Annotated in this window: 58 protein-coding genes and 2 pseudogenes (1 of these 60 cut by a window edge); 22 read left to right on the top strand and 38 right to left on the bottom strand. The window is 44.7% G+C overall.

What is annotated here, in order from left to right:
- Positions 1-614: the 3' portion of a helix-turn-helix transcriptional regulator gene (locus H735_RS07225; RefSeq protein WP_005451367.1), read on the top strand. The gene continues 229 nt to the left of window position 1, outside the view; the window shows 614 of its 843 coding nt (coding positions 230-843); the start codon falls outside the window, past its left edge; it ends in the stop codon at positions 612-614.
- Positions 615-626: 12 nt separating this feature from the next.
- Here H735_RS07225 and H735_RS07220 read toward each other — a convergent pair whose 3' ends face one another.
- Together H735_RS07220 and H735_RS07215 are read right to left on the bottom strand one after the other, a co-directional pair.
- Positions 627-1,403 carry a PTS sugar transporter subunit IIA gene (locus tag H735_RS07220; RefSeq protein ID WP_017819357.1) on the bottom strand — a complete coding sequence of 259 codons (777 nt, stop codon included), beginning with the start codon at positions 1,401-1,403 and terminating at the stop codon, positions 627-629.
- Positions 1,404-1,415: 12 nt separating this feature from the next.
- Positions 1,416-1,715 carry a PTS fructose transporter subunit IIB gene (locus tag H735_RS07215; RefSeq protein WP_005441202.1) on the bottom strand — a complete coding sequence of 100 codons (300 nt, stop codon included), beginning with the start codon at positions 1,713-1,715 and terminating at the stop codon, positions 1,416-1,418.
- A gap of 233 nt (positions 1,716-1,948) precedes the next feature.
- Between H735_RS07215 and H735_RS07210 the strand changes: the two genes are divergently transcribed.
- Positions 1,949-3,820: a fructose-specific PTS transporter subunit EIIC gene (locus H735_RS07210; protein WP_020194036.1), complete on the top strand. Its 1,872-nt coding sequence runs from the start codon at positions 1,949-1,951 to the stop codon at positions 3,818-3,820.
- Positions 3,821-3,882: 62 nt separating this feature from the next.
- On the opposite strand, the pseudogene H735_RS07205 reads toward H735_RS07210, so the two are convergent.
- Positions 3,883-4,770 (bottom strand): annotated as a pseudogene (locus tag H735_RS07205) (LysR family transcriptional regulator).
- A 101-nt stretch (positions 4,771-4,871) separates the two neighbouring features.
- Here H735_RS07205 and H735_RS07200 point away from each other — a divergent pair.
- Both H735_RS07200 and H735_RS07195 read left to right on the top strand, forming a co-directional pair.
- Positions 4,872-5,240, top strand: a complete 369-nt coding sequence (locus H735_RS07200) for a DoxX family protein (RefSeq protein WP_020194039.1) — start codon at positions 4,872-4,874, stop codon at positions 5,238-5,240.
- A 116-nt stretch (positions 5,241-5,356) separates the two neighbouring features.
- Positions 5,357-6,235 carry an NAD(P)-dependent oxidoreductase gene (locus H735_RS07195; RefSeq protein ID WP_010452745.1) on the top strand — a complete coding sequence of 293 codons (879 nt, stop codon included), beginning with the start codon at positions 5,357-5,359 and terminating at the stop codon, positions 6,233-6,235.
- Positions 6,236-6,430: 195 nt separating this feature from the next.
- Here the strand turns inward: H735_RS07195 and katE2 are convergent, their stop codons facing one another.
- The 18 genes from katE2 to malK form a co-directional block, all read right to left on the bottom strand.
- Positions 6,431-7,867: a catalase KatE2 gene (katE2, locus tag H735_RS07190; protein ID WP_009704876.1), complete on the bottom strand. Its 1,437-nt coding sequence runs from the start codon at positions 7,865-7,867 to the stop codon at positions 6,431-6,433.
- A gap of 293 nt (positions 7,868-8,160) precedes the next feature.
- Entirely contained in the window at positions 8,161-8,778 is a 618-nt protein-coding gene (locus tag H735_RS07185) for a glutathione S-transferase family protein (protein ID WP_020194040.1), read from the bottom strand.
- A gap of 14 nt (positions 8,779-8,792) precedes the next feature.
- Positions 8,793-9,824, bottom strand: a complete 1,032-nt coding sequence (locus tag H735_RS07180) for an NADP-dependent oxidoreductase (RefSeq protein ID WP_020194041.1) — start codon at positions 9,822-9,824, stop codon at positions 8,793-8,795.
- A 102-nt stretch (positions 9,825-9,926) separates the two neighbouring features.
- Positions 9,927-10,514 carry a TetR/AcrR family transcriptional regulator gene (locus tag H735_RS07175; protein ID WP_020194042.1) on the bottom strand — a complete coding sequence of 196 codons (588 nt, stop codon included), beginning with the start codon at positions 10,512-10,514 and terminating at the stop codon, positions 9,927-9,929.
- A 50-nt stretch (positions 10,515-10,564) separates the two neighbouring features.
- The gene (yqfB, locus tag H735_RS07170) at positions 10,565-10,885 is read right to left on the bottom strand and encodes a N(4)-acetylcytidine aminohydrolase (protein ID WP_005432046.1); all 321 of its coding nucleotides are present in this window, start codon (positions 10,883-10,885) and stop codon (positions 10,565-10,567) included.
- Positions 10,886-10,983: 98 nt separating this feature from the next.
- The gene (locus tag H735_RS07165) at positions 10,984-12,384 is read right to left on the bottom strand and encodes a serine hydrolase domain-containing protein (RefSeq protein WP_020194043.1); all 1,401 of its coding nucleotides are present in this window, start codon (positions 12,382-12,384) and stop codon (positions 10,984-10,986) included.
- 99 nt (positions 12,385-12,483) lie between these two features.
- Complete coding sequence (locus H735_RS07160; RefSeq protein WP_020194044.1) at positions 12,484-12,873, bottom strand: VanZ family protein; 390 nt, start codon at positions 12,871-12,873, stop codon at positions 12,484-12,486.
- A 2-nt stretch (positions 12,874-12,875) separates the two neighbouring features.
- Positions 12,876-14,183, bottom strand: a complete 1,308-nt coding sequence (locus H735_RS07155; RefSeq protein WP_020194045.1) for an MATE family efflux transporter — start codon at positions 14,181-14,183, stop codon at positions 12,876-12,878.
- An 8-nt stretch (positions 14,184-14,191) separates the two neighbouring features.
- On the bottom strand, positions 14,192-15,223 hold the full coding sequence (locus tag H735_RS07150; RefSeq protein ID WP_020194046.1) for a glycosyltransferase: 1,032 nt from the start codon (positions 15,221-15,223) through the stop codon (positions 14,192-14,194).
- Positions 15,220-16,053, bottom strand: coding sequence for a putative capsular polysaccharide synthesis family protein (locus tag H735_RS07145; protein WP_005441181.1), 834 nt, complete (start codon positions 16,051-16,053; stop codon positions 15,220-15,222). The genes H735_RS07150 and H735_RS07145 overlap by 4 nt, the downstream gene beginning before the upstream one ends.
- A 43-nt stretch (positions 16,054-16,096) precedes the next feature.
- Positions 16,097-17,359 (bottom strand): O-antigen ligase family protein, encoded by a 1,263-nt coding sequence (locus H735_RS07140; protein WP_020194047.1) that lies wholly within the window; start codon positions 17,357-17,359, stop codon positions 16,097-16,099.
- Entirely contained in the window at positions 17,325-18,377 is a 1,053-nt protein-coding gene (locus H735_RS07135) for a glycosyltransferase (RefSeq protein WP_020194048.1), read from the bottom strand. Before H735_RS07135 ends, H735_RS07140 begins: the two co-directional genes overlap by 35 nt.
- Positions 18,374-19,189 (bottom strand): putative capsular polysaccharide synthesis family protein, encoded by an 816-nt coding sequence (locus tag H735_RS07130; RefSeq protein ID WP_020194049.1) that lies wholly within the window; start codon positions 19,187-19,189, stop codon positions 18,374-18,376. The genes H735_RS07135 and H735_RS07130 overlap by 4 nt, the downstream gene beginning before the upstream one ends.
- A complete protein-coding gene (locus H735_RS07125; protein WP_020194050.1) occupies positions 19,167-21,362 on the bottom strand; it encodes a GumC family protein in 2,196 nt (731 codons plus the stop codon). The genes H735_RS07130 and H735_RS07125 overlap by 23 nt, the downstream gene beginning before the upstream one ends.
- The gene (locus tag H735_RS07120) at positions 21,362-21,895 is read right to left on the bottom strand and encodes a polysaccharide biosynthesis/export family protein (protein WP_005441171.1); all 534 of its coding nucleotides are present in this window, start codon (positions 21,893-21,895) and stop codon (positions 21,362-21,364) included. Before H735_RS07120 ends, H735_RS07125 begins: the two co-directional genes overlap by 1 nt.
- Before the next feature lie 12 nt (positions 21,896-21,907).
- The gene (locus H735_RS07115) at positions 21,908-23,134 is read right to left on the bottom strand and encodes an outer membrane beta-barrel protein (RefSeq protein ID WP_020194051.1); all 1,227 of its coding nucleotides are present in this window, start codon (positions 23,132-23,134) and stop codon (positions 21,908-21,910) included.
- Complete coding sequence (locus H735_RS07110; RefSeq protein ID WP_020194052.1) at positions 23,124-24,524, bottom strand: undecaprenyl-phosphate glucose phosphotransferase; 1,401 nt, start codon at positions 24,522-24,524, stop codon at positions 23,124-23,126. Before H735_RS07110 ends, H735_RS07115 begins: the two co-directional genes overlap by 11 nt.
- Positions 24,525-24,933: 409 nt before the next feature.
- Positions 24,934-26,052, bottom strand: a complete 1,119-nt coding sequence (gene malK, locus H735_RS07105) for a maltose/maltodextrin ABC transporter ATP-binding protein MalK (RefSeq protein ID WP_005441167.1) — start codon at positions 26,050-26,052, stop codon at positions 24,934-24,936.
- 669 nt (positions 26,053-26,721) lie between these two features.
- Here malK and malE point away from each other — a divergent pair.
- The 3 genes from malE to malG all read left to right on the top strand — a co-directional run bounded on the left by malE (position 26,722) and on the right by malG (position 30,457).
- Entirely contained in the window at positions 26,722-27,900 is a 1,179-nt protein-coding gene (malE, locus tag H735_RS07100) for a maltose/maltodextrin ABC transporter substrate-binding protein MalE (protein WP_020194053.1), read from the top strand.
- 79 nt (positions 27,901-27,979) lie between these two features.
- On the top strand, positions 27,980-29,554 hold the full coding sequence (gene malF, locus H735_RS07095) for a maltose ABC transporter permease MalF (protein WP_009704860.1): 1,575 nt from the start codon (positions 27,980-27,982) through the stop codon (positions 29,552-29,554).
- 12 nt (positions 29,555-29,566) lie between these two features.
- The gene (malG, locus tag H735_RS07090) at positions 29,567-30,457 is read left to right on the top strand and encodes a maltose ABC transporter permease MalG (protein ID WP_020194055.1); all 891 of its coding nucleotides are present in this window, start codon (positions 29,567-29,569) and stop codon (positions 30,455-30,457) included.
- A gap of 372 nt (positions 30,458-30,829) precedes the next feature.
- On the opposite strand, the gene H735_RS07085 is transcribed toward malG, so the two are convergent.
- The 3 genes from H735_RS07085 to H735_RS07075 all read right to left on the bottom strand — a co-directional run bounded on the left by H735_RS07085 (position 30,830) and on the right by H735_RS07075 (position 32,798).
- A complete protein-coding gene (locus tag H735_RS07085; protein WP_027726536.1) occupies positions 30,830-31,075 on the bottom strand; it encodes a hypothetical protein in 246 nt (81 codons plus the stop codon).
- 171 nt (positions 31,076-31,246) lie between these two features.
- Entirely contained in the window at positions 31,247-31,732 is a 486-nt protein-coding gene (locus H735_RS07080; RefSeq protein ID WP_005441158.1) for an acyl-CoA thioesterase, read from the bottom strand.
- A gap of 160 nt (positions 31,733-31,892) precedes the next feature.
- Positions 31,893-32,798 (bottom strand): DMT family transporter, encoded by a 906-nt coding sequence (locus tag H735_RS07075; RefSeq protein WP_020194056.1) that lies wholly within the window; start codon positions 32,796-32,798, stop codon positions 31,893-31,895.
- A 98-nt stretch (positions 32,799-32,896) separates the two neighbouring features.
- On the opposite strand from H735_RS07075, the gene H735_RS07070 reads away from it, so the two are divergent.
- Positions 32,897-33,685 (top strand): AraC family transcriptional regulator, encoded by a 789-nt coding sequence (locus H735_RS07070; protein ID WP_005441149.1) that lies wholly within the window; start codon positions 32,897-32,899, stop codon positions 33,683-33,685.
- Here H735_RS07070 and H735_RS07065 read toward each other — a convergent pair.
- Positions 33,680-34,597: a M14 family metallopeptidase gene (locus tag H735_RS07065; protein WP_020194058.1), complete on the bottom strand. Its 918-nt coding sequence runs from the start codon at positions 34,595-34,597 to the stop codon at positions 33,680-33,682. The genes H735_RS07070 and H735_RS07065 overlap by 6 nt on opposite strands.
- A gap of 173 nt (positions 34,598-34,770) precedes the next feature.
- Between H735_RS07065 and H735_RS07060 the strand changes: the two genes are divergently transcribed.
- On the top strand, positions 34,771-35,679 hold the full coding sequence (locus H735_RS07060) for a DUF808 domain-containing protein (RefSeq protein ID WP_020194059.1): 909 nt from the start codon (positions 34,771-34,773) through the stop codon (positions 35,677-35,679).
- Between the two features lie 105 nt (positions 35,680-35,784).
- Here the strand turns inward: H735_RS07060 and pyrC are convergent, their stop codons facing one another.
- Positions 35,785-36,813: a dihydroorotase gene (gene pyrC / locus H735_RS07055; RefSeq protein ID WP_020194060.1), complete on the bottom strand. Its 1,029-nt coding sequence runs from the start codon at positions 36,811-36,813 to the stop codon at positions 35,785-35,787.
- A 154-nt stretch (positions 36,814-36,967) separates the two neighbouring features.
- Positions 36,968-37,132, bottom strand: coding sequence for a YqaE/Pmp3 family membrane protein (locus H735_RS29940; protein WP_005453437.1), 165 nt, complete (start codon positions 37,130-37,132; stop codon positions 36,968-36,970).
- Positions 37,133-37,404: 272 nt separating this feature from the next.
- Between H735_RS29940 and H735_RS07045 the strand changes: the two genes are divergently transcribed.
- Positions 37,405-39,222: a hybrid-cluster NAD(P)-dependent oxidoreductase gene (locus H735_RS07045; RefSeq protein ID WP_020194061.1), complete on the top strand. Its 1,818-nt coding sequence runs from the start codon at positions 37,405-37,407 to the stop codon at positions 39,220-39,222.
- 110 nt (positions 39,223-39,332) lie between these two features.
- Here the strand turns inward: H735_RS07045 and nadE are convergent, their stop codons facing one another.
- The gene (gene nadE / locus H735_RS07040) at positions 39,333-40,163 is read right to left on the bottom strand and encodes an ammonia-dependent NAD(+) synthetase (RefSeq protein WP_020194062.1); all 831 of its coding nucleotides are present in this window, start codon (positions 40,161-40,163) and stop codon (positions 39,333-39,335) included.
- A 210-nt stretch (positions 40,164-40,373) separates the two neighbouring features.
- Here nadE and H735_RS07035 point away from each other — a divergent pair, with 210 nt between their 5' ends.
- Together H735_RS07035 and H735_RS07030 are read left to right on the top strand one after the other, a co-directional pair.
- Positions 40,374-40,895, top strand: a complete 522-nt coding sequence (locus H735_RS07035) for a nicotinate-nicotinamide nucleotide adenylyltransferase (protein WP_020194063.1) — start codon at positions 40,374-40,376, stop codon at positions 40,893-40,895.
- Between the two features lie 26 nt (positions 40,896-40,921).
- Complete coding sequence (locus H735_RS07030) at positions 40,922-41,404, top strand: hypothetical protein (RefSeq protein WP_020194064.1); 483 nt, start codon at positions 40,922-40,924, stop codon at positions 41,402-41,404.
- Between the two features lie 63 nt (positions 41,405-41,467).
- Here H735_RS07030 and H735_RS07025 read toward each other — a convergent pair whose 3' ends face one another.
- Positions 41,468-42,076: a cupin domain-containing protein gene (locus H735_RS07025; RefSeq protein WP_020194065.1), complete on the bottom strand. Its 609-nt coding sequence runs from the start codon at positions 42,074-42,076 to the stop codon at positions 41,468-41,470.
- A 192-nt stretch (positions 42,077-42,268) separates the two neighbouring features.
- On the opposite strand from H735_RS07025, the gene H735_RS07020 reads away from it, so the two are divergent.
- Positions 42,269-43,375 (top strand): 1-acyl-sn-glycerol-3-phosphate acyltransferase, encoded by a 1,107-nt coding sequence (locus tag H735_RS07020; protein ID WP_005441135.1) that lies wholly within the window; start codon positions 42,269-42,271, stop codon positions 43,373-43,375.
- A 72-nt stretch (positions 43,376-43,447) separates the two neighbouring features.
- Here the strand turns inward: H735_RS07020 and H735_RS07015 are convergent, their stop codons facing one another.
- Positions 43,448-44,047, bottom strand: a complete 600-nt coding sequence (locus H735_RS07015) for a hypothetical protein (RefSeq protein ID WP_020194066.1) — start codon at positions 44,045-44,047, stop codon at positions 43,448-43,450.
- Between the two features lie 147 nt (positions 44,048-44,194).
- Here H735_RS07015 and H735_RS07010 point away from each other — a divergent pair, with 147 nt between their 5' ends.
- Positions 44,195-44,467: a YnjH family protein gene (locus tag H735_RS07010; protein ID WP_027726537.1), complete on the top strand. Its 273-nt coding sequence runs from the start codon at positions 44,195-44,197 to the stop codon at positions 44,465-44,467.
- A 71-nt stretch (positions 44,468-44,538) separates the two neighbouring features.
- Here H735_RS07010 and H735_RS07005 read toward each other — a convergent pair whose 3' ends face one another.
- A complete protein-coding gene (locus tag H735_RS07005) occupies positions 44,539-44,838 on the bottom strand; it encodes a YfcZ/YiiS family protein (protein ID WP_005441132.1) in 300 nt (99 codons plus the stop codon).
- A gap of 527 nt (positions 44,839-45,365) precedes the next feature.
- On the opposite strand from H735_RS07005, the gene H735_RS07000 reads away from it, so the two are divergent.
- On the top strand, positions 45,366-45,827 hold the full coding sequence (locus H735_RS07000; RefSeq protein WP_005441131.1) for a TetR/AcrR family transcriptional regulator: 462 nt from the start codon (positions 45,366-45,368) through the stop codon (positions 45,825-45,827).
- 87 nt (positions 45,828-45,914) lie between these two features.
- Here H735_RS07000 and H735_RS06995 read toward each other — a convergent pair whose 3' ends face one another.
- The 6 genes from H735_RS06995 to H735_RS06970 are packed head-to-tail and all read right to left on the bottom strand — an operon-like array spanning position 45,915 to position 50,494.
- The gene (locus H735_RS06995; RefSeq protein WP_020194068.1) at positions 45,915-46,697 is read right to left on the bottom strand and encodes a heme ABC transporter ATP-binding protein; all 783 of its coding nucleotides are present in this window, start codon (positions 46,695-46,697) and stop codon (positions 45,915-45,917) included.
- Positions 46,697-47,734, bottom strand: a complete 1,038-nt coding sequence (locus H735_RS06990; RefSeq protein WP_020194069.1) for a FecCD family ABC transporter permease — start codon at positions 47,732-47,734, stop codon at positions 46,697-46,699. Before H735_RS06990 ends, H735_RS06995 begins: the two co-directional genes overlap by 1 nt.
- A gap of 9 nt (positions 47,735-47,743) precedes the next feature.
- Positions 47,744-48,613 carry a heme/hemin ABC transporter substrate-binding protein gene (locus H735_RS06985; RefSeq protein ID WP_020194070.1) on the bottom strand — a complete coding sequence of 290 codons (870 nt, stop codon included), beginning with the start codon at positions 48,611-48,613 and terminating at the stop codon, positions 47,744-47,746.
- A gap of 26 nt (positions 48,614-48,639) precedes the next feature.
- Positions 48,640-49,053: an ExbD/TolR family protein gene (locus H735_RS06980; protein WP_005441127.1), complete on the bottom strand. Its 414-nt coding sequence runs from the start codon at positions 49,051-49,053 to the stop codon at positions 48,640-48,642.
- Entirely contained in the window at positions 49,050-49,748 is a 699-nt protein-coding gene (locus tag H735_RS06975; protein ID WP_005441125.1) for a MotA/TolQ/ExbB proton channel family protein, read from the bottom strand. The genes H735_RS06980 and H735_RS06975 overlap by 4 nt, the downstream gene beginning before the upstream one ends.
- Positions 49,748-50,494 (bottom strand): energy transducer TonB, encoded by a 747-nt coding sequence (locus tag H735_RS06970; protein ID WP_027726538.1) that lies wholly within the window; start codon positions 50,492-50,494, stop codon positions 49,748-49,750. Before H735_RS06970 ends, H735_RS06975 begins: the two co-directional genes overlap by 1 nt.
- A gap of 167 nt (positions 50,495-50,661) precedes the next feature.
- Between H735_RS06970 and hutW the strand changes: the two genes are divergently transcribed.
- From hutW to H735_RS06945, 5 genes are all read left to right on the top strand, one after another.
- The gene (gene hutW / locus H735_RS06965) at positions 50,662-52,032 is read left to right on the top strand and encodes a heme anaerobic degradation radical SAM methyltransferase ChuW/HutW (protein ID WP_020194072.1); all 1,371 of its coding nucleotides are present in this window, start codon (positions 50,662-50,664) and stop codon (positions 52,030-52,032) included.
- A gap of 22 nt (positions 52,033-52,054) precedes the next feature.
- Complete coding sequence (gene hutX / locus H735_RS06960; RefSeq protein WP_020194073.1) at positions 52,055-52,558, top strand: heme utilization cystosolic carrier protein HutX; 504 nt, start codon at positions 52,055-52,057, stop codon at positions 52,556-52,558.
- Between the two features lie 107 nt (positions 52,559-52,665).
- Positions 52,666-53,196 carry a heme utilization protein HutZ gene (gene hutZ / locus H735_RS06955; protein ID WP_005441121.1) on the top strand — a complete coding sequence of 177 codons (531 nt, stop codon included), beginning with the start codon at positions 52,666-52,668 and terminating at the stop codon, positions 53,194-53,196.
- Positions 53,197-53,300: 104 nt separating this feature from the next.
- Positions 53,301-53,837 carry an ATP:cob(I)alamin adenosyltransferase gene (locus H735_RS06950; protein ID WP_005441120.1) on the top strand — a complete coding sequence of 179 codons (537 nt, stop codon included), beginning with the start codon at positions 53,301-53,303 and terminating at the stop codon, positions 53,835-53,837.
- Between the two features lie 141 nt (positions 53,838-53,978).
- Complete coding sequence (locus tag H735_RS06945) at positions 53,979-54,389, top strand: hypothetical protein (RefSeq protein ID WP_020194074.1); 411 nt, start codon at positions 53,979-53,981, stop codon at positions 54,387-54,389.
- Between the two features lie 6 nt (positions 54,390-54,395).
- On the opposite strand, the gene H735_RS06940 is transcribed toward H735_RS06945, so the two are convergent.
- The gene (locus tag H735_RS06940; RefSeq protein WP_005441118.1) at positions 54,396-55,310 is read right to left on the bottom strand and encodes a chemotaxis protein; all 915 of its coding nucleotides are present in this window, start codon (positions 55,308-55,310) and stop codon (positions 54,396-54,398) included.
- Positions 55,311-55,563: 253 nt separating this feature from the next.
- Between H735_RS06940 and ppiC the strand changes: the two genes are divergently transcribed.
- Together ppiC and H735_RS31610 are read left to right on the top strand one after the other, a co-directional pair.
- A complete protein-coding gene (gene ppiC, locus H735_RS06935) occupies positions 55,564-55,857 on the top strand; it encodes a peptidylprolyl isomerase PpiC (RefSeq protein ID WP_223976268.1) in 294 nt (97 codons plus the stop codon).
- A gap of 487 nt (positions 55,858-56,344) precedes the next feature.
- A pseudogene (locus H735_RS31610) lies at positions 56,345-56,831 on the top strand (alpha-amylase family glycosyl hydrolase); the annotation flags it as partial.

Raw genomic sequence — 56,831 nt, 5'->3', positions numbered from 1 at the left:
GTTGGAATAAACCTGACTGGGATACAGACTGCTCGGTATTAAGTATTCTCTTTGGTCGCCGTCAATTGGGTTTGAGTCTCGTGTCCAAACGTAAAGGGGAAGCGAGCTTTTACGATATTCAAAAACACAGTATTCAAACTCGTTCTGGATTTGCCATTGATAATATCTTGGAAGCGCTGAGTTCATTGGCTCGTGAGTGTAATAAGAAGCCAATGGATGAGTTGTTGCTGCAAGCCTTGTTGCAATACGCTAAGTCGATGTTAGATGCACCTATAGAGACGCAGGCGCACAGCCGAGTGCAAGACCTGTATCAGGGCATTTGTATCTACATCCAAGAGAACTTCCATCGCCCAATTACGCGTGACAGCATTGCGTCGAGGTTCAGCATTTCTTCTAACCATTTGTCGCGTTTGTTCCGTCAGCAAGGTCACATGACGTTAGCCGATTACATTACGTGGGTTCGAGTAGATCGCGCAAAGTTTATGCTCAAGAAATACAACTTTAAGTTGAATGAGGTATCGGTGCGCTGTGGATTCAAAGATGTGAACTACTTCTGCCGAGTCTTTAAGAACCGAACGGGCAGAACGCCGACGGAGTATCGCGGTTCAATTTAAAGCAAGTAAAGATTAAGCAAGCAGCCTCGACATGGCGTACATCAGAAGCGCCTGCAAGTCGACGCTGCTTTTTGTTAGCAGTAAACGTTCAGCCATTTGGTCGGTCAGTAGATTACGAGTTAAGTTGGTTGCTGCAATGATGTGCTCGCGTGTGGGTTTCGCTGGCATTACTAATGCTATAGCAAGATGCACCTCACCCATTTTGGATGCCCAATCCATCGGAATCTCGTTAGCGATAACTGCGACAGAAATGTGGTCCACACCTTCGAACATGACATGGGGTAGAGCAATGCCTGGTGTTACTGCGGTTGAGGACCGCTCTTCACGTTTGATAAAGGCGAGAATGAGTTCGTCTGGGTGAATAGGATGAATAAGCTGAGCTAGCCCTTTCAAGCACTCAAACTTGGTGAGCTCAGTGTGCGCTTTGGCGTAATGCCATTTAATTTCACAAGGCGGGCAGATTTGCGGAAGACGCTCAGCAAGTTGGCTTGAGAACTCGTAGTTGATGTGAGAACCCACAACGGTGAAGTTCTCAGCAATCATATCTTTGATAACGAAACAGGCAAGCTCGGCGTCAATACCAATAGCCGTGATTTGACACAAGTCGCCTTGCTGCAAGCCAACTTGTAAAACCGCGATTGACTTAGTGAGTTCAGCGACGCGATTTTGGGTTATGTTGATGATGTGTAACGTGCTTTTGAACTTTTTGGCGACGCGATTGAGGGGCTGTGCGACATGAGCACTGGCATTAATATCGTCGACAAAAAAGGTGATTTGGTATTCGTTCATCAGCACAGCGTATCATCGACAGTGTACAAGAAATACTTTATCGACATTGAGTAACACGTCTTCAATCGGGATTTGGACTTTGTTGGTGCCTTCAAAGCGAGCTGGTTGTTCAATCTCAATATCGGACACAATTAAGACACGATCCGCTTGTGCAATATCGTGGGGAGTGAGCTGATTCTCAATACCCATCGCGCCTTGCGTCTCAACCTTAATTTGTACGTTATGCTTAGGCGCAGCTTTCATTAGTGCATCTGCCGCCATATAAGTATGAGCGATGCCTGTAGGGCACGCTGTCACCGCTACGATCTTCATGTTCTATCCACTTTATTTTTTTGTGGATTTTAGCATAGTGACCGTCGGAAGGATGGATTTAAAGCAGATAATCGCAAGAGCTCTATCACAGTTTAAATCTCATGTTACATTAATCCAGTTAATGCACTTTTTGTCCTGTATTGGAAAGGACGAGTGTTGGTTACTCTGTACACAGTCATAGATGGAACAAATAACTCATGACTCACGAGCGTGAACATTGCAAGGTACAAACAATGGACATATTAAACCTTATTGAACCGGAAACCATTTGCTTGGATTTGCAGGCTCAAACCAAAGATGAAGCGCTCAAAGAGCTCGTCGAATTGTTGGACGCGGCGGGCAAGCTCACTAGCAAAAGTCAGTTCTTGGCGGACATTTGGAAACGAGAAGAGATTGGCAATACCGGCTTTGACGAGGGTATTGCCATTCCTCACGCCAAAAGCAATGCGGTCGCAAAACCCGCAGTTGCAGTGGGCATCAGCCGCAAAGGGATTGATTACGGTGCTGATGACGGCGAACTGTCTGACGTATTTTTCATGCTGGCTTCTCCGGATGGGGATGATCATCACCACATCGAAGTCTTGGCACAAATCTCCACCAAAATCATTGAAGATGGTTTCGTCAATAAGTTAAAAGCGGCGAAATCAGTGGATGAAGCGCACGAACTACTCACTGACATTCAGTCGAACGCAAACGACTCAGGTTTAGATCCTCTGGAATTCGCATCTGAACCCCTTAGCCCTTGGGCACAAAAGCTGAGCAGAATGAAAGAGCACTTGCTGTTCGGCACTTCACATATGATCCCGTTTATTGTCGCGGGCGGTGTATTGCTATCTCTCTCTGTGATGATCTCAGGTCATGGTGGGGTTCCGAAAGAAGGCATTCTGGCTGATATCGCCAAAATGGGTATTGCTGGTCTGACACTATTTACCGCGGTATTAGGTGGTTACATTGCCTATTCGATCGCTGATAAGCCTGGTCTTGCTCCGGGAATGATTGGATCTTGGATTGCGGTTAGTCATTACAACACTGGCTTCTTGGGCGCGATTGTCGTCGGATTTTTCGCCGGCTTTGTGGTTTGGCTACTGAAGAAGATTCAATTGCCGGACAGCATGAGTTCGCTCGGCTCCATCTTTATCTACCCACTGGTTGGTACGTTTGTCACCTGTGGCGCTGTGATGTGGGTGATCGGCTCACCGATCGCCAGCGCAATGACAACCATGAACGATGTGCTCACGGGTATGGCGGGCTCAGGCAAAGTGATGTTGGGCACCGTGCTGGGTGCAATGACCGCGTTTGATATGGGCGGTCCTATCAACAAAGTGGCGACTTTGTTTGCTCAGACTCAAGTGAATACTCAGCCGTGGTTAATGGGTGGCGTCGGTATCGCGATTTGTACCCCGCCTCTGGGCATGGCGTTAGCGACCTTCTTGTCGCCAAGTAAGTTTAAACGTGATGAGCGTGAGGCCGGTAAAGCCGCGGGCATCATGGGCATGATTGGCATCAGTGAAGGGGCGATTCCGTTTGCTGCCGGTGACCCAGCTCGCGTACTGCCTGCGATTGTTGCTGGTGGTATTGTCGGTAACGTGATTGGTTTTATGTTCCATGTCATTAACCACGCTCCGTGGGGCGGCTGGATTGTACTGCCTGTTGTGGATGGCAAGATTGGCTACATAGTTGGCACAATCGCAGGCTCGTTTACCACAGCACTGATTGTTATTGCGCTTAAGAAGACGGTCACAGAAGACGACAGTCCGGTTGGTCAATCTCAAGCTTATACGTCTGTGCAAGGTGAGGGTGAGGCAGATATTCTTGCCGTGACATCTTGTCCATCAGGTGTGGCACATACCTTCTTAGCAGCGAAGTCATTAGAGAAAGCCGCCTGTGCGTTAGGCATTAAGATCAAGGTCGAAACGCAAGGTGCGAACGGCATCATTAACCGAATCACTGACAAAGATATCGCCAAGGCGAGGTTTGTTATCTTCGCTCACGATGTCGCCATCAAAGAGCCGGAGCGATTCAGAAAAATGAAGGTGCTGGATGTCAGCACTAAAGACGCGATGCTCAATGCGGCAGCACTGTTGCAGGCGAAAAGAATCCCTTAAGTATGTAGCCCCTAACTAAGGCTATCTGCTAGTTAGCTCCATCATTTTTGATGGAGCTTTTTTTATCCCTGAGAAAAGTGTTTAACCAAGAAATCAATGAAAGTGCGAATGCGCTGGGGTTGGTACTCACTATCTTTGTAAACCAAGTACATTGGTAGCTTAACTGATTGATATTGTGTTAGTACTTGAATCAGTTCACCGTTGTTAAGCTCTTGTTCTACCATCCATTTTGGCATTGCAGCGATGCCTTGCCCAAGCTTTGCCATTTGCACCAACATCTCAGGACTATCACTTCGAACCTGCTCTTTCACTTTGACTTTAATGGTTTCATTTCCATCGCTGAAACGCCACAAGTTAGACGGATTGGAGAGTGAGTAGGTTAAGCAAAGATGTTTGCTCAAATCGTTAGCGGTATGAATAGGTTTGTGCTTGTCGAGGTAACTGGGAGACGCGAAGTAAACCAATTCGTTATCCATCAACCAACGCGCTTTTAAACCCGAGTCTTTTAGGTAGGCGGCACGAATCGCGATATCAACATTGCCTTCAACTAAATCGACAAACTTGTCCGAAACCGACACATCAACGCTAAGCTCTGGATGTTGGTTGAGAAATTCATTCAGTGGCGAAGACAACAAGCGAACGCTAAATGCACTCGGCACTGAAAGCTTGAGCTCGCCAGAGACCGACGCTTGCTATTGTCTAAGCTGCGACTCGAAGGAATCCATTTGTTCTGTGAGTGTCTGCGCCAGCTCGAGATATTGCTTTCCACCAGAAGTTAAGCTGATAGCGCGAGCATGACGATGAAACAAGGTGATGCCGACTTCACTCTCAAGCCAAGCGATCTTTTTGCTCACCGCACTCTGAGTGGTATTGAGTTCGTTAGCCGCGACAGTAAATGAACCTAACTGAGCGACACGAGAAAAGACTTTCAAACAATCAAATTTATCCATGACGCATTCCTGTTTGGAATGATAAGTAGCTAAATACTACTCTCCTTAAGTTTTAAGTGGAATGCTTTAATACTTCCATCATCTGTTCGGGAGTTAAAATTATGGTGTTTATTCAAGGGTTGTTAATCGCGTTTTTCTTGTTTGCCAGTTCGATCAAAATCATCGGTTGGGTGAAGCCGATTTTTGAGCCACAGCTCGCTTTCTTTCATAAATATGGACTGAACCGTGCCGCTATGTTTCTGGTTGGACTGGTCGAGGTAACGGGTGCAATTTTGATGTTAATTGGCTTGTTATCGACGAACAACTTGTTAAGTGCGATAGGTGCAAGTTTTATTGTTTTCACCTCAGTTGGTGCGATGTTTTTCCATTTTCGTTTTGATACTTGGAAAGATGCGATTCCGTCTATTGTGACGCTTTTATTATCACTTTTGGTGGCTTCACCTTTGATTGAGTTTGTTGCGCTTATTTAAGACGAAAGTATTGCAAGTAATGTTCTGAAATCTTTAGTAACATGTTTCAAATATTAACTGTTTCAAATAGTAATAGTTTCAAAACGTCACTTATTTCGAATTCAAGGAGGCTTGCAATGGAAAAACTAAGAGTAGCATTTATTGGTCTGGGTGTGATGGGATACCCAATGGCTGGTTACCTAAGCAAAGCGGGCTTTGAAACCAAAGTATACAACCGCACAAAAGCGAAAGCCGACAAATGGGCTGAAGAATACCAAGGCGTAGCTTGTGAAACACCACGTGAAGCAGCAGAAGGCTGTGACATCGTTTTTACCTGTGTGGGTAATGATGATGACGTTCGTAGCGTTGTTTACGGTGAAGAAGGCATTCTGGTCGGCTTGAAAGCGGATGCAGTGTTAGTGGACCATACAACGACTTCTGCAGACCTAGCGGTTGAGCTGGCTGAAGCGTGTGTTAAGTACGGCAATCACTTCATTGATGCGCCAGTTTCTGGTGGTCAAGCGGGTGCAGAAAATGGTGTACTAACCATCATGTGTGGTGGTGAACAAAGCATTTTTGACCGTGTATCTCCAGCGATGGATGTGTACGCGAAGCAGATGACGCTACTGGGTGAAAACGGTCAGGGCCAACGTTGTAAGATGGTAAACCAAATCTGTATTGGTGGTGTTTTACAAGGTCTGAGTGAAGCTTTGCTACTGGCTCAAAAATCAGGCTTGGACATCGCTCAAGTTGTAGAAACGTTGAAGCATGGCGCTGCAGGTTCATGGCAGATGGAAAACCGCGCAAATACGATGGCGGAAGATAAGTTCGATTTTGGCTTCGCTATCGATTGGATGCGCAAAGATTTGGGTTTCTGTCTGCAAGAAGCAGAGCGAGTGGGTCTAGAACTTCCACTGACTAAGAAAGTGGACGAGCAATACGCAGACCTTCAACGAGATGGTTTAGGTCGCATGGATACATCAGTACTGATCAAAGCGGTAGCTAAAAATCAGTAGTTGATGAATCAGTAATAGATAAACAGTTCTTTGGTATCAAAGAGCTTAAAGAAATCTAAGTTAATCATAATGAATCTCCTTGAGCATGGTCTGTGACTAGTGATTAAGGATTCGTGATTTGAAATCAGGAGGTGCTGTAGAGCACCTCCTTTTTTATGTCTTTTAATCACACAGTGTGATGATTACAGCGTTCGCTTACTTGTTTAAGCCTAGTGCAATCTCAAGACCTTTGCCGTACGCTTCGTCCGCTTGGTATGCGTGTTGAACGTGGCGTTGTTGGATGAACTCTGGCACACCATCCATTGCGCGAGCTGTGTTGTCGAACAGAGTTTGACGTTGCTCTTCGCTCATCAGACGGAATAGGTCACCCGCTTGGCTGAAGTAGTCTTCGTCTACACGGTGATCGTAGTGATCAGCGTTGCCATTGATGCGTAGAGGTGGCTCAGAGTAATCTGGTTGCTCTGCCCATTCTTGTTTGTAGTTTGGCTCGTAACCTAGTGTTGAACCAAAGTTGCCATCAACGCGCATTGCGCCATCGCGGTGGTAGCTGTGAACAGGGCAACGAGGTGCGTTCACTGGGATTTGATGGTGGTTCACACCCAGACGGTAACGTTGAGCATCGCCGTAAGCGAACAGACGACCTTGTAGCATCTTATCTGGAGAGAAGCCAATACCAGGTACTACTGCAGCTGGGTTGAACGCTGATTGCTCAACTTCTGCGTAGAAGTTTTCTGGGTTACGGTTCAGTTCAAACTCACCAACTGGGATCAGTGGGTAGTCTTTTTGAGACCATACACGTGTTAGGTCGAATGGGTTGAAGTTGACTTCATCCGCTTCTAGCTCAGGCATGATCTGTACGTACATCTTCCATTTAGGGAAGTCTTGACGCTCAATCGCTTCGTAAAGGTCACGGTGATGGCTTTCGCGGTCTTTACCTACGATCGCTTCTGCTTCTTGGTCTGTCAGGTTCTTGATGCCTTGTTGAGTTTTGAAGTGGAATTTCACCCAGTAACGCTCGTTTTCTGCGTTGATGAAGCTGAATGTGTGGCTACCAAAACCATGCATATGACGGTAAGACGCTGGGATACCACGGTCACTCATTACGATAGTCACTTGGTGGAATGCTTCTGGTAGTGATGTCCAGAAATCCCAGTTGTTGGTAGAGCTACGCATGTTAGTGCGAGGGTCGCGTTTTACTGCGTGGTTTAGGTCTGGGAATTTTAGTGGGTCACGTAGGAAGAATACTGGTGTGTTGTTACCAACCAAGTCCCAGTTACCTTCTTCAGTGTAGAATTTTAGTGCGAAACCACGGATGTCGCGTTCTGCGTCTGCTGCACCGCGCTCACCAGCTACAGTAGTGAAGCGAGCGAATAGTTCTGTTTTTTTGCCGATGTCAGAGAAGATTTTAGCGCGAGTGTATTTTGTGATGTCGTGCGTTACTGTGAACGTACCGTAAGCACCAGAACCTTTTGCGTGCATACGACGCTCAGGGATCACTTCGCGGTCAAAGTGTGCCAATTTTTCAAGGAACCAAACGTCTTGTAATAGTTGAGGGCCACGAGGACCTGCAGTCATAACGTTTTGGTTATGTGCGACAGGGCAACCTGCTGCTGTAGTCAATTTCTTGCTCATTTGAATTTCCTTGCAATAGTGATAATAAATCTTGTCTTTTGGATGAATCCGAAAGTTATGCGAGGAGAATAACGCTGCAATTGAGAAGAAAAAAACTGTTATTAGCAATCAGTGTGATAGGTATCACCTATGCTTTAAGTGGTTGTTAATTAATGGTTTTGTGTCAATTAGCATTATTTGTCGTGTGGATTATAAATGGTATTCAGGCATGCTTGGTGTGAATGATTTCTGTCTGTTTCAAAGATTCCCGAAATAGACAGAAATTCTCAACGGTTGAGAAGGTCTCAACTCGATTAACCGAATTTCACTTCAAGTTCTTCTGCTTTAGTAAACGCAGGATGAGTCGCGAGCTGTGCACCATAACGTTGGATGTTTGGGAAGCGCTCAATGACGCCAAACTTGTTTAGGACATCGACGACAAAAGACATCATGAAATCCGCGCCTGTTAGTCGCTCTTCTACAAAGTAGGTTTTCCCTTCTAGGCTTTGATCAACGTAGCCCATGACTTTCATGGTTTCCGCATCGGCGTAATCCGCAAGGAAATTGGTCTGTGCGCCATCTTTAGCAACAAACATCTTGAGCAGCAGGGGAACCATGGCTGAGCTCTCTGCAAAATGCAGCCATTGAATGTATTGCGTGTAAGCTTTGCTGCCACGCTCTGGTGCAAAACGTCCATCTGCATACTTTTCAATTAAGTATTCAGTGATAGCACCAGACTCTGTAACGATCTCGTCGCCATCTTCCAATACAGGTGACTTGCCGAGTGGGTGAATGCTCTTGAGCTCAGGTGGCGCAAGGAAGGTGACGCTGTCACGAAGGTAAGGCACGATCTCATAATCCACCCCCAACTCTTCTAACAACCAAATGATGCGTTTTGAGCGAGACTGGTTTAAATGATGCAGTTTAATCATAGAAGAATCCTTTCTTATACAGGTTGATTGGTTTGAATAACAAGCTTGCCGAAGTTTTTGCCTTCCAGTAGACCGATGAATGCCTCTGGCGCGTTTTCTAAACCTTCTACTAGATGTTCGCGATAGTGGATTTCGCCTTCTGCTAGCCATTGGCTTACATCTTTGACGAAGTTTGTGTAGCTTTGCTCGTAGTGGTCAAAAATGATGAAGCCTTGCATCTTGATGCGCTTAACCAGAATGTTACCCATCAACATCGACATACGATCTGGACCTTCTGGTAATGCTGTCGTGTTGTATTGAGAAATCAAACCACAAAGTGGCACGCGGGCGCCGACATTTAGCAGAGGTAATACCGCGTCAAAGACTTTACCGCCTACGTTTTCAAAGTAGACATCGATACCTTTGTCGCATGTTGCTGCTAGCTGCTCTGCAAAGTCATCTGCGGTGTGATCAAGACATTCATCAAAGCCTAGGGTCTCTTTTGCGTACTGACACTTCTCTGAGCCGCCAGCGACACCGATTACACGACAACCTTTTAGCTTACCAATTTGACCAACCATAGAACCAACCGCACCGGTTGCAGCTGCGACAACTAGGGTATCGCCAGCTTTAGGCTGACCAATTTCCAATAAACCCACATAAGCGGTAAAACCAGGCATACCAAGCACACCGAGGGCATAAGATGGATGCGTCGGCTCGCTGCCTAATTTAAACAGACCTTCGCCGTTAGATAGCGCGTAATCTTGCCAGCCTGTGTAAGCTACCACCCATTCGCCAGTTTGGAAGTCAGAGTTCTTCGATTCCACCACCTGACAAACGGTTCCGCCAACCATCACATCGTTTAGCTCTACCGGATCAGCGTAGGATTTGCCTTCATTCATACGGCCGCGCATATATGGGTCAAGAGAGAGATACACGCTACGTAAAAGCACTTCACCCTCACTCGGAGTAGGGATGGCAGTTTGTTCTAAACGGAAGTTCTCTGGGACAGGCGAGCCTTTTGGACGGTTAGCCAATACGATTTGACGGTTGAGCGTTTGGGTCATGGTAAGTTCCTATATTAATTATTAGACCAGTCGTCTAGTTTTGATTCCTAAAAAATCCGCCGTACTTTTTGGGTAAAGATAAGGCGGATTAAGTGTGGTTCGTTATTTGCCTTTTAGCATACTTTGAGTGCCCTCAAAGCTACGCATTAAACCGGAACGATCCTGATACAGTTTGTTGAGTAAGCTTGCGCCAATCCATTGATGGTAAATCAAGTGGGCGGTTTGTTCTGCTGACTCGACTTGGATAGAGCTGTCTTCAATGCCCGCTTTGACACAATCTTCGATGGCTTTCACTACTTGAGTGGCACCCGAAGCCAGTTTTACGCGCATTGCTTCTGAAAGATCAGAGACTTCAGCACTCAACTTCACGACCAAGCATTTGTTGGCGTTACATTGGCCATTTTCAATCGCCATCCAGCGCTCAAAATAGCTCAAAAGGCGGTCGCAACCAGAGCCTTCACTTTCAGTAAAGTGGGCTGTGATCATCTCAAGGTAGCGAGAGAAGTAATCTTCAATCAATGCCTCACCAAATTGCTCTTTCGACTTAAAGTAATGGTAGAAAGAGCCTTTCGGCACATCCGCTGCCTTTAAAAGTTCTGAGAGCCCAACGCTCGTAAAACCTTTGGTCACTACCAATTGGTAGCCGACATCGAGAATGTGTTGGCGTGTATCGTTCGTTTTTGCGTTCATGAGCAATACTATAAAAGCGATTAGACCAGTCGTCTAGTAAATTATGGTTCTTACTTGATCAGTTCGTATTCAATCACATACAGTTCATCGATATTCGGATAGATCTCGCGAATAAGCTCTTTCAGTTTTGGCAGTTCAATCGCTTCTTGTTCTGCGTGGAACTCGTTGATGTCATCAAACTTCAGTGGAGCCACTGATAGGATTTTGATGTCGCACACCTTACGGTCTGTTTCTAGGGTGAACACTTCCACTTCAGTGTTTGGCACGTAGTGGCTCTCTGATTCATCACGAATCGTGATCGTCTTTTTACCCGCAGTGATAAGTGGTGTTAGGAATTCAAAGAAGGTGATTTTAGTTGGATGTGAAGACATAACCAATGCTCATATTAATGTAATAGAGCGAGAGTATATCTCGCCCTCTAAGAAAAATATCCAAAAAAGTGCTAACCGAGGAAACCTGCACTGAGTCGCTATTTCGAGGAGCGTAGTCGGTAGTAGGTCTCAGTATGATTGCCACTTTTCGCTTTAACGTTATTGGTCTTTCCCTGTTCATTTTTGACAGGGCTGAAGGTTAAAATGATGCCGAAAGCTTTGTTCTCGAACTCGTTTTCCGTCATTGGAATGAAAGTAAATGAGGGTTGACCTACCATCTGAGCTTTTAATGCTCCATCATCAATGAACACCTCTACTACCTTTTTGCCATCCAAGGCTTTATATGTTCCCGTGAAGGCCTTAAGTTGCCCTTCATTCATTGTCATGTTTGGGCGGTCATAATCTGGCAATTCAACCTTCTCATCAAAGTACAAACCGACAATGTTTCTCACAATGTCGTCATAGGTTTCATGAAGTCCGTTGATTGAGATGACTATCGCAACATCTTGTTTGGGGAAGTACAGCATTGACGAGCGATAACCTTCCAAGATGCCATCGTGTCCATAGCGTTCCAGTTGCGAGTATTCAGGGCTGTAAATACCAAAATACTCCTTCGACATCATTTGCACTGTTTCTTTCGGGAGCAACTCACCTTGGAACATTGCCCGAATAAACCGAGAAACGTCGAGTGTTGTTGACGTAATGCTCGCCGCTGCACCTGTTACGGTTGGCGACCAGTGTGGTGTGATTGCCACCCATGCGTTGTTCCAGTAATAGAACGACGCAATGTGAACATCGCACGCCTTGAGATCAAGACAATACTGAGTGTGCGTTAAGTTCAATGGTTGCGTGATTTGAGCGCGGAGTACCTCGTCAAAGCTCTTTCCCGTCACTTTTTCAATGATATAGCCTAGCAAAAGGTAATTTGCGTTTGAGTATTCATATTGACTACCTGGCGGAAAGTTAGAGGGCAGCGCTGCCAATCTCGCCATCATTTGTGCTTGCGTTTGAGGCTTTGTGTAGTAACTCAGAAAGTCGGGTTCATCAATAAAGTTCACCAACCCAGAGCGGTGTTGGAGCAAATCTCTGATGCTGATGTGCTCAGCGTTGCTAATCTCAGGAAAGAAGTCGTTCAGTTTGGTGTCTAAACTAAGCTTATTTGCTTCAATTAGCTGCATCACCATGGTAGCCGTCATGGTTTTGGAAATAGATGCTACTTTGTATGGGCTTGAGCTGTCTGCAGGAACATAACCACGGCTGGCTAATAAACCAACTTTACGGTTTGAGTAACCAGTTTGTTTGTCCAACACCACGTTACCTTTATCCAAAATAGTGAAGCTGCCCATGGCTTTGTTGTATGTGAAGAGATCGTCGATATAACTGTTGATGACGGTGAGTTTGTCTTCCTGTGCTTGTACTTGTGTTAGGCACGAGAGCGTAGCAAATAAGGCAATAGCGGATTTGAATGCAATTCGAGAAAGTGTTCTTTTTAAAATCAAGGCGCTGTACAGAGTGGAGAAAGGATAGAGAGAGTATAACGCCTGTGGAGGACAGGCGTGTAGTTTGTCGATTTAGAGTGGTGTGTACGCCGGAAAAAATCACTGATTAGCAAAGAGTTTTATAAGTTTGGCACAGAAATAGCCCAAAATGATACCTATCCAGTTGGTGCTTAAGTCATCAAAACTGAATGAGCGAGTTTCGATAAACAGCTGACTAAACTCTTCAAGAGAAACAATACACAGCAGAATAATCAGCAGGCGAATGCCAAACATATCTGCTTTTGTTGCCCTCACCCATTTCGGGAAATTAAACACCGCAAGAAACCCTATCAATAGGCTAAAGGTGAAGTGTAACGTGCTCGAACCACCGACGTAGTTCTCCATGCTTTGATACATGTTATGGTCGATGTCTGAGCTCTTCCAAAGTGATAGAGACACGGTCAGTAGCAATACGCCAATAAAACTCACTCTTGCAATCGTATTTGTCATGTTTACCCCACAGGAAAGAAGCCTAAGTAACGTTTCACAAAATACAGCGCGGCTAGATTTTGAATCGCTAAGCCAATCGCAATGGCCCAAGCTGCACCCAGAACGCCATAGAATTGAGATAGAGCAATCAGCAGCAAGATAGAAACAACGCCAGACACGATAGTGATGTATTTCATTGTTTTTTCGTGCCCGCTCATGAGTAATAGGAAACCAACCGAGCCTGTTGCCACGTTGATTAATTGCCCTAAAGACAGGGCGATAAGGAGTGGGGCAGCAGCAACAAACTCTTTGCCAAATAACTGCATCACAAACTCGGGGAACAACACACAAACAATCACCGGAATGGTTGCGGCTGCGATATTCGCACGGCATGCAAGACGGCTCAGATTACGTAATCGATCCATCTTGCCCTCTTTGTAGAGTGAGGCAAACATAGGCGCGACAACGAAGTTGATGGTGATGAGGACAAAACCAATGAGCAATGATGTCCTCTGTGCTGCGGCAAGTAAGCCAAGCTCAGATGTTGAGATGAAGAATCCTGCAATGACTAAGCTTCCCCACTGGACCAAATTGGTGAAGATACTGCCAATCCAGACTTGTTTGGCTGAATAGGAGAGTTCGCTGTTTGCACTCGTTTTTCCATGCTGGTATTCGCCAGAACGAACCCATTGAAGCGTCGACTGTAACGCAACAATCGCTGCCGCAATTAATAGCAACGTCATCAGTGTATCTGTGGTGATCAACAATGATGGCCTTGCAGCAACAATCAACAGCACCATAAGAAAGCTGACGCCCAATTGCAGTGCGATAAGAGATGAAATCATTCTCTTGCTTGCTTGTAGCACTCGACTGTTGGTTTGACCGATCACGAGAAGAGGGATAGCCGCAAGCGCGAAGATAAGGGAGAAATCAGATACGTTAGTGGTGTTGAGTTGGCTTGGGAAGGTGATAAACGCCAAGTAAATAAGAGCACATGCGAGAAAGCTGAACAAAAGGCTGCGCACTAAAGCAATCCGATAATTGTTACTTTGCTCGATCCTGTTTTGGCTTTTAAACGCGATGGCATTGAACTTAACCAGAGAAATATTGAAGCCCAATTGAGCAATAATGGCGACTAAGGAAACAAGGTTAAACAGATAAAAGAACTGACCCGCGGTGTTGGCGTCAGAGTATCTCGATACTACTAGAGTGAGTAAGAAAGCGAAGAAAGCGGCGAGGGCTTTTACTATCCCGGTCGCGGCACCGAGTGAGAAGAACTGCTTCTTTTCACTCGGTAAGTTTTGGAGCTTTTGACTAATGGATTGAAGCATAGAAAACCTTAGTTATAGATGCTGTTTAACGCTAAACGTTGTTTCTCTTCACTGAACGTTTCGTTGAGCCCAATCGTGTATGGATGAAAGTCAATTTCATGGTAATGGTTGATGCAATGAGTCAACTGCTTCGCCATGTCATGAGGACTTTGTGCTAAGAAGGGATAATTCAGGTCTTTCGTTGCGCCGATAGAACGAATAACCATAGGTAAATGCATTTTTGCTGCTTCAAGGATGGTGAGTGGCATTCCTTCCCAAGCGGCGGTATGCAAATACAAATCTGAGTTTTTCAGTAAGCTCACGACTTCATTACGTGGAATCATCCCTGTTACTGTTATCCCATGACTACGCAACTGATCTTCGAGTTCTGTATCACCTCCGCCAATCCAAGTGATATCGAACTCGCGTGTTAGGTCGGATTGTTTGATATGACTTAACGTGTCGAGCAGGAATTGCGGATCTTTTTGCGGCGCTACTCGACCAAGTACCACAAGTTTTAAGCTGGATAGCGTTTCGCTTTTTGGTCGTACGTTACTCTCATAAGTGACGTAGTTATTGAGCAACTCTGCTCGTTTTGCACCAATGCTGACAGCCAAATCGCACTCACGCTGACTGCAACCTGCAACAACATCAATCTTGTTCATTTGGACTTTTTCTAACGTCTTATATACGTGACGAGCAAAACCGGAGATATCTTCACGCTCAAACGCATAACAATGCGGTGTGTAGATTAAACGGGCATGGCCGATCTTTAAAAAGCGTCCTAAGAAGCCCGCTTTACTTGAATGCAAATGAACAATATCTGGCTTCAATTCACTGATAAATGCATTCGCATCTTTCATAAATTGCAATAAGCCACCTTCGACCCATTTCGTATGTTGGAAGACATGATTACTGGATTCGTTCGTCATATCATTTGAGCGTGCACGGGCGAGCAATGAGTGCTCGAAAGGTTCAGAACGTGACGAATGGACGTAGCTATAAAGTGCCGTTTGAACCCCGCCACCAAAGGCTTCGGTAATGTGTAATACTTTTTTCATGCTGACTTTGTCCCTGGTGTTTGCTTCCACTTATTTTTGAAAGCTTCACGCTCTTGTTCTGAGTAAACATGGCGATAAAGAGGGAGGTCATACATGTAAAAAAGCTTGGAAAAGTCGTAGTGTTCTTTGAAGTACTGGTGGATGTTGGAATACCACTTATTCTTTGCCTCATTACTGTTTTTAAGAATGAAGTCATCAAGTTGAAGAAACTCACCAATCTCTTGATCGAGTGAGCTCAGTTGCTCACATTTGATCAGGATAACGCTCGCTTGATCGTTGTTAAACGTATAGAAAGGTTGTGTGTTATCCAGTTCTTGGCGTAACACATCAATGTTGAAGTTGCGCTTAAGTTCGTTATCAAACCAGTTAGCGAAGTAATTCAGGTTGATGTAGTTATCGAAGCAATGCTCCAAGTGTTTGTAGGTCACATCCATATCGCGATGAATCGCGTCATTTTTCTTACCTTCAATGAACTGAAGATGTAAGTCTTGGAAAAATCGAGAGAAAACGGTCGCGATAGGATCACGAACGAGTGTAACGATTTTAATGTGTTCGCGTTTTTGTAAGATGCGTTTACGTTTGTTTAAGACTAAGCGATACATGGTGCGATTTTTAAAATCAAAGAACTTACTTACATCCTTTTTGTTGTGATACATGTGAAATTCTTCATGATCATCAAAGGTATGGATGTGGTAACTCGGTATTTTTCTTTCACCTAACGTGTGCTCAATAGACGAAGAGCCGACTTTGCCCATTTGATAAACCAATACGAAATTGTCGGCTTGAAGTTCTCGGTTTTTTTCAAATTGTCGAGAGATTGAATATTTCATTTATCCTATCCTTGATAACTATAAATTCGTTGTTCCGCGGCGTTTATTGATTGTTTGTTATTGGCGGAATCGGTAATTCAGATTGATGGTGATGATCAGTTTGTTTTTGCTGTTCTGTCTGAAGGCTATGATGCCGTTTTTTGCTCATCATGACGGGTAGTAAAAGTATTAAAATGATGGTGGTGTTAACGGCAACGAAAAACACCATAATCAGTGCATAGATGGAAAGTAATAGGCTTTTTCTATTGTCTTTCAATGTGTTGAAGCAAAACTTCATAAATAAGAAATAACCACCAAACAACAAAGCGATACCAAGCAAGCCGTATTCGATTGAAGTGTCGAGAATGAAGTTGTGGGTGTAAATCGCGAGCTCATCGTAATTGAAGTAGTTGATCATATAGTTAGGTAGCATCTTTGCCCCAACGCCTAAAATAGGGTGTTGAAGTAAGATGTCTAAGCCATTTGCTAGCAGCAATTTACGGTGTAAATTGGAGACCCAACGAGCTTCACTTTGATTCGCGAACAGGATGTCTTCTTCGGTGATTTCAAGCTTGTCTGCGAACTGATCAAAGCCAAAATAAAGGGTGGTAGAGACGGTTGCCAATACAATTAAGGCGCTCGCGATTAACACTGTCCATGTATAAGTCTCGCTAATAGTCTGACGTATCAGCCTTTTAATAACCAATTGATCAACAAAGACTAATAAACAGAAACCGAGTAGTGCTTTTCTCTCTTGTGAGAGTAGAAGAAGTGCAAAAGCCAACAGCATTAAGAAAGGGAACGCTCTAATTCGGTCACGATATAAATAGAGTAGGGAACAGAGCACGCCGAAAGCATACTTACTTACGCCAAGTAGCTTAAAACCACTGTGGTAACCTTGCGCGAAGTGCCATGCAGCCACCAGAGAGCAAATCAGCGCAAGACAATAAGTGAGGTATACCATTACCCGTTCATCATCAAATACTCCATAGGCGAACAGCACTCCTAACAGACTGAGGATCGCTATCCATTGTACCGTCTCGGTAATCAACGGTAGTAGAGGGACACGGTTGAGAAGGCCATTGATAAATACGTAGCTGATAAACAGCAGTAAGAAGCCGATACAAGGGTGAAACAGCTTATACGCCTTACCTTCAATCACCACAAGCGCTGCTAATCCTAATGACAGCAAACTCGCAATATCAGACGGTGCTAATGCAACTCCACCGGCTCTAACTTTTACTGGAACAAAGAAAAGAGCCAGAGTTATCGCCGCCAGTAGAGCGATACGGTTACTTGCTGCCGCAAAGTTGTTGGTAAATGCCATAGTATCCATCTCGGAACTTGTCGATAGTGTAGAGCTTGGCGCGATTCACTGAATATTCGCTCGCTTGTTGGTAAAGCTCTGCGGTGTTACATAGCTGCGTGAGTTTCTCGGCTAGTTGGTCTGGTTGGCCGACTTTAAATAGGTAAGTATCGCTACCCATGACTTCATCTAGCCCAGGCACATCAGAAGAGAGAACAGGCAAACCAGCAGCCATGGCTTCAACCGCGGCTAAACCGAAGCCTTCCACATGTGAAGACTGAACATATACGTCCATATCAGACAAGAAGGCGGGAATGTCCGAGACAACACCATGGAAGTGAACGCGCTGAGTAATATTGAGCTCTTGGCTTAGAGATTCGAGTTCACTTCGCTTAACGCCATCCCCCGCTAAGTGGAGATGATAGTGTGAGGGGAGTTGGGCAGTGGCGCGAATCAGCGTCTCATGATCTTTGTGTTCATGCAGACGGCCCACCATTCCGATGTTGATTGTCGATTTGCCCATAAGTTGACTGCCTGATTTTACCGTAAGAGGAAAGCGAGCTAAATCCACACCGTTATGCACGACACGGTATTTATGTTCAAAATGCGGCATGAACTTTACCAGCTCTTCTTGTACTTTTTCACTGATGCTCACTGTAAGGTTATGGCCGCGATACAGAAGGAATTCCATAAACTTAAACAATGGATAGTCACGACGGCGATTGTATGAGCAATGCTCGGTCTGAATTCGCTTTTTACCAACAGCGAGTAATGCGAGGTAGATTGATGGGTATAAATGCCCATGCACGAGATCTGGCCAGCGCAATAGCGTCCATTTCTCTTTGAGAGAGAGGGTTTGCCAGTTAAAGCATTCAATGTTCTTGGAAGTGAGTTGCTCTAAATAATCGTTGTCATCACAGAGTACGAGAACTTTGATCTCATACTCAGATGTGTGCTCCATAACCAAATCAACGAGAAACTTTTGAGCGCCGCCGTTCTTAGATAAATCATTGATAATGTGAAGTATTTTAGTTTTCATGACTTGGCCGCTAGATACTTTTGTTTGAACTTTTCAATTTCAGGCGCGGTAAAGAAATGCCTAGTCAGCGTTGACGAAAGCATTTCTTCAACAAACTCGGATTTTGGCTGATATGAGCTTTTAAACTCTTTAATCAATGGCGAATACCATTTGTTGTCGGCTTGGTTTTCGTGAACGACAGTGACGTCTTGTTGCAGGAAATCACTAATAGCCTGTTGTGATTGATCGAGCTTATCGATACGAATCACCATGAGTGAGAAGTTACGATTTTGATAGGTTTGATAACCAAGCTCTTGATCGAAAGGCTGAGCGAAAACATCGATGCCTGTCAGCGCTTTGATTTCATTATCAAACCACTGGAGCGGATATTGGTGGTTTACGTGTTCTTCAAACGCTTCATGAAGCAATTGAGGGCGTTCGGAACGCACTGCACTGTCGTCTTTCAGGTACTTATCCGCCATCCAAAACGGTAGTGACTGAAAGAACATGGAGATGTTTCGACCCACCGGCTCTCTAACTAGGGAGATAATACGTACTTGTTGCTTACGCTTAAGCATATTGACCATGATGGCTCGCTTCAAAATGCGTTTCACATGGTTAGTGATGGGTTTATGCAGCTGAGCTCGAACGGGTGAAATCTGTTTACCAGCTTCAATCGACATCAAATCGTGCAGGTGAAGCGAATTTGGGATCGACTTTTCCAGTGCGCTAGAGCCCACTTTGCCCATTTGATAAATGAGTACAGGTTCTGCTTGGCTTTTGAGAAGCTGATACCACTGCATACTTTGATTAGTAGGCGTATTTTTGGACATAAAGCGCTTCTCCTTCCTTAGATTTTGCTTGAGTGATCAGAACGCCAAGTGATGGTATTGAATGTTGAATTTGTTTGGATAACGCCACATTAACCAGTGATGCTTTGGTGGATTCAGATCGAATGACCGTAATCAGTCCGTTGGCTTTTTGCCCAAGGATTAACGCGTCGCTCACCGAGAGCAGTGGCGGGGTATCGATGATGATGCGGTCGTATTTACTCTTGAGGTACTCAAGGAGTTTCTCGAACCGCTCGGAAGCTAATAACTCTTGCGGGTTTGGTGGAATAATGCCTGCCGGCAACACATCCAAGTTCGCTTCGTCACTACGAACAATACACTCACTCAAAGGCGTATCCATGGTGAGGATATTGGTCAGTCCCGGGTTTGATTCAGGAAGATTGAATCGCTTAGCCAATGATGGTCTGCGTAAGTCGCAATCAATAAGTAGCACCTTCTCCATAGTCGAGAAAGAGACTGCCATATTGATGCTGGTGGATGTTTTGCCTTCTTCCGGTATAGCAGAAGTAAAGGGCAATACTTTTTGCCTCGTGTTGGTCAATCTCAGCAATAGTGAGGTTCGAACCGAGCGACAAGCTTCACTAAATAGTTTTTCATCCTGATCTAAGTATGCCGAATAGGTCACTCCGCCTTGTTTTAAGCTGCGTTTTTTCACCTTTGGGATAGTGCCAAGGCAAGTGACTCCAAGTTTGTCTTGTACATCCGATGAGATGCGAATCACTTCTCGTAATGTTTCCAAGATGATCACAAGCGCGCACGCGATAGCGAAGCCAAAGAGGGTCGCAATCAGGACTAATTTCATGCGTTGAGGTGCAATAGGGAAGAGTGGCACGATTGCAGGATCGGTAAATCGCGCTGTAACGTTTTTGTAATCGCTGGTTGCGTTCGTCTCTTTTTCGCGGTTTAAGAATGCTTCGTACAAGTCTTTGTTTGATTCCACTTCGCGCTTGAGTTGTTCGTAACGCGCTTTTTGTGAGCCCAACATTTGGAAATCAGACTTTTTGCTGTCTAGTTCTGCTCGTAACAAATCTTCTTGTGACTTAGCAGCGAGTAAGTCTTGTTGTTTACTAAAGGAAATTTCGCGAATCAGTCGTTGCGTTCTTGCTTGAATCGAAGCTAACTGTGCTTTCGCTTGGATCATACGATCGTGTTTTGGACCGTATCGTTGAGAGAGTTCAGAGACGTTTTTGGCCGCTTGGGCTTCTGAAAGCTTTAAATCACGGATCTGTGCTTGGTTGGCAAATTCGTCGATCGACAATAGGCTATCTAAGTCTTGAGATGACTTACGTTTTAGCAATTCAATCAGAGTTTGGGCTTCGATACGTTTATTGACTGCGGCGTTCAATTTACGGTTGAGTTCTTCGAGTTCGTTAGCGTAAATATCATCAATGCCATTAATATCGATGAGTCCTTCCTGCATCAAGAAGTCTTGTAAAGCTTGTTCAGAAGCTCTTAATCGTTCTTCGAGCTTCTGTGAGTTATTGGTTAACCAAGTCGCTGCATTTTGTGTCACAACGAGCTTTGCTTCGAAGTTGGCGTCGATATAAGCCTGACCAACGGCGTTTGCAATGGTTGTCGCTAATTGAGGGTCAGTCGAGCGGAAACGAATTCTCACCAACTGAGTATTGCGTACAGGCTCAATCTCAAGCTTTCTCTTGAAGGTTTGGAGTGCTTGATAATAAGGCTTAGTGTGTTGCGAGGTTTCCTTTGGATTCGGTGCAACATGAAGTAAGTCCTGTACAAATGGGATGGCTTTTACTTCATCTATTTTCTGCTTTAAGCCGCTGGCACTGGTGAACTCGGGATGCTTGGTTAAGTTCAACTGTGTGATCACTTTGTCTGCGATATGGTTTGATTTCAGGATCGCAATTTGAGTTTGGAAGTACTCTTTTTTGGTCGTATCTACACCGTAAACTTCTTCTATCGAAAGGGCGCTTTTTTGTTCTTCTTGGATAAGAAGGGTTGCCGTGGCTTGGTAGACCGACTTCTTAGAATAGATATACCAAGTACAGGTCAAAGAAAAAATGATGGTGAAAGCGAGGATGCTCAACCAGTATTTTTGGAGTGTTCTAAAGTGATGCCCAAAACGAATCAACTCGACGTGATTCGAAGAAGGATGAGTAGAATGAGTTCCGTTCATTGAATTGCCTGTCATTAGAAGAAGCTCTGATCGATAAATACAATGTCGCCAGGTTCTACAGAGCGCTGCATGCTGACGCTTTCCACGGTTTTACCCGTGTTGTGTTGGGTTAAGTTAATGCTTTTGCGAGAGGCTCTATCGGTTAAGCCACCGGCAAGGGCGATAGCTTTCTCTATGGTTAAACCGGGTTGATATTCAAATCCCCCAGGTTTTCTCACTTCGCCATTGACGTAGAAAAGTCGAAAACTATTGATGGTTACCATTACCTTTGGGTTTATCAGGTAGTCGCCTTTTAATCCCGTTTCTATTTCGTATTTAAGCTGTTTAGGAGTTTTGTTGATGGCCTTGATGCGTCCAAGGTATGGGTAATCAAAATAGCCGTCGGAAGTAATCAGGATGTTCTTTATAGAAAGATCTTCCTCGCCGTAGACTTGAACCGAGATGGTGTCACCAGTGTCGAGTAAGTAATCTTGCTCATTGGCACTGGCAAAAGAAGGTGTGCTAAGAAGCACAAGTACCAAGCCAAATAACGTTGCTAGTAAGTTCATTCACATTCCTTGTTACAAAGAGAATCGAGCACTGAGAGACCAAACGTTTTGGTCAAAGCTGTAGCCTTGCCAGTTGGAGCTCTTATCTTGGTAGCGCCAATCTGCTTGAAGTAAAACCCATCGTTTGATTTGGTAATCGAGCCCGGCAGAGAGGGCATAGCGTTCTTCTTTACGAGTGACACCGGTATAGTCATCCTCTTGATAAAGCGCACCTAAGCGTGTCGTGAGATAACTATTCCAATCGTGCTTGAGGTTTAACTGATAGCGAGTTTGTAAGTCGTAATCACCATCTTGATCTGGGCTCACTGCGGCTTGAGTGGTTTTGAGCGTAATCAACGAGTGCTCTTGAGGTAGCCACTCTAAACCTATGTCCCAACTGAAGCCGTTAAAGGTCTCGCGTTGATGACTGTCAAAGTCTTTAATTTGATAACCTAAACGGGCGATACCTTTGGTTTTCCCTGTGACTTCCCACTGTGCACCGGTGTAGTAGAAACCAGAGTAACTGTCTTTTGATGGCACTGAAGGATTGTCTGAAAGGTAATCGGTGGTCATTTGTTGAGTACCAACCAACCAATATGTTCTTGGTGTTGCTCGAAGATAAAACTCTAGGTGCGCGTTTGGGGCGCGAAAGTCGTTGTATTTGGTCTTGGCGTCAGGTTTTCCCGGCAAGCCATCACGGTAGTTTTGGTAAGTTTTGTCTCGATAGCCAACACCCAATTCCAGCCTACCTTTTGAGCCTTCAGAGCCAAATACATAGTTTGTTTTCACGTCGTTGCGATGAAACTCAACAGGTTCGTTTAATAAGCGGCCTTGCCCTTCGGTAAAGTCTTCCCCTTTTTCTTCATGCTGCGCCCGAAACTGATAGTCAACCACTAGACGATTGCGGTGGTTGAACTCGAAAAAGTTGGTAAATTGAAAGGTGTGGTCGTCGTAATCATTCTGCTCATCGGAAGAGAAACCGGCACTCAGCTTGTACAAGATATTTGCTCGATATTGATTACGTTCAATTTTAGCCAGCAGGGCGGGCTCTACTCCCCAAATGTTGACTGATTCGATGTTCTCTCCACGATCGGCCTTGTTGATGTTGTCATCACCTTCGTAGAACACGCCTAAGGTCGGGATGAACTCAATCCCAGAATCCGTTTTATACGCCATTGGGTCAGCGTTCGCAGAAAGCGAAGCCAAAGCAATCGACACAAAACCGGCCGCTTTTGTCATGTTGATGAACTTAGTACGCATTGGAACCAGTAAACCCTTTGAAAATCGTAAGAAAGATGATCTTGATGTCCATCCAAACTGACCAGTGATGGATGTAGTCCAAGTCGAACTCGACGCGTTTTTCCATCTTGTCGAGCGTGTCTGTTTCACCGCGATAGCCATTGATTTGAGCCCAGCCAGTGATGCCCGGTTTTACTTTGTGGCGAAGCATGTATCGGTCGACTATCTGACGGTACTCCTCGTTGTGCGAAACCGCATGAGGACGTGGGCCTACGATGGACATTGTGCCTTGAAGAACGTTGATAAATTGCGGTAACTCATCAAGAGACGTTCGGCGAAGAAACCCACCGAAAGGCGTGATACGTGGGTCATTCTTGGTGGCTTGTTTTACGTCGCTGCCTTGTTCCATCGTGGTCATTGAGCGAAATTTCCAGACCTCGATTTTTCTTCCATCCAAACCGTAGCGGAATTGTTTGAAGATCACCGGACCTTTAGAGGTCGCTTTTATGACGATAGAAATGGCGAGCAAAATTGGGGAGATAAGTAGCAAGATGATGCTGGATAAGATGATGTCTTCTAGTCTTTTTACCCATGATGAGATGCCTGCAAATGGCGTATCAAATACACTCAAGGTTTGAACTTGGCCGATTTGATCCCAGCGCGAATGCAGTAAGTTGTAAGTGAAGAAATCAGGGATGAGATAGGTATTAGCAGTAGTATCCGAGAACTGATTCAGAAACAGTGCAATACGCTCATTCGCATGCATTGGCATCGCGATGTAAACGTAATCGACTTCGCCACGCTTTGCTCTTTCAAGTGCTAGCCCGACGTTGCCTTTGATTGGGTACTCCGACTCAGGTAAACGCTCTTTAGATCGCTCGTCATAGAAACCATCAAACAACACTCCATGCTCAGCATGATTCTTTAATTCATTGGCAAGGGTGAGACCATGAGGTGTTTGACCTATGATGATTGCGGTACGTGTGTTGTATCCGAGCTTTCTCATGTAAGCCAGCGCTACTCGAAAGAGTGTGCGCCATGAGAGGAGAAGTACAGGCGTAATCAATAGCCAAGTCGCAAGAATATAACGTTCAAAAAGAGTATGGACGTGCGAGAAATAGAGAACCATGAATAAGAACGCGCATGTCACAAGCCATGAGACACAAACAATGAAGACTTGGTCTTTGAATGAGCTGGTTCGCCAAGAACGGTAGAGCTTGCCACTTTCAGCAATGATGAAGAAAGTCACGCTGCTGACGAAAGACAGAATAACGTAGTCCTTTTCAATCGACGTGTTGGCGTCATTCAGAATTAAAAACAGCATGAATGAGACGATGACTGCAAGGTCGGTGAGGCGATAGAGAAATGCAAATTCCACCTCATGAGAACGAATAAGTCCTTTATGTTTCATATCCTAATTTCCTTTTCGGTACGTTACCTTTCCTCAGCGACCGAACTCGATAGTGTTGATTTAGTGTTTGAATAGACAGAGAAGTACTCAGACGACTTGCTTCCGACGTTATAAACTCAGGCTCTTATAATTTTCGAGATAAGTTTAAAAACTCACGTTATTTCGGTAAGTGGAAATAAGAATGAAATTTAGAGGATGGGCTGACTTTGGAGGTTTAAGACAAAGTTGGTACTTAGGCTGTAGGAATGAGAAAAAGTATTATATGGATGGATTTCCCATAAAAATTTAGGCTTATGTGGAGGCTTGTCGAATGTATTATTTCTCTTCAATAAAAATAATACGTTAGTGGCGGGATAAAAAATCCCTCTCGAATGAGAGGGATTGGTAGCAAGCAAAGGTGAAAGAGTTTTTACTCGAAATCTACGCCGTTTTCTTTGTGTAGTCGGCGGCATGCACGGCCATCGCTGTGGAATAGATGACAACGATACGCAGGGATACCAATTTCAAGTTTGTCACCAGTTTCAACTGGTAGTGTATCTGGTTGACGGTAGATAACGTCAGCGTCTGCGCCTTCTAGGTTTAGGTAAACCTGAGTTTCGTTACCTAGTTTTTCAACGATCATCACTTCACCGTGAATCGTCGCGTCAGCTTCAACCGCTTGAACTAAGTGCTCAGGGCGAATACCTAGTGACATACGGTCACCACGGTTAACTGTTGTGCCATCGACTGGAATCCAGAACGACACACCGTTAGAAAGTTGTACTTTTACGCGCTCTGCTTCGACTTCTTCAATGAATACACTCATGAAGTTCATTTTTGGAGAGCCGATGAAACCAGCTACGAAACGGTTTTGTGGGTAGTGGTAAAGCTCAAGAGGCTTACCAACTTGCGAAACGTAACCGCCGTCTAGAACAACGATTTTGTCTGCCATGGTCATTGCTTCAACCTGATCGTGCGTTACGTAGATCATGGTACAACCAAGTTGGCGCTGAAGTTTCGTGATTTGAGCACGCATGTTTACACGCAGTGCCGCGTCCAAGTTTGATAGTGGTTCATCAAGAAGGAATACGTCTGGCTGAGACACTAACGTACGACCGATAGCAACACGTTGACGTTGACCGCCAGAAAGTGCTTTTGGTTGACGGTCCAGCAGGTGACCAAGCTGTAGGATTTCAGCAGCGTGTTCTACGCGCTTGTCCATTTCCGCTTTATCTGCTTTTGCCAGTTTCAGACCAAATGACATGTTGTCATATAGGTTTAGGTGTGGGTAAAGAGCGTAAGACTGGAATACCATACCAACACCACGTTTGGATGGTTCTACGTCGTTCATGCGCTGGTCACCAATATACAAATCACCTGAAGTAATGTCTTCAAGACCGGCAATACAACGTAGCAGGGTAGATTTACCACAACCTGATGGACCTACGAAAACCACGAATTCACCTTCGTGGATTTCCAGATCTACGTTCTTAGAAATCAGTACGTCGCCATACGCTTTACAAACATTTTTTAACGTGACACTCGCCATGTAGCTCGTCCTCGATCAATTTTTATTATTCACCGCTCATCATTATATGAATTATCTAGCGAGCAGTAACAGTAGGAATCGGTAAGTTATTGTGATTAGTAAGAAAAACAGGGTAGTACTCCAAATGTCCTGAACTGGAGCACTACCCACCATAGCCAAATACGAGTTTCTCTCCCCCACATTATTCGTGTTGTCTCCCCCGTGAAATAATTACCACAAACAACACCAATAATGACATTCCACTCGTATGGCAATGAAAAACCAGCAAATCTTTTTTACCTATAGGGTAGGTACTGCTGGGAAAGGGTTCTTACCATCCACTCTTGGATGACTGCAGTTTCTAAGATTGTGTTCACTGCTACATCCTCCTAATCGAAATAATTGTAGGGGGAGTAGGCAGGGAGGAGGCAAAAAGTAGGAGTAGAGGTGGAGTTGGGCGGAAGTCACATTATTGCGTGACCTAAAGTTGAAATCGATCACAGGAAGTATTCATTTTGTGATTTGAGTCTCTAACCCTTGGCGATTCAGATCACGAAAATACGTCATAATTGCAAGGGCGTAGGGATTAGGAGGATGAGACATATGGGATTATTTCAGATGATATATGTCGAAATACGGCTGAACCTCAATGGACTAGCCCTACATCAAAAATATAAAAAGGATACGAACATGAAAAAATTAAGCGCTGCAGCACTAGGTACTCTTGTTGCTCTGGGCTCTTTCGGTGCAAACGCTGCCATCGAAGAAGGACAACTTACTATCTGGATCAACGGTGATAAAGGCTACAACGGTCTTGCAGAGGTTGGTAAGAAGTTTGAAGAAGACACTGGTATCAAAGTAACAGTGGCTCACCCAGACGGCCTACAAGATAAGTTCCCTCAAACTGCAGCGACAGGTGATGGTCCTGATATCGTATTCTGGGCACACGATCGTTTCGGTGGTTATGCAGAAGCTGGTCTACTTGCTGAAGTCAAACCTTCTAAAGAGGTTCAAGAAGGTATCGTTGATTTCGCTTGGGATGCAGTACGTTACGACGGCAAATTGATCGGCTACCCTGTAGCGGTTGAGTCTCTATCTCTTATCTACAACAAAGATCTAGTTCCAAACCCACCTAAGACTTGGGAAGAAGTTGCTGCGCTAGACGCAAAACTTAAGAAAGACGGTAAGTCTGCAATTATGTGGAACCTAAAAGAACCGTACTTCACATGGCCACTAATGGCTGCTGATGGTGGTTACGCATTCAAGTACACTTCAGCTGGTTACGATGTTAAAGATGCTGGTATCGCGAACGAAGGCGTGAAAGACGCAATGAACTTCGTGAAAGGCCTTGTAGACAAAGGCGTTATCTCTGCAGATATGGACTACTCAGTATCTGAGTCTGCGTTCAACCAAGGCACTGCGGCGATGACTATCAACGGCCCATGGTCATGGGGCAACATCGAGAAGTCTGGTGTGAACTACGGCGTAACAACGCTACCTAAGTTCCAAGGTCAATCTTCTAAGCCATTCGTTGGTGTTCTAACTGCTGGTATCAGCACTGCATCACCTAACAAAGACCTAGCAGTAGAGTTCATCGAGAACTACCTACTAACTAACGACGGTCTACGTATGGTTAACAACGATAAGCCACTTGGTGCGGTTGCTCTAAACTCATTCCAAAAAGAGCTAGATTCAGATACTCGTATTGCTGCAACAATGGACAATGCGATGAACGGTGAAATCATGCCAAACATCCCACAAATGAACGCATTCTGGGGTGCTGCTAAGAACGCTATCATCAACGTTGTTGACGGTCGTCAAACTGTAGATGCTGCACTAGCAGATGCAGAAAAACAAATGACTAAATAATTCAGTAATACCCTTTTAAGGAGGGGGCAACTCCTCCTTACTTTTCTATTTTTATCCTATATTCGCTAGCAGGTTCCCTATGCAGTCAGTTCAAGGTACAAATGCTATGACAGCACCAGACGCCAGCCTTCCGAGCAGCAAAAAAGTGTTTATCAAGTGGGCACTATTGGGCACAGTCGGCATTATCAATGGCTACGCAACAATCCTTATGTATTCTCGTGGTGAGATTGCGTTTGCACTCCTTACGCTCATTCTTACCGCTTTAGCGCTATTTATTTTTGGTAGTAAAAAGACCTACGCTCATCGCTATATCTACCCAGGTATTGCGGGGATGATCTTATTCATCCTTTTCCCTTTGGCTTATACCATAGGTCTTGCATTCACTAACTACAGCGCAAAAAACCAACTCTCTTTTGACCGTGCGCAGACCGTTTTGATGGACAGAACGTACCAAAGTGGCGACAGCTACCCGTTCACTCTGTACAAAACTGAGCAGGGTCACCAAATTGTAGTGAAGAAAGGTGAAGCGCTTTTAGCAACACCAACCTTTGAATTGCAAGGTTTCTCTGCAACGGATTTAGACTTAACACCAATCACAGAAGCGACAGGCGATAAAGAACCGATTAAAACGATCGTTAAAAACCGCAGTGCTCTGAGTGGCGTTGATTTACACATGCCGAACGGCGATGACATCCGTATGAGCGGTCTTCGTAAGTTTGCGGCAGTTGTTCCTCTTTACACGCTGCAAGACGATGGTGAGACGCTATACAACAATCGTACTCAAGAGACACTACGTCCTAATATGGATGTGGGCTACTACCAACCAGTAGACGAAAATGGTCAGTTTGTTGGTAACACGGTTTCTCCAGGTTTCGTGGTAAACATCGGTACGCACAACTTTGAACGTGTTTGGAAGGATGATGGCATTAAAGAACCGTTCATCAGCATCTTTATCTGGACGATTGTTTTCTCTGCGTTGACCGTTGTTTGTACACTGGTTATCGGTTTGGTACTTGCAAGTGTCGTTCAGTGGGAAGCCTTGAAAGGCCGCTCTGTTTACCGATTACTGCTTATTCTTCCGTATGCGGTACCAGCGTTTATCTCTATCTTGATCTTCAAAGGTCTCTTCAACCAGAGCTTTGGTGAGATCAACATGTTGTTGGAAGGGCTGTTTGGTATTAGCCCTGCGTGGTTCTCAGACCCATTCATGGCGAAAACCATGATCCTAGTGGTTAACACTTGGTTGGGTTTCCCTTACATGATGATTCTTTGTATGGGGTTACTGAAAGCTATTCCTGAAGATCTGTACGAAGCATCGGCTATTGATGGCGCAAACTTCATCACGAACTTCACTCGCATTACATTGCCGATGATGCTGAAACCATTAACGCCACTGTTGATTGCTAGCTTCGCGTTTAACTTCAACAACTTTGTACTTATCCAGCTATTGACGGGTGGTGGTCCAAACATGATTGGCACATCAGAGCCAGCAGGTTACACGGACTTACTTGTAAGCTACACGTACCGCATCGCATTTGAAGGTGCTGGTGGTCAAGACTTCGGTCTAGCAAGTGCAGTTGCAACGCTTATCTTCCTATTGGTTGGCGCACTAGCACTATTGAACCTACGTGTTACTAAAGTAGCTCAGGATTAAGGAGACAGAACAATGGCAATGGTACAAGGCAAGTCATTAAAATATCGTGTTTGGGCTACACATATCGCAATGTGGGCGTTCCTAGCGCTGATTATCTTCCCACTGTTGATGATCATTGCGATCTCATTCCGTGAAGGTAACTTTGCAACGGGTAGCCTTATCCCAGACAACCCAACGCTAGACCACTGGAAACTGGCGCTAGGCATATCAGTTACAAACGCAGATGGTTCAGTTACACCACCTCCATTCCCAGTCATGACTTGGTTGTGGAACTCAGTAAAAGTTGGCGGAATCTCAGCTATCTTGATTGTGGCGCTATCGACAACATCAGCTTATGCGTTTGCTCGTATGAAGTTCAAAGGTAAGAACACTATCCTGAAAGCGATGATGATCTTCCAAATGTTCCCAGCAGTATTGGCATTGGTTGCCCTATACGCATTATTTGACAAGCTAGGTCAGTACATTCCGTTCCTAGGTTTGAACACGCACGGTGGTTTGATCTTCGCTTACTTAGGTGGTATTGCGCTTCACGTATGGACAATCAAAGGCTACTTTGAAAGTATCGACTCTTCATTAGAAGAAGCAGCAGCGCTTGATGGTGCAACGCCTTGGCAAGCATTCCGTCTGGTACTACTTCCACTGTCAGTGCCAATTTTAGCGGTAGTGTTTATCTTGTCATTTATCATGGTGATAGGCGAAGTTCCGGTAGCATCACTACTGCTATCTGATGTAAACTCGTACACTCTTGCGGTTGGTATGCAGCAGTACTTGTACCCTCAGAACTACTTGTGGGGCGACTTTGCGGCAGCAGCAGTGCTTTCAGCAGTGCCAATCACAGCAGTATTCTTACTGGCGCAACGCTGGCTTGTTGGTGGTCTAACGGCTGGTGGTGTGAAAGGTTAATCTTGGTTGGTCACTAAGATACAAAAGAATAACTAGAAAAGGGCGACCATTAGGTCGCCCTTATATTTAGCATCGATATTACACTTTTGGTTTGGCCGCCGATCAGTAATATCTCGCTTTTATTGGCGTTACGCATAGCTGGCTGTTAGCTTAGTTCCTTACGCTTTAATCACTAACAGTTTCTTGTAACCATAACCTGAGTTTAGACTCAGGTTTTTTTATGCCTATAGATTCACTTTGTCTTTATAACAGACACAGACTAACCAGTTTGCAATGCATTACACAGTGGCATCCGAATGCCGTGCGTATCACTTCACATAATTAGTGTAGGGGTATTCGAAAGGGAACGGTGATGTAATCAGGGGGAGGGCTTTAAAACTCGCGGCTAGATGGCGCACAGCCTACATATTGCAGCAGTGTGTACAAACTCTCCTGTTGCAATGCGACACGACGGAAAAGATCGGCAAATGTGGTATCGCCACCAAAGCAGGTCTGGATGTAGTGGTTAATTTCGTCTTCGTTATAACCTTCCACATACATGGTGCGCACCCATTGGTACTCGACCGCCTTTAAATTGGTCAATGTCTTTTCACTTAATGTGGTCTCTTTTAATCTCAAGATCCAAACTCTATCCAACACTAAAATTGTGCGTGGATTTAATCAAATCAAAGTGAAAGATTTATGACAATTTGAATCTAGTGTGAAGTGAATGACAGAACCATGACATTACTTCACACATATAGGGAGCAAACGATTACTTGATAATCAGTTTGGGGCCATGGGGGCAAGCTATTTGAGATATTTGACGTGCGCTTCCATCTCTTCGCCAATTTGCTTACGCATGTTCATCAAGCGAATAGCCGATTGCTCTAGTGCTTTGTCTTCATCCGACTCAGGAATCCACTTCGGTACATCGGTTGGCTTTCCGTCTTCATCGACGGCAACCATGATAACGATACAATGCGTCGTTAGGCGGTTTTTTAACTCTTTTGGATCGCTCGCTTGTACATCAATCGCGATATGCATTGAGCTACGACCTGTGTAAATGACCTTCGCGCTGACTTCGACTAAGTTACCGACATGAATCGGCGCAACAAAGCGAATACCACCCGCATACGCTGTGATGCAATACTTGCCACTCCAAGCCGCGCTGCACGCGTAAGCGGCCAAGTCGATCCATTTCATCACGGCGCCACCGTGCACTTTACCACCGAAGTTTACGTCTCCCGGTTCAGCAAGAAAACGAAGGGTAATATCTCTTTGACCACTGCTCATCTGTCATTCCTTTGTGCGTTGTTACTCACTTCAATGTATCAATAAGGTATCGATACTGGAATAGCTAATGCAACAAAATATTAACTTTTCTATCAACGTTTCAGATAAAGCCGTCAGATACAAAAAAGCCACGCTAATGACCGTGGCTTGTGAGATTGAATTACGATGTCGCTGGTGGTAAATCTGGGCTTGGCGATTGTATCTTCTTGCGAAGCTTAATTTGCGACAAGATAACGCCAGAGATAACCAGCATGCCGCCAATGATGTGGTAAACATGTACTTCTTCGCCGAGCATAGTCGAAGCTAAAGCTACCGAGACCACAGGCATCAGGTTCATGAACATGGCACTAGAATCCGCGCCAATCAAGTCAATTGCTTTCACCCACATCAACGGGGCAAAGATAGACGCCGCAATACCCGCGTAAGCAATTAAAGGTAATGCGCTTTGGCTTGGCAGAAGTTGATCACTGCTTAACCACAGCGGTGCAAGCATGACTAATGAGAAAAAGCCCTGCATGTAAACCAGAGTCATGCTGTTGAATGGCATCTTCCAGCGCTTAAGTAACACGCAGTAAATCGCGTAACAAAGTGCAGCAAGAAGCATCAAGCTGTCACCTTGTGTCATATCTTGATGTAGGAAGTAGGTAATATCGCCATGACCAAGCATAAACGCTAAGCCACCAAGCGAAATCACGCCGCCCGCCACGCTCAACATAGAAATTGACTTACCTAGCAAGGGTACGCTCAGAAAAACACTGATAAGAGGAACAAGAGAAGTGATCAGTGCCATATTCGATGCTGTCGTCGTCAAACCTGCGTAGTAGCCCAACGATTGGTTTAGCACCATACCAAGCAGCGCAAGGCACGCGAGTTTTGGCAAGTAAGGGCGAATGACGTGACGTTGGCGGATTACGGCAGGTAAGCAAAATGGCGTCAGAAGCACCATAGCGACAAACCAACGGTAGAAACTCATTGCACTCGGTTCGATGGCACTTGCTGCCATTTTATTTACGATGGAATTCCCACCCCAAATCATGACAGTAAAAAACGGAAGCAAATAAACCATGAGAACCTCATCGCACAATAATTAATGGCGCTAGTCTGACAGGTCTTTATAATGAAAAGTATCTCTGGAAAGACATCGTAAGCGATAGGAAGACAATTTTGAAAAAGACCACTAGGAATCTTCATCCTTCATTATCAATTGAGCAGGCACCATCAGATGTGTTTATGAATTTTGAAGCCTTTCTGTCGAATACTGAGACTCGGATTCATAGTCACCCTTGGGGACAAGTGCAGTTGATAAGTGGCGGCATTCTAGAAATGGATGCAGAAGACACACGCTTTTTAGCACCACCACATCTGGCTATTTGGGTGCCTGCCGGAATTCGTCATACCAGCTATAACCGTAAGCCATTGGAATACTGTTCTTTAAATATCGCACCAGAGCTAACGCAGCACTTCCCTTCTAAAACCAGTCTGATCAAGGTAACGCCAATAGTGTCTGCAATTGTGGAAGACTTTCGTCAGCGCGACATTAACGTGGCAAAGAGTGAAGAAGACAAACGCATCGTACAGGTACTGCTTGATCAATTAGCGAAGCAAGAGGTTGAGCATCATTTCTTGCCAACCACAGACAATAAATATCTAGAACCCATCCTAAAAGCCGTCGAAGAAGCGCCAACGGATGAGATTAGTTTGGGAGAGTGGGCAGAAAAGGTGCATACCACCGAACGTACGTTAGCTCGCCATTGCCAAAGTGAGTTAGGGATGAGTTTTACTGAATGGCGATTGCGAGTTCGTTATCTGCATTCAATGGAGTTATTAAGAAAAGGACAAACCGTGAAAGAGGTGGCGTTGACGTTAGGCTATAACCAAGCCAGTCCTTTCATCGCAATGTTCAAAAAATACTCCGGCATTACACCGGAGCAATATAAGAACCGCTTGTTATAGCTGAGCGAGCACGTAGTCTAAGCCGCCTACAACTGCTGCAACTTGAGCGTCGTTACACTCTTCATCAGTCACTTTCGGGCTGTCTGGGTAAACTTCCGTTGTGGTGCCGTAAGTGCAGTTGGTTACGCCGCCACACAAACCCAGTTTTACCATTGGGTAATTTATGACGCCAAATTGCACCACTGGCGAGCCAATGATTTCGCCTTTACCGTCAGCAGGTGCAATGTGCGTTACTTTCGCTACTGACTCGATGACTGCTTTTTGGAACTCAGGTTGTGGGTTTTCTGTATCACCCACCGTGTAGAAACCGTCTGGGATCATGCCTTCGATGTATTCAAGGCCATCACGCGCCGCAAGTGCAGGGCGGAATTCAGTTTCATCAGAATCGGTGGTTTCGTGCAGGTCGATGTGCATTAGAACATCACCCAAGGTTGCAACAAGCTTCATTAAGTTTGCAGATTCTTCTGCAGGGCTATCTGCATAGAAAGAGCGGTTTGGGTCGATCGCATTTGGGTTCCAGCGGTTAATCACTTCGTAACCCCAAGGGCTAACACATGGCGCAACGACAATGTTGAAGTGTTCTGCATAACGTTCAGCTTGTGTATCAACAAACTTCAGTGCGCCATGAACGCCACTTGTTTCGTAGCCGTGTACGCCGCCAGTGACCAAAACAACAGGTTTTGCTGCGTCCCAGTTACGAGTCTTGATACAAAACAGAGGGAAGCGTGCTTCATCGTAAGAAAGTGCGCCGTATTGCTCAACATCAAAACGCTCGCGAAGGGCATCAATTTTGGTCACGACTTCTTCTTGGTAGCTACGTTTTACGTCACGTTGCTCACACCAAGCTTTGCGTTCTGCTTCGCCCCATGGCTGACCTGGGGTACCGATTGGGTAAGTGTATCCGCTTTTCATCTATACTTTTCTTTTGTGTGCTTGAAAGGTAAGACAAGACTAGTCCTGTCTCAAAGCCACATCAACACAAAACACAATTTGTGACCTTATTCTTTGCAGAATCATAACTTTGCTGAGTGATTTAATGGTGTTACATTTTGTTACTTATTCAATTCCATAAAAGAGATAAATAAATGGCTGGAGCAAGTTTACTAACACTGTTGGATGACATTGCAGCTGTATTGGATGATGTCGCATTGATGTCAAAGGTAGCGGCGAAAAAGACCGCTGGTGTATTGGGCGACGATTTGGCGCTAAACGCGCAGCAAGTATCGGGTGTTGCTGCCGAACGAGAAATTCCAGTGGTATGGGCGGTCGCGAAAGGTTCATTTAAAAACAAGTTGATACTGGTGCCTGCGGCATTGCTCATTAGTGCGTTTATTCCTTGGTTGATCATGCCATTACTCTTGATTGGTGGTTTGTTTCTCTGTTTTGAAGGCGCTGAGAAGATCTTAGAGAAACTATTCCCTCACGCTCATCAGCATGAAGATAACGCGGAAGAGTCCTCTGATATGGGTGAATCCGTGGAAGAGTATGAAAAGAGAAAAGTGGCGGGCGCGATCCGTACTGACTTTATTTTGTCTGCTGAGATCATCGTGATTGCGTTAGGCACCGTCACAGGAACAAGTATCGTCACGCAGATTTTGGTAGTAAGCCTGATTGCTATCTTGATGACCATTGGTGTCTACGGTTTAGTGGCTGGCATTGTTAAGCTCGATGATTTGGGCTTCTATCTAGAGCGTAAATCCAATGGCGAAGGTCTGAAAGCCAAACTTGGTGGTGCGTTAGTGGCGTTCGCCCCGAAACTGATGAAGATGCTTGCGATTGTTGGTACTGCAGCAATGTTCTTGGTTGGCGGCGGTATTGTTGTTCATAACGTCCCTGCGATTCATCATCTGATTGAACCTATCATTATGGACTTCCGTGGTCACACCATTGCTACTGCGATCGTACCGACACTGCTTAACGGTGTGATTGGTGTTATTGCTGGCTTGATTGTGGTTGCTGCTTGGACTGTGGTTGAAAAGGTTCGCGGTAAATAAGCGCGAGTTCAGTTTGTTGAGGTTGTATTGAAGCCAAAAGAAAAGGGTCATGTCTTTCCATATCGAATATGGTGGCATGACCCTTTTTTCATTTCTTGAGGGTGATTACTTCACTTCCCACTCAATTTTTTCATTTGCACGGATTGGCACAACGATGTCGCTGCCAAATGGCATCGTTTCTGGTACATCCCACGCTGCTTTTTCTAGCGTGACGGTATCTGTGTTACGAGCAATGCCGTAAAAATCAGGGCCATTCAAGCTTGCGAATGCTTCTAGGTTTTCTAGTTTGCCTTCGTTCTCAAAGACTTCTGCGTAAAGCTCTAGCGCTGCGTGTGCAGTGTAAGATCCAGCACAACCACAAGCCGACTCTTTTGCGCCTTTTGCGTGTGGTGCTGAATCCGTACCTAGGAAGAATTTCTTGCTGCCGCTTGTTGCTGCTTCGATAAGCGCTTGTTGGTGGGTATTGCGCTTAAGAATTGGTAGGCAGTAGAAGTGTGGCTTAATGCCGCCGACTAGCATGTGGTTACGGTTGAACAGCAGGTGGTGAGCGGTGATAGTTGCTGCAACGTTATCAGAAGCGTTGTTGACGAAATTAGCCGCATCCGCAGTCGTGATGTGCTCAAGAACGATTTTTAGGTTAGGGAAGTCGTTGACGATAGGAGCAAGAACCGTGTCTAGGAATTCTTTCTCACGGTCAAAAATATCAACGTGGTTATGAGTCACTTCACCATGAACCAAAAGCAGCATGCCAACTTCTTCCATCGCTTCAAAAACGTGGTAGATGTTCTTTGCGTCGGTTACGCCAGAATCAGAGTTGGTGGTTGCGCCTGCTGGGTAAAGCTTTGCTGCAACGATTTTGCCTGTTGCTTTAGCTTTGCGAATTTCGTCTGGCGTGGTGTTGTCTGTTAGGTAAAGCGCCATAAGAGGTTCGAATTGCTCACCGTGTTGTTCAGCAAGGATGCGATCACGGTAGGCTAGCGCCATTTCAGTATTAGTCACTGGTGGGACGGTGTTTGGCATGATCAGTGCGCGGCCGTTATAACGGCTAATATCGCGAACGGTATCTTTTAGAACTTCACCATCGCGTAAATGAACGTGCCAATCGTCAGGACGAGTAATAGTCAGTGTTGTCATTAATTGCTCCCACCATTTAAAAGTTATGTTTGGAGCCTAAACGCTGCATTTACCTCAAGAGCAAACGCTTGCGCTTAGGCGACAGGATGATAGTGGAATTGCACTTTCATTTCATCCCATTTTTCACATTTCTTTTTGGCAGGAGCTCAGTTGGTTACTTCATCGTCAACCAAAGCGCGTGAATGGTGCCTGGTAGGAAGAAGAAGAACGTTAGGATCAGGTTGATGAAGAAGTCTTTCTCTAGACCTTTTTCCATGTAAACCGCCACTGGTGGAAGGAAGATACAAAGTAGAATTAGAATCAGTTTATTAGTATCCATGGTCTATGCTCCGGATAGGTTATGTATAGTGTCAAAAAGTTGGCGAATTATGTGTGCGATGTCACGTTTTGGCAATCCTTATTTCGTCAATACTGTGCAAATTTATGGAACTCTGTTCATAAAGTGAGACAAAAAAGAACGCTAAAGAGGGACAGCGCCAACCGCCTTGGGAAGATACCTTATAAAAATTGAGTTTTTATAGGCACTTGGGTCATTACTCTTATGAGGATATGATAGTCCAATAATGAGAAAGAACCTGTAGGAAGAAGGCTATGTCGCAATCAGTTTTGTCCCAAATTAATGTTTTTCCAGTTAAATCCGTCGGAGGTGTTGCCTTATCTTCCGCTTGGGTAGAAAAACAAGGATTGAGTTTTGATCGTCGATTTATGATTGCGACATCAGATGGCTCAATGGTGACCGCTCGAAAATTCCCCCAAATGGTGACCATTAAGTCAGCGTTGTTGCCCGATGGTGTGGTGTTTACCAGCCTTGATGAAGAGCCACTAAAGATTCGTTATCAAGATTTCAAAATGCAGGAAGCGCCCGCAACGGTTTGGAAAGACAGTTTTACGGCATATACCACCACTGACGAAGCGGATGATTGGTTTAGTAAAGTGTTAGGTCTTCGTGTTGAGTTACTTTTTACTGGTGAGCAATCTAATCGTGTAAGAGAGAAGTTGGGCCACAACGTTAGCTTTGCCGATGGTTATCCGGTGCTTGTTATCAGTGAAGCGTCACTGGAAGAGCTAAATCGCAGAAGTTCTGAACAGCACTCAATGGATCAATTTCGAACCAACCTAGTGGTATCTGATACCAAGCCATTTGAAGAAGACTCCTGGAAACGTATTCGCATTGGTGAAGTCGAATTTGAATCTGTAAAACCTTGTGAGCGTTGCATTCTAACCACCGTTAATACTCAACGCGGTACATTCCGAGAAAGCAAAGAACCACTTAAAACACTGCAAGAGTTCCGTGCGAACGAGCGTGGCGGTGTGTTCTTTGGTCAAAACCTTGTTGCTCTGAATGAAGGCATTATTCGTTCAGGTGACCAAGTCGAAGTACTTGAATACAAAGAGCCAGAGTTCTATCCAGACAATTCTCCTAATCGAATGACGCTAACTTGTGTCGAACGAGAAGAGATTGCGCGAGACTTTGTCACCTTATGGCTTGAGCCAAGCAAAGGTCAGTTACCAACGTACTTACCGGGTCAGCATTTACCTATTGAAGTGGACATAGAAGGCAAGAAAGTAGGGCGTCGTTACACCTTGTCATCGAGCCCATCTCGCCCGGGTCGCTACGCGATTTCGGTTAAGCGCGTTTCTGGTGGGCGTGTGTCTAATTCACTGCTTGATAATCTGCAAGTTGGAGATGTGCTGGAAGCTGAAACGCCAGATGGTCAATTTCATCTAAAAGAGCATTCTGTCCAGCCTCTATTGTTGTTGTCTGCAGGCAGCGGTGTAACCCCAATGCTGTCAATGGTTCGTTACTTAGCTGATCACAACCAACTTGATGATGTGGTGTTCTACCATCAGTGCAGCAGCGAGATTGATATCCCATGTAAAGATGAGCTCGATGAACTAAAACGTCAGCATCCGGGATTAGATGTGAAGATTTGCTTAACCCAACCTGCGGTGGATTGGTTTGGTCTTAAGGGGCGAATCAGCTTATCCCACATAAAACAAATCAAAGATGTTGAACAACGCCAAGTGTTCGTTTGTGGCCCTGATGGTTTTATGCAAAAGGCGAAAAATCTCCTACTCAAGAAAGGCCTACCAGAAGATAACTATCATCAAGAAGCATTCGGCGTTGCGGCTACTACAGCCAAGCCAGAGAAAAGTGTTGAGATTGAATTCAACGGCTTTAAGTTGATGGGTAACAACCAACAAACGCTACTTGAGCAAGTAGAGAATGCAGGCAAAACCATTAGCAACAGCTGTCGAGCGGGCTTGTGTGGTGCTTGTAAGGTTCAATTAGAATCGGGGCTGGTCGATCACCCAGATGTACCTGCCATCAGCGCAGAGGAACGTGCGATGGGCAAAGTGTTGGCATGTTGTGCTATTCCGCAAACGGACGTGACACTCGCGGACTGAACGCGTTAAAAATAAACCGTAACAAACAAAAACACCGCTAATTTAGCGGCGTTTTTCTATTTATCTCAGAGCGGTTTCAGAAACAAATCGCTCAGGAATCAAATCGTCATTTAGTCGTAGATCGTTGGGATCGGCTGACGTTTGTGTTGAGTCATTTTGTAGATAGCGACAAGACGATCACTCACTTCTTGCGATACAGGCTTGCCTTCTAGGAAGTCATCGATCTGCTCGTAAGTCAGGCTCAAAGCATCTTCATCTGCTTTTTGCGGCGCCAGTTCTTCTAAGTCTGCAGTCGGCACTTTCTTCACCAGTTGCTCTGGTGCGCCTAATGTTGCAGCCACTTCACGAACTTGACGTTTGCTCAAGCCAAACAGAGGTGCCATATCGCACGCACCATCACCGAACTTGGTGTAAAAACCGGTGATGTTTTCCGCTGAGTGGTCAGTACCAAGCACTAGGCCGCCAACGTAACCAGCGATCTCGTATTGAGCAACCATGCGAGCACGCGCTTTTACGTTACCTTTCACGAAATCTACTTTTGCTGCTTCCGTTGGAAGAAGACCAGTACCTTCTAATGCAACGTGAGAAGCAGCGTGAAGACCATCAACGCCTGCTTTGATGTTTACCGATACCGAGTGCGTTGGTTGGATAAAAGCAAGAGCAAGTTGTGCTTCGTCTTCATCCTTTTGCTCACCGTAAGGCAAACGAACGGCGATAAACTGGTAGCTATTGTCGCCAGCTTCTTCGTTCAGTTCGTCTACAGCCAATTGAGCCAAACGACCACATGTCGTTGAGTCAACGCCACCGCTGATGCCAAGAACAAGAGACTTACAGCCTGCTTCTTGCAATTTACGCTTGATAAAAGCGACACGGCGTTCAATTTCGAAATGCGGATCGATAGAAGGGAGTACTCGCATTTCATCGCGGATGGATTGTTCCATTTAGGGTTCCTTTTCCTGCAAATATGTACGACACCAAATGAGTGTGAATAAATTCATACTGCGGCAGGCGTTTATAGTTCACAAATGGTGAGAAACCATGCAGTTGATATTCATAAACGTCGCTTTAGTGTCAAAAAGCTCTAAAGATTAGTAGTATCATACCGAAATCATCGGATTAGAAAACTCTCTTCAACCAGGTAATCACCGGATATGAAAAAAATCGCCGTTTTTGGCAGCGCATTTAACCCGCCAAGCTTAGGTCACAAGAGCGTGATCGAGTCACTGAGCCACTTTGATCTCGTGCTACTTGAGCCAAGCATTGCACACGCTTGGGGCAAAAATATGTTGGATTACCCAATTCGGTGCAAACTGGTTGATGCCTTCATTAAGGACATGGGGCTTTCTAATGTTCAACGCTCTGACCTTGAGCAAGCTTTGTACCAGCCTGGACAAAGTGTGACGACTTTTGCGTTATTAGAAAAAATTCAAGAAATCCACACGCAAGCCGATATAACTTTTGTCATAGGTCCTGATAATTTTTTCAAATTTGCTAAATTTTACAGAGCAGAAGAAATAACCGAACGTTGGACTGTGATGGCGTGTCCTGAAAAAGTCAAAATCAGAAGCACGGACATCCGTAATGCATTGTTAGAGGGTGAAGACATCAGTGCATTCACGACACCAACGGTCAATAAACTATTACTAAGCGAAGGCTTATACAAACAATCGTAATCTGAAAACGAAGAGGTCAGATTTTCATGGTCAGAGTTGTGGTACTTAGTGCATGCGCGCTGCTTGTGGCAACACAGGCTAGCTCTGCTTGTAACTATTTATCTGATCGTTCCGTCGTGTTTGCTGATAACACCATGCCTATCTGTGAAGATATTTTTGATGGCGTTGGTGTGTTAAGTATGGACACGATCAACTGGTACATTGCTGAAAAGTCGATTGAGGGACCTACAGAGAGCTATTGGGATCAGTGGGCAATCAAATCGGAAGACACGCCGATTCTTACTCAGAATCTAGAAAGTAATTACTTTGGTCTTGGGCTTTGGATGCCAGAAGAGCTAAGGGATGAAGAGGCGAAGATGAGCACAGAAGAGTGGCTAAAAAGCCATGGCTTGATGTTCAGCGTTGGTTTTGGTGATAAGAGCGGTGATGAACCAAGAATGCGTTTTGATTACCGCTGGCACGAATACTACGACGCCGATTGGATGATGCAAATAGAAGTGCCGTTTTAATCGAATTCAAAACAAAAAGGACGTACTGAGTACGTCCTTTTTTCATTCTTGCCTCGTTAGTTTTTATAGTGCTTCCCCAAACACTAAAAAACACAACTGTTCGTATTCTTCGTCGTTGTTGTTGAACAATCTCGCGACGATGTCCGCTTGTTTTTTGCCTGACAATTTCATCTTACGTGCTTCTCTTAAGGTCAAGACAAGACAAAGCTCTATCGAAATTGAAGAATCACAACCCGGCTTCCACTTATTAATCGAGTCTGTCAGTGGAGAGGTGGTCAACATCGGCTTTAGCGTCAGAACTTCATGTCTAACAACTGCCAGTAAATCCATTTGGTGTTCGCTACGTGCTTTTGTTGTCACCAACTTTTCAATCAACGCTGACAATAGAACAGATGGCTTCACGTAACCTGCTTGTTGAGCAAATGCGTCAGTTAAGCGCACAGAAAAGTCACAGCGAGTTACTCGCGTGTTAGGTAAAAAGGTGAGGGAGCTCAAACATCCCTGAGGAATCCAGAAATACTGACCCGGTTCAATGGCATACTCATGTTTACCCAATTTAATGATCGCCAAACCTTCTACTACTGATAGTAAGCTGTGTTTTAGCGCTTTTTTACGCGCAGCAACATTAAGAAAAGGGTAATTAGCGTCGTGAAATTCAATTGCGTAGTTCATTGTGAATACCAGAGTTTTTGGGGCGCTAAGGGTAACGCTAAACCCCTAAATTGCCAACCGGATAACAGATTTTTTTGTGAATAGAAATTGTAATGGTACTGGTATGACCATGTTAAAAGTATGGTCTGAATTGCTGCGGGTTGGCAAAACAATGCGTAAAATGTGCCAGCTCTTTTTGAAATGAATTGAATAATGACTGCCAATACCGATCCTTATATTGAAATTCGTCCATATAACGACGAAGAAATCCCAGCTGCGCTGGACCGCCTGATCAAAGACGATGAGTTTATCAGCGCGATTTTAAACCACCGTTTTGCAAACAAAGCGGCGTGGTTCAAAACTCTCATGAGTCCGATTATCCGTGTCTACTTAAAAGCGAAGTGGAGCAAATTGGATTCTGTAGAGGCAATTCAGCTGGAAGTGAAGAAGTATCTTCAAGATACGCTTAATCGCACCACTGACGGCGTGACGTTTTCTGGCCTTGACCAACTGGACAAGAATACGTCTTACTTATTTGTTTCTAACCACCGTGATATCGCGATGGATCCTGCTCTCGTAAACTACGGTTTGCACCAAACGGATCATCGTACAGTGCGTATTGCAATTGGTGACAACCTGCTTAAGAAGCCTTGCGCGACTGAGCTAATGAGACTGAACAAAAGCTTTATTGTTAAACGCTCGGCGAAAGCGCCGCGTGAAATGATGAAAGCGTTAGGCTTGCTATCAAGCTACATCAAGCACTCTCTTGATACTGGCAACTCGATTTGGATTGCGCAAAAAGAAGGTCGTGCCAAAGATGGTAATGACTTTACTGATCCAGCCATCTTAAAGATGTTTCATGTTGAAGGGCGTAAGCAAAAAGTAAGCTTTGGTGAATACACGCGCTCATTGAAAATTGTGCCTGTTTCCATCTCTTACCAGAATGACCCTTGTGACATTGCAAAAGCCAAAGAGCTGTATGAGAAAGCAGAGAATGGTAGTTACGAGAAAGGTGAATTCGAAGATATCGAAAGCATCATTCAAGGTATCGTTGGCTACAAAGGTAAAGTACACGTTGCATTTGGTGATGTGATCGATCAAGAGTTTGAGACTCCGGATGAGCTCGCGAATGAAATCGATCGTCAGATTCACAATAACTACCGTGTGTTCCCAATCAACCTGCTTGCTGCGGGTCGTGAAGATGAATCGATTACGGAGTCGGTGAAATCTCAGTTACAAGAGAAGTTGGAGCAACTGCCTAACGGTGCTCACAGTTACTTGGTGGCTAGTTACGCTAACCCAGTAAACAACCAAGAATGATTTAAACTTCGCTCAGTGCTTTGCAATAAAGCACTGAGCGCTTGGTTTTAGGAAAGATTCGTCTAACCATTTCTATGGTGCAACTGCGCCACCTAGGGTCAAATTCGTTGGCCATTTCGTAACCCGATTTCCTCCCAAAAAGATATTGCCTTTCACTGTCATGGTGTCTGGAAATACTGTCAGTTTGGAACCACCTATGTACAGGTTACCATCCACGATTAAACCTTCCGGCAGTTCGGTAAGCGGTGTGCGAATGACGCTTAGATCGCCTTTCACTCTTAATCTTGCGGGCAAACTGGTTAACGGGTTATCGGTTAAGTTTAAATAGCCGCCTAATTTGACACCGCGTGGCCAACGCTCAATCTTACTACCGAGTAAGTTCGCGTAACCCTTAATTTTTACCCCTGGTCTTATCGTTTTTAATGCGCTGTTGGTGGCTTCTAGGCTTCCTTGAACATCCAATCCTCTCGGCAATTTGGTGATTGGTGTTTGTGAAATGTTTAGATTGCCTTTAACAACCAACCCATCAGGTATCGTGGTATAGGGCTTATTACGAAGGTCAATGTTGCCATAGTTATCGGTATGGCCAAACTTGGCATAGTAATCGAGCTCATAAGCAATGGATGAGCTGGAGAAAGCCGTCAGAGCGAGTAAGAGAAATAAAGCGCGCATAACCGATACAGTATTGAGTATAAGTGGAAAAGGATAACGTAAAGCATTGTAGGCCGCTACAGTCCAATGTCTCAAGAATATGAGATGCTGCCAAGAACGTGAAACGTTTCTTTGTTAACTTATGTGGTCTTCATTGAGGGGATATTCATGAACTTAAGAACGATTTCTATGCTGGTGGCGAGTACTGCTATGGCCTTCTCAGGCGTTGTATTAGCAAAATCTTACACTACACCAGATACAAAGGCTCTAGTAGTGGCAGACGGGAAGCTAGGACAGCGGGTTTGTTACTACGACGATAAGGCATACACCACTGGGGCGGTGCTAAACATAGATGGCGTATTGCTCGTGTGTACCGATGAGAATGACTTTGAAACCAACGGTTCACTGAAGTGGGTTGTGTTTCAGAAAGATAACCAGTAACAAGCCAATCAAGCATTAAAAAAGCGAGCTAAGAGCTCGCTTTTATCTATATGTCGATTATATATCGATGATTAACGCGCTAGAGAGCGTGTCTTAAGTTCAAAGATAAGCTTTTCAGCACTTACTTCAAACTTGAATCGAGCCGTTAGCTCTTTAGATTCTTCTGTCAGTTCTGAAACGTTGTATTCAACGTCAGCACAAACTTGTGTTGCTAGTTCGATGTATTTCGCCAACTCAGCTTCTAGTGCTGCTTTAGTCTCTGCGAAAATCGTTACGTCGGCAACATCGTCACCTTCTTTGATGATAAAACCCATTTCACCAGCGCAACCGCAAGCTTCACATACTTGGTTTTCTTCTAATTCGACACTCATAACGAATCCTCTTGTAAATACTGTGGGTATTCTATCAGGTATTTGATCTCTATCTACAAAAATGAATGATTTTGGATAAAAAAGGCACGGTATGTTATGTTGTTAATAGTGAGTTAATTAATTTTATTAGAACTTCCTTAAGGAAATTAATGTGATATGTATCAATATTTAAAATCAATTAACCTAGATATTCGTGAGATTTTTGTCAGGTTAGTTGAACTGGGGTTCAATTTATAAGACTATTTCCGGATTAATTATTTTTACATAATTATCATTCTTAGCCTGAGAATAGTTTCGATGAATGATTTGGTGCAAGGTTTTGATGGAGTGGACTTTTCGCCATATTTTGAGTCACATGTATTGACAGAAATATCACTGTAAATTGCACGTTACGCAGTGCACTTTAGTTATGATTGGTCCTCTGATTTGTTGTTAGAGGCATACAGTACATAATGCTGAGGATGATTTTCATTCTGGCCTCATTTAATTGTGAGTTAGATGGATTTACAAAGAGAAGAGCTTAAAATATGCCAAAGCGTAGTAAAGAAGATACCGAAATCACTATCCAGAAAATCATGGATGCCGTTGTTGATCAGCTTCTAAGACTTGGTTATGACAAAATGTCTTACACCACGTTAAGTCAACAAACAGGTGTATCGCGTACAGGTATTAGCCACCATTTCCCTAAGAAAACGGACTTTACCGCCGCGTTAGACGGTCGTATCTTCAAAATGTTCGTAGAACATCTAGAATTTGATAAAGGTCTGGATGCGTTCTCTAAGAGCTGGATTAAGGCTCTAGAAGATACTGAATTCTTAGCGATCTTGCGTCTATTGTTCCACCATATTGTTACTTCAGAAAGCGCACATGAGTTTGCTGCAAATGGCATCGACCGTTTGTACAAGATGGCAGAAAGCCAATTTGGTGCAGGTAGCGACAAAGAGCTAGAGTGGTTGATTGGTCGTTCGTTGATTCAAATGAGCAAATAACCCCAAAACAAAAAGCCCCGCAACGTTGCGGGGCTTTTTTGTATGCCTATTATTTGGAATGGCAAACAAGGGCTTAAAACGCGCTGATTAAGCCGCTGCGTGCACTTGAGGGAAATCCAAGGTTGGGTGCTTAGTTACGATTGAGCGGTAGCCATAGACTTGCTCAATGCGTTCTGGAGTCAGTGCGTTCCAAGGCGTGTCATCACATACTAACTTGCCATCATGCAGCAGGACTAAGCGGTCTGCATATTGAGAAGCTAAGTTCAAATCATGCAACACAATCACGACGGCAGCATTATTCTCTTTGGCTGCTGCGCGAGCAATTTTTAAGGTGTTGTGCTGGTGAGCCAAATCCAAAGCGGAGGTTGGCTCATCTAACATCAAGATTTTCTTATCGCCAGACTGATGAAGCTGTGTGAGAACACGTGCTAAATGCAAACGCTGCTTTTCACCACCAGATAGGGCAGGGTAGAGGCTATCAGCTAAATGCAGAACATCAGTTTGTTGCATGTAATGCAACGCGAGTTCACTGGTTTCCTTATTGGAGATAGAGAGAGGGATTGCTCCGAGCTCTACCACTTCCCTCGCTAAGAAAGGAAACGTCAATGTGCTGTGTTGTGGCAGCATAGCGACGTGTTTTGCACTTTCTGCAGGCTCCCAATCATTCTTTTGGGTACCAAAGAATTCGATATCATTTTGAGATGGAATTTCGCCACACAACAGCTTTAACAAAGTACTCTTACCGGCGCCGTTCGGGCCAAGCAATGCTGTGACTTCTCCAGCTCGAATCTCAATATTGATGTCGTCCAGAACGACACGGCTTCCGTATCGCATCGAAATATTTCTGCCCGACAAAACGGTGTTATTCATTACAGGATTTTCCCTTTTTGTTGGAACAGTAAGTAGATAAAGAATGGAGCACCAATCAGTGCAGTAACGATACCTACTGGTAATTCTGCTGGTGCAACTGCGACACGTGCAAACATATCTGCTGCCGTAAGAAGTAATGCGCCCATCAAAGCAGAAATAGGAAGCAGAGTTCGATGGTCAGGACCTGCGAGCATACGACCTAAGTGAGGAATAACAAGGCCGATAAAGCCAATAGCGCCACAGATACTCACGGTAATCCCCACACCTACTGCAGATAACAAAATGAGCTGTCGTTTTAGCTTCTGAACGGGAACGCCCAAATGCCTTGCTTCAGATTCGCCCAGTAGGAGAGCGTTTAGCGACATTGCTTTTTTCTGAAACCAGAACATCAGCAATACCAATGTCACGGCCGCTAAGCCAATACCTGACCAATTCGCACCGGCTAGTGATCCCATAGACCACAGCGTTAAGTCACGCAGCATTTGATCGTCTGCGATGAAGTTCATGAAGCCAATTGCAGCCCCTGATAATGCACTGATAGCAACACCAGCGAGGAGCATGATGGTTACGGATGTACCAAACTTGCTTGTACCTAACCAGTAAACTAAAACAGTAGTGATTGCGCCGCCCAAGAAAGCAAAAAAAGGCAGCGCCGCTAGGTTCATTAATGTTGGGTAGTTTTGGCTGAAATCAGCGAAAACAACGATAGCAAATGCACCACCTAACGCCGCACCAGCAGAGACACCGATGATGCCAGGCTCAGCGAGTGGGTTTCGGAACAAGCCCTGCATGACGACACCACAGATTGCTAGAATGGCACCGATAAACATGCAAAGAATAGTGCGAGGAAGTCGTATTTCGTTGATAACCAGTTGGATGTGAGGAGCAAGATCAGAGCTTGCCCCTGTTAAGCTTCGCAGGCTGTCTGCGAAGCTGATATTCATTGGACCTACAGTAATTGAAGCAACTGCGATAAAGGCTAAGATGCCGGATAAAGCAAGCAGAATAGTAGGTAAAGGGGTACGTCTTAATAGCATTGAATCTCTCTACGGATATAGCAGCTCATTCAGGCGCTTCGCTTCAGAAAGGCTTTTTAGTCCCAAACCACCTACGAGTGCGTGGTCATCAATTGTCACGATGTTTTTGTTCATTCCAGCCGGCGTAGCAGCAAGCAATGGCATTGCTTTTAAAATGGCATCTGCACCACCCATTGTTTGGTAACTGCGGCCACTGACTAGGATTACATCTGGCTGCATTTCAACCATGGCCTCTGTAGATAGAGGTTTGTATGACGATAGTTGACCTGCCGCTGGGTTTTCACCACCCGCAAGTTGAATGATGGCATCTGGCGTGGTTTCTGAACCTGCGACGTTCGCAGGACGGCCTTCATGAATAAGAAGGAAGAGGACTTTCTTTTTGTCAGCTTTTGCTGGTTGGTTGCTCTCAAGCGCTTTTACTTGCGTTTCAACTTTTGTTTTTAGCGCTGTTGCTTGAGTTTCACGATGCATGATGTTGGCAATTTGGTCTATGCGATCCACAAGACCTTCAACATTTGCTTCTGTGTTTACAATCTCTACATCTACACCAGCGGACTTTAGTTGCTCAAGTGTTGTGCTCGGGCCCATTTCATCAGAACCAATCACTTTAGTTGGGCTAAGTGCTAGCAAACCTTCAGCAGACAGACGACGGTGGTAACCTACTTTTGGCAATTCCATTTCTTTTGGAAGTTGGCTGGTGACGTCAACAGCAACAAGACTGTCTTTCGCATCAAGCGCGATAAGCAGTTCGGTAACAGCGCTACCCGCGCTAACAACACGTTCAGAAGATGGGGCTTCATTGGCAAAAAGACTCGCACTTGCCAGCATAGTGACAGCTGCTGTTAAGGCGGTGCGAACTGGAGATAGTGTTTTATTCATTAGGATGTTCTCAATCTTATGTTCTTTTATTGCGACTCTTCAGTGAGCAATTGAGTCGCTTGAATTCCGTTTTCTTGTAAAAAGCCAAGAAGCTTAACCAGTGACTGAATATCGGCGGTTTTTTCAGCGCCAATCACAATCGGTTTATCTGTTGATTTACTTTCTTCTAGCAGAGCAATCGTGAAGTTTTCCCAATCGATGTAAGACTTACCATTGATTGCCCAGTGCGGCTCGTCTTTAAGGATGTTGACCGTAATTGATTGTTTATCAACTTCAGCAACGGCTTGGGAATCAGTGCTTGGAAGGTTGACATCCAAAGAGTCGAGCTTGACTGCCGCAGTCAACATCAAGAACACCATTACAATAAAGATAATATCCAGTAACGGGGTTAGGTCCGGTGTTAAACCATGGCTGCTATTGTCTTGAGGTGCTTTAATCATGAGCTTCTCGCTTCAACATGATCAGCAACCGTTGCAATTTCTTTGTTGTTTTCTGGAGAAACGTGTTGCAAAGAAATGCCTTCTAACCAAAGGTTTACATAGTTCAGTGTGTGCTCAAGCTTAGCGATAACGCGGTCCGCCCAAAGGCCAATCAGTTGTGCGCCAGAAATTGCGGGCAATGCAATGATCAAACCTGCAGCGGTCGTGCGCATCGCGAGACCTAGGCCATCGGCCAAATCGTTTGGCGTGATGTTACCTGTAGAAGACGCAATGCCTTTAAACATATCGATCAGGCCAAGTACCGTACCTAATAATCCGATAAGCGGGCTGATCACGCCAATCAGAGTCAATAAACGAAGACCTGAATGCAATTGATGGCGCTTTTCTTGTAGCCAAATCCCCGCCGCATCTTCACGTAAAGATTTAGAGAACGAGTGATGCGCTAGCAACATTGCAACACCACGATAAAGAAGAGGGCGTTTGCCAGAAAGTTCATCCGCTAGCGCTTCGATATCTTTGTTGTTGGTCGGATCAAGGTTATTCAGCTTTTGACGAATTGCGCGTTTGCCTACGCCTAGACTGATGAATACTTGAAAGAGTCTTTCCGCAATGATCATGACTGTAAGTGCAGAGCAAATAACTAAAGGCCAAGTCATAAGACCAAATTGGGTTTGTAAATGTTGTAGCTGTTCCATTATCCATCCAACTTAAAACGAACTGGGATTTGAACTCGGTGAGCAACTTTTTGCCCGCCAGAAATATGTGGTGAGAATTGCCATTGTTTGATGGCACGCAGTGCTGAAACATCGAGCATTTCTGCACCGGAAGATTCGATAAGTACTAGTTTTACTTGGTTGCCATTTTCGTCCAACCAAACCTCATAAAGTGCCACGCCTTCGATACCACGCTTACGAGCTGAACGAGGGTAACGAGGCTGAACAGGCTGGGAAACAAAAGCAGGCTGATCAATCATCACAGGCTGAGACGTTGCGCCTTTTGATTGAACCGTCGGCGTTGCTTTTTGCTGCGGTACTGGCTCTTTTGCCACTTTCTTTTCCACTTTTTCTTTTGGCTGTGGATCTGTCTTGGCAACAGGCTTAGATGTTTGTGGCTTCTTGACTGGCTTCGGTTTTTTCTCGACAGGTTTCTTTTTGATCGCTTCTTTCTTCACGATTGGCTTTTCTACCGTCTTTTTAACCGGTTTAGGCTCTGGCTTTGGTTGAGGCTTTTTTTGTGGCTCTGGTTGCTTCTCTTCTACCACTTCTTGTGGTGTCGGTTCAGCTTGGACTGGTTTGGGAGCCGAGACTAAATTGAGGCTAACCGAGCTAGTAGGATTCCCTGCAGGCATTGCAAACACCTTCGTCTCTTGAGAGACAAAAAGCAGTGCAGCGTGCACCACTAAAGAGGCGCTTCCGGCAATGACATATCTTTTTACGTTCACGGGTAAATCTCGGTATTGCTAATCATTATCAACTTGGACTGATTATCACTTACAAAAGAAATAAGATCAATTATCAATTGCATTATCATTACGGCCAAATTATGATCTTTGCAGTTTTTTTGAAATGAGCCTCAATCCTTTGTGTGGTGGGCTTTAAGTGAGTAAATATGACCGTCGATATTTATAAATTTGACGAATCAATCCTTGGAAGTGATAGCCCCGATCCGTTGCGCTTTGCTTTTGTGAAAAAACACTCTGCGCATGCGGGTGGCAGTAGCATGCCAGTGCCGCCGCCACAACAAGGTGACATCCTATCGAGAATCACCTCGGAAACGACGACTAAGAACAATAAGCGCTGCTTATATATTCATGTTCCATTCTGTCGAGTGCGCTGTACTTTCTGTAACTTCTTCCAAAATGCTGCCAGCCGTAAGTTAGTCGATGAATACTTTGATGCTCTGATGAAAGAGCTAAAAGAGAAAGCGGCGATGCCGTGGACACAAAGTGGCATCTTCCATGCGGTTTACATAGGCGGTGGCACGCCAACGGATCTAGCACCAGAACAAGTTCGCATTCTTGGTCAGGCCATTCACGACTATTTCCCTCTAGCAGCTGACTGTGAAATCACACTTGAAGGTCGTATCAACCGATTCTCCGACGAGTTATATCAAGGTGCGCTAGACGGCGGATTCAACCGTTTCTCATTTGGTGTGCAGAGCTTTAATACCAAAGTTCGTCGCAGTGCCAAGCGTTTGGATGATCGCGAAGACGTATTGAATCGCGTAAGTGAGTTGGCAAAAGAAGACAAGATCCCTGTCATCATTGATTTACTTTACGGCCTGCCTTACCAAACAAAAGACGTTTTAGAGCAAGATCTTAAGGACTTCATGTCTACAGGCGCTCATGGCTTGGACCTTTATCAACTAGTGGTTGGCGGTACAGCGCCAATGCTCAATTTGGTTGAAAAAGGAAAAATGCCGCCACCTGCAACGACACCGGAAAAAGCGGGCATGTACGAGCTTGGCGCTAAGTTTATGGCAGAGCACCACATGAAGCAGCTTAGCGTGAACCACTGGGCGATCGATAACCGTGAACGCAGTTTATACAACAGCTTAGCGAAGACTTATGCAGAAGTTCTGCCTGTCGGTTGTGGCGCAGGCGGTAACATCGGTGGTTACGGCATGATGCAGCACCGCACGCTAGACACTTACGTTAAAGCTGTAAATGAAGGGCAGAGCACCATCGCAATGATGATGAAGCAAAGCCCACTTGAGCCGCTATTCGCAGCGCTGAAGTCCGGCTTTGATCGAGGCATTGTTCAGGCGAGCAAACTGCCGGCATTTATGGGCGAAGACACCTTCAGTTTCCTGATGCCACTATTCAAAGTTTGGTATGACAAAGGTTTGGTCGATTTACAAGAGCGCAGTTTAGTTCTGACGTTAGCAGGTAGCTTCTGGGCCGTGTCTCTGGCTCAGGCATGTATTCAAGTACTGACTTCTGAAATGAACGAAAACGTACCAAAAGTATCTAACAATTAATCTGAAAGAAATGGAAAAAACAATGGAATCAATTAAGCAACAGGTCGAAGCCCTACTAGAACAAGAGCCGCAACTACTTCCAGCAGCAATGGCTGAGCGCCTTGGTGTATCAGAGTTTGAAGTGGTAGCTGCACTTCCTCAAGAGATGGTTGCAGTAGCTCCTGGTGAGCAAGCACAAAGCATTTTAGAAGGTCTTGTTGGTTTTGGCCCAGTAACAACTATCGTTCATTCTTTTGGTTCTATCTTTGAAGTAAAAGCGCCGTTCCCGAAAGGTAAAGTTGCTCGTGGTTACTACAACCTTATGGGCAAAGAAGGTGAGCTTCATGGCCACCTAAAACTGGATAACGTGAAAAACATTGCCTTAGTAAGTAAACCGTTTATGGGACGTGAGAGCCATTACTTTGGTTTCTTCTCTGAGTGTGGCAGCAACATCTTTAAGATTTACTTAGGCCGCAACGAGAAGCGTGAGCTAATCGAAGATCAAGTAACAGCATTCCGTGCAATGCAAGCAGAGTTCAACAAGTAGCCTCGAATGAGCATGACACTGCACTAATTCGTTAGCGCAGTGTCATTTTATTAAAGAATAACCGAGTTAAAACTCGGAACAACAAACAAGTAAAGTTAGGTATCAAAATGGATCAGCAAGTTAAACAAGAGCGTTTACAAGGTCGTCTAGGACCAGAAATCAAGGAATTTCGTCAGGAGCGTCGTACCATTCAATTAGCAACCGTTGATGCGGAAGGCCGTCCAAACGTAAGTTACGCACCATACGTTCAAAACCAGGAAGGTTACTTCGTTCTTATTTCTCAGATTGCTCGTCACGCACGCAACCTACTAGAGAATCCAAATGTATCTTTGATGATGATTGAAGACGAAGATTCGTCGAAGCAGTTGTTCGCTCGTAAGCGTCTAACGTTTGATGCGGTTGCAACCGTTGTTGAGCGTGATACTGAAATGTGGCAACAAGTCGTTGGCCAAATGAAAGATCGTTTCGGTGAGATCATCGATGGTCTAAGCCAACTAGAGGACTTCGTTCTGTTCAACCTAAAAGCAGAACAAGGTCTATTCGTAAAAGGTTTTGGTCAAGCTTACCAAGTATCAGGTGATGATTTGGTTGATTTCGTTCACCTTCAAGAAGGTCACAAGAAAATCGAAAACGCATAAGCCGATTTTCTAACTTATGATCGTCTAAACAGATGTTATTGCCCAAAGGGAGTTAGGTTATACTGACTCCCTTTTTTATTAGAACCAAAGCACAGAGAAAAAGCATGAGACCAGTAAGCAAGGAACTTGGCGAGATTTGTTACCCATTCATCTATGAAGACAGCCCAGTATGTGACTTTGAAATCACTGCTGATGAGTTGTGTAGCAGAATTGGGTTGGTTCTATCGATGGAACTCGATGACTTTAGCCGTGACATACTGACTCGAATGCAGCCCAACGTATATCATGTAAATGGCTCTATCCGCGGAAAACTCGCGATTACAGAAGCGGAAGTCGATGAGCTAAAAGCCGATTACGATGCAATCAAGGCTCGTATCGATGGCGGCTTTAAAGGGTTTGTGCTTCCTGGCGGCCACCCAACGTCAAGCCAACTGCATTTGTGTCGTTGCCAAGCAAAAAAGGTGGTTCGTGCATTGGTTGCCGTTGAGCATTCAGGTAAGAAACAACCCGCTCCGATTTTGTTCCGCTATTCAAACCTGCTCGCGAATGTGCTCTACAGTCTTGCGTCTTATATCAACCACATTTATCAAGTCGAAGAAACTGAATTCGTGTCTCGCAGCTACACAATGCCAAGTAAATAGGCAAAATATCACCTAATAGTCTGAATTTAATGACTTTAAGCTAGCCGTCGCATAGTTCTCATTCGAGTGCTTTGATTACCTTTACCCATCTTTCTGCCTTTGTTTGAATAACGATTAAAATTGATTCAGAGGAAAGAAACGATGGGTTTAGTTGTTGGGGGGCCTTTATTGGTCTGGCTGTTTTGCGTGGTATTGTCTATCAGAGCGGGGTTTATGTTGTTTGCAGGGCAGCATTTTTCGAGTGTTCTGATTGCTATAGCGTTAGCGGTGGGGGCGACAGCTTCTATTATTTTCTACAACTGGTATTCGATTGCGAAAAGGGAGGAGGTTTACTTTTTCTCCCTTGCAATGGAATTGGTGTGTCGCCCCGCATTGATTATGCCAACGGTTATCGCGATAGGACTGTATTTCTTCGGCGGAGGGCTATTGCTCAATAGTTACATCAAAATGTTCGTCTTTGTTGCACTGTTTTCATGTTCGGTAGCGAGTATCACGAGTTTGTTCACTGCCGAAAAAATTATTGATGTATACCAGATCAAGCAAACTTATTAGATATGATTAAGAAGCCATCGCTTTTGCTTCCAGCTCTTTTGCACCGCGCAGCATCGCTTCAATCAATTCCCCAGCGTTGAATTTCTCTAATGCCTCGTGAGCGCCAACTTGGTGAGCTCGGTCAACACAAATCTCGCTTGATAGAGACGTGTGAAGAATACGGTAGGAGTTGTTCAGCGCAGAATCATTTTGAACTTCAAACGCAAGTTCATAACCATCCAGCCCTGGCATTTCAATGTCACTCACTAAAAGGTCAATTGGGCGGTTCGCTTCTGCATCTCGCTTCATCAAGTCGAGTGCGTCTGAGCCGTTTTTACAGATTTGATACGGGATGTTGATGCGGTCTAGCGCGTCGCTCAATTGCTTGCGAGCGATAGAAGAGTCGTCCACCAAAAGGATATTTAAGGCTTTCAAACGCTCGCGCTCGATGTCTGTAAGCATTGGAATCTTGGTATTCTCGTATTGCGGGTAGATCTTCGATAGTAGAAGCTCCACATCCAACATTTGGACGATCTTCTCTTCATAGCGAGTAATACCCGTTACAAAGATATTATGACCTGCACTTGATGGCGGTGTTTCGATAGATTTCCAATCACATTCAATGATTTTCTCGATACTTCGCACCATAAATGCCACCACGGTACGTAGACAGTCCGTCACGATCAAATAGCAGTTCTTGTATTCTTCCTCTTGGATAGGACGGAATCCAATTGCTGCCGCCATATCAATCACTGGCACCGTCAAATCACGAATCGTCACAGTGCCAATTACATGATGGTGCGAATAGGGAATTTTGGTGGTCGGCATATAAGGTACAATTTCACGGACTTTAAGTGTGCCAATTGCGAAGTTCTGTTGCAGGGTGAGTTTAAACACCAACATGCCTTGAGATTGGTTCGCTTTACTCGCGACTTTTGCCATGAAAATAACCTTATCAATATCACTGATTTATGTAACTAATCTAATCTTATAAGGCGACCGCTTCAACCGTAGAGCGTGGAAAAGTGAGCTTTTTAGGAAATAGCGCAAATTAAAGGTGAAATTGAATCGGTTAGCGGCCAAGTTTTCATCAAATTGTTAGATAGAACCGAGTATCAAAAGATGAAGATAAGGACGGCATGAGAGAAATTATTGCGATATTGAAGCGATTCGGTAAACTTGCGCCACCCGAACAGTGAGAGACAGACACATGGCAAATACAGCAGCCGCTTTACACATTCTTGTAAAGCATAAAGAACAAGCTGAAGACATCATCCAGCAGCTTAAAAAAGGTGCTAAATTCCAGACATTGGCAAAGAAATACTCGACTTGTCCATCTGGTAAACGTGGTGGCGACCTAGGTGAGTTTCGTCGCGGTCAAATGGTGCCACAGTTCGACAAAGTTTGTTTTTCTGGTGAGGTTCTTACTCCACACCTAGTCAAAACCAAATTCGGTTGGCACGTTGTGAAGGTGTTATACCGCACTTAAAAAATAGCGCGTTTATCGCGCTATTTTTGTATCTAGTGTTCTTTATTCGTGCTCCTCTCGTCATCATTTCGACTCTTCCTCTCTTTTCCTATCAATTTATAAACCGCACCAACTGTGACGTGAACAGCAGTTTCGCTTTCTTAAATATTTGTTACATATCGAATTATTGTCCCATATTCACATTCTTACTGAGAAAAGGCGTAATAGTGAGAGTAGGCGCGATCAGAATGGTTTATCTGCAAAATGCTTATAAAACAGGTGTTTAAATCGGTATCCTTGCGATCTTTGTTTTGGCTTGGGCGTTTGAATACTTTTAAACGGACGTTTAAACCTTAACTGGGGATGAGCTACGCCTTGTTTTTCCACCTAGCAGAAACGCGAAAGGGGTGAGGGAGGTTCGCTAATAGTTCTTATAATTTTGGCTATTGGATTCGCTCACGAAGAATACGAGTAACAATGGGTGAGCGAACGCGACGAGGAGAGAAACATGAGTGGCTTACAGGAAACACAATCAACAGGTGCAAATGTTATCTTGCACGCTTTTGATTGGAAGTATGCTGACATTGCCCAACGCGCAGCGGAGATCAGCGAGCTAGGTTATGGCTCGGGTATTGGTTTCTCCGCCGATGAAAAGCGCACAAGACGAACGCTGGTGGCAGCGTTACCAACCTCAAGATTATCGTGTTATCGACAATGCGCTCGGTAATACCACAGATTTTAAAAACATGGTTGAAGCACTCGACCGTGTAGGTGTATTGGTTTACGCCGATGTCGTCTTTAATCACATGGCGAACGAAGCCCATCTACGCTCGGATTTACAATATCCGCGCCAAGCCGTAATGGACGATTACCAGCAAAATGCAAGCAAGTATCAAGATCTGACTCTATTCGGTGACTTGTCAGAACCGCTGTTTGATGAGAATGACTTCGTTGAAGCTTTTGGCATCAAAGATTGGAAAGACAAGTGGGAAGTT

This window comes from Vibrio owensii CAIM 1854 = LMG 25443 (assembly GCF_000817815.1).
GTDB classification, from domain to species: Bacteria; Pseudomonadota; Gammaproteobacteria; order Enterobacterales; family Vibrionaceae; genus Vibrio; species Vibrio owensii.
This window is presented reverse-complemented; position numbering and strand designations above follow the sequence as displayed.

Coding starts and splice junctions, on each gene's coding strand:
- nadE (WP_020194062.1), bottom strand. CDS start 40,163: ATGGAACAATCCATCCGCGATGAAATGCGAGTACTCCCTTCTATCGAT.
- H735_RS07045 (WP_020194061.1), top strand. CDS start 37,405: ATGTCGCAATCAGTTTTGTCCCAAATTAATGTTTTTCCAGTTAAATCC.
- hutX (WP_020194073.1), top strand. CDS start 52,055: ATGGAATCAATTAAGCAACAGGTCGAAGCCCTACTAGAACAAGAGCCG.
- H735_RS07140 (WP_020194047.1), bottom strand. CDS start 17,359: ATGGCATTTACCAACAACTTTGCGGCAGCAAGTAACCGTATCGCTCTA.
- H735_RS07110 (WP_020194052.1), bottom strand. CDS start 24,524: ATGAAACATAAAGGACTTATTCGTTCTCATGAGGTGGAATTTGCATTT.
- H735_RS06990 (WP_020194069.1), bottom strand. CDS start 47,734: ATGCTATTAAGACGTACCCCTTTACCTACTATTCTGCTTGCTTTATCC.
- H735_RS06945 (WP_020194074.1), top strand. CDS start 53,979: ATGGGTTTAGTTGTTGGGGGGCCTTTATTGGTCTGGCTGTTTTGCGTG.
- H735_RS07130 (WP_020194049.1), bottom strand. CDS start 19,189: ATGTCCAAAAATACGCCTACTAATCAAAGTATGCAGTGGTATCAGCTT.
- pyrC (WP_020194060.1), bottom strand. CDS start 36,813: ATGACAACACTGACTATTACTCGTCCTGACGATTGGCACGTTCATTTA.
- malG (WP_020194055.1), top strand. CDS start 29,567: ATGGCAATGGTACAAGGCAAGTCATTAAAATATCGTGTTTGGGCTACA.
- H735_RS07080 (WP_005441158.1), bottom strand. CDS start 31,732: ATGAGCAGTGGTCAAAGAGATATTACCCTTCGTTTTCTTGCTGAACCG.
- H735_RS07035 (WP_020194063.1), top strand. CDS start 40,374: ATGAAAAAAATCGCCGTTTTTGGCAGCGCATTTAACCCGCCAAGCTTA.
- H735_RS07000 (WP_005441131.1), top strand. CDS start 45,366: ATGCCAAAGCGTAGTAAAGAAGATACCGAAATCACTATCCAGAAAATC.
- malE (WP_020194053.1), top strand. CDS start 26,722: ATGAAAAAATTAAGCGCTGCAGCACTAGGTACTCTTGTTGCTCTGGGC.
- H735_RS06995 (WP_020194068.1), bottom strand. CDS start 46,697: ATGAATAACACCGTTTTGTCGGGCAGAAATATTTCGATGCGATACGGA.
- H735_RS06980 (WP_005441127.1), bottom strand. CDS start 49,053: ATGATTAAAGCACCTCAAGACAATAGCAGCCATGGTTTAACACCGGAC.
- H735_RS06975 (WP_005441125.1), bottom strand. CDS start 49,748: ATGGAACAGCTACAACATTTACAAACCCAATTTGGTCTTATGACTTGG.
- H735_RS07175 (WP_020194042.1), bottom strand. CDS start 10,514: ATGAACGCAAAAACGAACGATACACGCCAACACATTCTCGATGTCGGC.
- H735_RS07200 (WP_020194039.1), top strand. CDS start 4,872: ATGGTGTTTATTCAAGGGTTGTTAATCGCGTTTTTCTTGTTTGCCAGT.
- hutZ (WP_005441121.1), top strand. CDS start 52,666: ATGGATCAGCAAGTTAAACAAGAGCGTTTACAAGGTCGTCTAGGACCA.
- H735_RS07020 (WP_005441135.1), top strand. CDS start 42,269: ATGACTGCCAATACCGATCCTTATATTGAAATTCGTCCATATAACGAC.
- H735_RS07155 (WP_020194045.1), bottom strand. CDS start 14,183: ATGCTTCAATCCATTAGTCAAAAGCTCCAAAACTTACCGAGTGAAAAG.
- H735_RS29940 (WP_005453437.1), bottom strand. CDS start 37,132: ATGGATACTAATAAACTGATTCTAATTCTACTTTGTATCTTCCTTCCA.
- yqfB (WP_005432046.1), bottom strand. CDS start 10,885: ATGTCTTCACATCCAACTAAAATCACCTTCTTTGAATTCCTAACACCA.
- malF (WP_009704860.1), top strand. CDS start 27,980: ATGCAGTCAGTTCAAGGTACAAATGCTATGACAGCACCAGACGCCAGC.
- H735_RS07125 (WP_020194050.1), bottom strand. CDS start 21,362: ATGACAGGCAATTCAATGAACGGAACTCATTCTACTCATCCTTCTTCG.
- malK (WP_005441167.1), bottom strand. CDS start 26,052: ATGGCGAGTGTCACGTTAAAAAATGTTTGTAAAGCGTATGGCGACGTA.
- H735_RS07210 (WP_020194036.1), top strand. CDS start 1,949: ATGGACATATTAAACCTTATTGAACCGGAAACCATTTGCTTGGATTTG.
- H735_RS07025 (WP_020194065.1), bottom strand. CDS start 42,076: ATGAACTACGCAATTGAATTTCACGACGCTAATTACCCTTTTCTTAAT.
- hutW (WP_020194072.1), top strand. CDS start 50,662: ATGACCGTCGATATTTATAAATTTGACGAATCAATCCTTGGAAGTGAT.
- H735_RS06950 (WP_005441120.1), top strand. CDS start 53,301: ATGAGACCAGTAAGCAAGGAACTTGGCGAGATTTGTTACCCATTCATC.
- H735_RS07220 (WP_017819357.1), bottom strand. CDS start 1,403: ATGAACGAATACCAAATCACCTTTTTTGTCGACGATATTAATGCCAGT.
- H735_RS07195 (WP_010452745.1), top strand. CDS start 5,357: ATGGAAAAACTAAGAGTAGCATTTATTGGTCTGGGTGTGATGGGATAC.
- H735_RS06985 (WP_020194070.1), bottom strand. CDS start 48,613: ATGAATAAAACACTATCTCCAGTTCGCACCGCCTTAACAGCAGCTGTC.
- H735_RS07060 (WP_020194059.1), top strand. CDS start 34,771: ATGGCTGGAGCAAGTTTACTAACACTGTTGGATGACATTGCAGCTGTA.
- H735_RS06940 (WP_005441118.1), bottom strand. CDS start 55,310: ATGGCAAAAGTCGCGAGTAAAGCGAACCAATCTCAAGGCATGTTGGTG.
- H735_RS07005 (WP_005441132.1), bottom strand. CDS start 44,838: ATGAGTGTCGAATTAGAAGAAAACCAAGTATGTGAAGCTTGCGGTTGC.
- H735_RS07075 (WP_020194056.1), bottom strand. CDS start 32,798: ATGGTTTATTTGCTTCCGTTTTTTACTGTCATGATTTGGGGTGGGAAT.
- H735_RS07145 (WP_005441181.1), bottom strand. CDS start 16,053: ATGAAATATTCAATCTCTCGACAATTTGAAAAAAACCGAGAACTTCAA.
- H735_RS07015 (WP_020194066.1), bottom strand. CDS start 44,047: ATGCGCGCTTTATTTCTCTTACTCGCTCTGACGGCTTTCTCCAGCTCA.
- H735_RS07215 (WP_005441202.1), bottom strand. CDS start 1,715: ATGAAGATCGTAGCGGTGACAGCGTGCCCTACAGGCATCGCTCATACT.
- katE2 (WP_009704876.1), bottom strand. CDS start 7,867: ATGAGCAAGAAATTGACTACAGCAGCAGGTTGCCCTGTCGCACATAAC.
- H735_RS07180 (WP_020194041.1), bottom strand. CDS start 9,824: ATGACCCAAACGCTCAACCGTCAAATCGTATTGGCTAACCGTCCAAAA.
- H735_RS07185 (WP_020194040.1), bottom strand. CDS start 8,778: ATGATTAAACTGCATCATTTAAACCAGTCTCGCTCAAAACGCATCATT.
- H735_RS07065 (WP_020194058.1), bottom strand. CDS start 34,597: ATGAAAAGCGGATACACTTACCCAATCGGTACCCCAGGTCAGCCATGG.
- H735_RS07120 (WP_005441171.1), bottom strand. CDS start 21,895: ATGAACTTACTAGCAACGTTATTTGGCTTGGTACTTGTGCTTCTTAGC.
- H735_RS07160 (WP_020194044.1), bottom strand. CDS start 12,873: ATGACAAATACGATTGCAAGAGTGAGTTTTATTGGCGTATTGCTACTG.
- H735_RS07030 (WP_020194064.1), top strand. CDS start 40,922: ATGGTCAGAGTTGTGGTACTTAGTGCATGCGCGCTGCTTGTGGCAACA.
- H735_RS07115 (WP_020194051.1), bottom strand. CDS start 23,134: ATGCGTACTAAGTTCATCAACATGACAAAAGCGGCCGGTTTTGTGTCG.
- H735_RS07150 (WP_020194046.1), bottom strand. CDS start 15,223: ATGAAAAAAGTATTACACATTACCGAAGCCTTTGGTGGCGGGGTTCAA.
- H735_RS07135 (WP_020194048.1), bottom strand. CDS start 18,377: ATGAAAACTAAAATACTTCACATTATCAATGATTTATCTAAGAACGGC.
- H735_RS07010 (WP_027726537.1), top strand. CDS start 44,195: ATGAACTTAAGAACGATTTCTATGCTGGTGGCGAGTACTGCTATGGCC.